This is a genomic window from Shewanella sp. 5S214 (genome assembly GCF_041439795.1).
GTDB lineage: Bacteria > Pseudomonadota > Gammaproteobacteria > Enterobacterales > Shewanellaceae > Shewanella > Shewanella vesiculosa.
Genome location: NZ_JBGOOV010000018.1, coordinates 57,672 through 104,475 on the forward strand (window position 1 = coordinate 57,672; position 46,804 = coordinate 104,475).

At 41.9% G+C, this 46,804-nt stretch carries 45 protein-coding genes and 1 pseudogene (1 of these 46 running past the window's edge); 23 read left to right on the top strand and 23 right to left on the bottom strand.

Translation table 11 applies throughout. The features are described from left to right. The 5 genes from ppsA to ACED29_RS13075 all read left to right on the top strand — a co-directional run. Positions 1-1,074, top strand: partial view of a phosphoenolpyruvate synthase gene (gene ppsA, locus ACED29_RS13055; protein ID WP_124016001.1) — the final stretch only. Its footprint begins 1,296 nt before the window's first position; 1,074 of the gene's 2,370 nt are visible here — the last part of the coding sequence; its start codon lies off the left edge, out of view; its stop codon occupies positions 1,072-1,074. Positions 1,075-1,204: 130 nt separating this feature from the next. Next, positions 1,205-4,252, top strand: a complete 3,048-nt coding sequence (locus ACED29_RS13060; RefSeq protein ID WP_371697842.1) for an FAD-binding and (Fe-S)-binding domain-containing protein — start codon at positions 1,205-1,207, stop codon at positions 4,250-4,252. 13 nt (positions 4,253-4,265) lie between these two features. Further along, complete coding sequence (locus tag ACED29_RS13065) at positions 4,266-4,724, top strand: DUF1285 domain-containing protein (RefSeq protein WP_371697832.1); 459 nt, start codon at positions 4,266-4,268, stop codon at positions 4,722-4,724. 120 nt (positions 4,725-4,844) lie between these two features. After that, positions 4,845-5,264 carry a MarR family winged helix-turn-helix transcriptional regulator gene (locus ACED29_RS13070; protein ID WP_124015853.1) on the top strand — a complete coding sequence of 140 codons (420 nt, stop codon included), beginning with the start codon at positions 4,845-4,847 and terminating at the stop codon, positions 5,262-5,264. 235 nt (positions 5,265-5,499) lie between these two features. Further along, positions 5,500-5,904 carry an NUDIX hydrolase gene (locus ACED29_RS13075; protein ID WP_371697833.1) on the top strand — a complete coding sequence of 135 codons (405 nt, stop codon included), beginning with the start codon at positions 5,500-5,502 and terminating at the stop codon, positions 5,902-5,904. A gap of 66 nt (positions 5,905-5,970) precedes the next feature. On the opposite strand, the gene ACED29_RS13080 is transcribed toward ACED29_RS13075, so the two are convergent. The 4 genes from ACED29_RS13080 to ACED29_RS13095 are packed head-to-tail and all read right to left on the bottom strand — an operon-like array spanning position 5,971 to position 8,258. Next, positions 5,971-6,372, bottom strand: coding sequence for a CBS domain-containing protein (locus ACED29_RS13080; RefSeq protein WP_124015855.1), 402 nt, complete (start codon positions 6,370-6,372; stop codon positions 5,971-5,973). Then, a complete protein-coding gene (locus tag ACED29_RS13085) occupies positions 6,369-6,719 on the bottom strand; it encodes a P-II family nitrogen regulator (protein WP_124015856.1) in 351 nt (116 codons plus the stop codon). The genes ACED29_RS13080 and ACED29_RS13085 overlap by 4 nt, the downstream gene beginning before the upstream one ends. 3 nt (positions 6,720-6,722) lie before the next feature. After that, on the bottom strand, positions 6,723-7,475 hold the full coding sequence (locus ACED29_RS13090) for a DUF1538 domain-containing protein (protein WP_371697843.1): 753 nt from the start codon (positions 7,473-7,475) through the stop codon (positions 6,723-6,725). 45 nt (positions 7,476-7,520) lie between these two features. After that, on the bottom strand, positions 7,521-8,258 hold the full coding sequence (locus ACED29_RS13095; RefSeq protein ID WP_371697834.1) for a DUF1538 family protein: 738 nt from the start codon (positions 8,256-8,258) through the stop codon (positions 7,521-7,523). 252 nt (positions 8,259-8,510) lie between these two features. On the opposite strand from ACED29_RS13095, the gene ACED29_RS13100 reads away from it, so the two are divergent. Continuing rightward, positions 8,511-9,617: a TonB family protein gene (locus tag ACED29_RS13100; protein WP_371697835.1), complete on the top strand. Its 1,107-nt coding sequence runs from the start codon at positions 8,511-8,513 to the stop codon at positions 9,615-9,617. Positions 9,618-9,663: 46 nt separating this feature from the next. Here ACED29_RS13100 and ACED29_RS13105 read toward each other — a convergent pair whose 3' ends face one another. The 5 genes from ACED29_RS13105 to ACED29_RS13125 form a co-directional block, all read right to left on the bottom strand. Then, positions 9,664-10,008: a hypothetical protein gene (locus ACED29_RS13105; RefSeq protein WP_124015859.1), complete on the bottom strand. Its 345-nt coding sequence runs from the start codon at positions 10,006-10,008 to the stop codon at positions 9,664-9,666. A 372-nt stretch (positions 10,009-10,380) separates the two neighbouring features. Further along, positions 10,381-10,839, bottom strand: a complete 459-nt coding sequence (locus tag ACED29_RS13110) for a CBS domain-containing protein (protein WP_182697138.1) — start codon at positions 10,837-10,839, stop codon at positions 10,381-10,383. Positions 10,840-10,943: 104 nt separating this feature from the next. Next, positions 10,944-12,683 carry a lysophospholipid acyltransferase family protein gene (locus tag ACED29_RS13115; RefSeq protein WP_124015861.1) on the bottom strand — a complete coding sequence of 580 codons (1,740 nt, stop codon included), beginning with the start codon at positions 12,681-12,683 and terminating at the stop codon, positions 10,944-10,946. A 13-nt stretch (positions 12,684-12,696) separates the two neighbouring features. Beyond that, complete coding sequence (locus ACED29_RS13120; RefSeq protein ID WP_371697836.1) at positions 12,697-13,599, bottom strand: UDP-2,3-diacylglucosamine diphosphatase; 903 nt, start codon at positions 13,597-13,599, stop codon at positions 12,697-12,699. 196 nt (positions 13,600-13,795) lie between these two features. Next, a complete protein-coding gene (locus ACED29_RS13125) occupies positions 13,796-14,827 on the bottom strand; it encodes a Glu/Leu/Phe/Val dehydrogenase dimerization domain-containing protein (protein WP_124015863.1) in 1,032 nt (343 codons plus the stop codon). Between the two features lie 282 nt (positions 14,828-15,109). Between ACED29_RS13125 and ACED29_RS13130 the strand changes: the two genes are divergently transcribed. Then, positions 15,110-15,550, top strand: a complete 441-nt coding sequence (locus ACED29_RS13130; protein ID WP_124015864.1) for a DUF4826 family protein — start codon at positions 15,110-15,112, stop codon at positions 15,548-15,550. Positions 15,551-15,679: 129 nt separating this feature from the next. Here ACED29_RS13130 and ACED29_RS13135 read toward each other — a convergent pair whose 3' ends face one another. The 6 genes from ACED29_RS13135 to ACED29_RS13160 all read right to left on the bottom strand — a co-directional run bounded on the left by ACED29_RS13135 (position 15,680) and on the right by ACED29_RS13160 (position 21,536). Next, the gene (locus ACED29_RS13135; protein WP_182741354.1) at positions 15,680-16,822 is read right to left on the bottom strand and encodes a cupin domain-containing protein; all 1,143 of its coding nucleotides are present in this window, start codon (positions 16,820-16,822) and stop codon (positions 15,680-15,682) included. 196 nt (positions 16,823-17,018) lie between these two features. Further along, the gene (purB, locus tag ACED29_RS13140) at positions 17,019-18,389 is read right to left on the bottom strand and encodes an adenylosuccinate lyase (RefSeq protein WP_371697837.1); all 1,371 of its coding nucleotides are present in this window, start codon (positions 18,387-18,389) and stop codon (positions 17,019-17,021) included. A gap of 39 nt (positions 18,390-18,428) precedes the next feature. Beyond that, on the bottom strand, positions 18,429-19,061 hold the full coding sequence (gene hflD, locus ACED29_RS13145; RefSeq protein WP_273057104.1) for a high frequency lysogenization protein HflD: 633 nt from the start codon (positions 19,059-19,061) through the stop codon (positions 18,429-18,431). Positions 19,062-19,064: 3 nt separating this feature from the next. Beyond that, positions 19,065-20,183 (bottom strand): tRNA 2-thiouridine(34) synthase MnmA, encoded by a 1,119-nt coding sequence (mnmA, locus tag ACED29_RS13150; protein ID WP_371697838.1) that lies wholly within the window; start codon positions 20,181-20,183, stop codon positions 19,065-19,067. Positions 20,184-20,418: 235 nt separating this feature from the next. Then, positions 20,419-20,892: an NUDIX hydrolase gene (locus tag ACED29_RS13155; RefSeq protein ID WP_182697142.1), complete on the bottom strand. Its 474-nt coding sequence runs from the start codon at positions 20,890-20,892 to the stop codon at positions 20,419-20,421. A gap of 32 nt (positions 20,893-20,924) precedes the next feature. Beyond that, positions 20,925-21,536 carry a pseudouridine synthase gene (locus tag ACED29_RS13160; protein ID WP_259395263.1) on the bottom strand — a complete coding sequence of 204 codons (612 nt, stop codon included), beginning with the start codon at positions 21,534-21,536 and terminating at the stop codon, positions 20,925-20,927. A gap of 437 nt (positions 21,537-21,973) precedes the next feature. On the opposite strand from ACED29_RS13160, the gene ACED29_RS13165 reads away from it, so the two are divergent. Beyond that, on the top strand, positions 21,974-24,199 hold the full coding sequence (locus ACED29_RS13165; protein WP_182697144.1) for an NADP-dependent isocitrate dehydrogenase: 2,226 nt from the start codon (positions 21,974-21,976) through the stop codon (positions 24,197-24,199). Between the two features lie 145 nt (positions 24,200-24,344). Here the strand turns inward: ACED29_RS13165 and cspD are convergent, their stop codons facing one another. After that, a complete protein-coding gene (gene cspD / locus ACED29_RS13170; protein WP_011637711.1) occupies positions 24,345-24,551 on the bottom strand; it encodes a cold shock domain-containing protein CspD in 207 nt (68 codons plus the stop codon). 196 nt (positions 24,552-24,747) lie between these two features. Between cspD and clpS the strand changes: the two genes are divergently transcribed. Next, the gene (clpS, locus tag ACED29_RS13175; RefSeq protein ID WP_124015871.1) at positions 24,748-25,056 is read left to right on the top strand and encodes an ATP-dependent Clp protease adapter ClpS; all 309 of its coding nucleotides are present in this window, start codon (positions 24,748-24,750) and stop codon (positions 25,054-25,056) included. A 42-nt stretch (positions 25,057-25,098) separates the two neighbouring features. Further along, positions 25,099-27,357 carry an ATP-dependent Clp protease ATP-binding subunit ClpA gene (gene clpA, locus ACED29_RS13180; RefSeq protein WP_124015872.1) on the top strand — a complete coding sequence of 753 codons (2,259 nt, stop codon included), beginning with the start codon at positions 25,099-25,101 and terminating at the stop codon, positions 27,355-27,357. A gap of 395 nt (positions 27,358-27,752) precedes the next feature. On the opposite strand, the gene infA is transcribed toward clpA, so the two are convergent. The 3 genes from infA to aat all read right to left on the bottom strand — a co-directional run bounded on the left by infA (position 27,753) and on the right by aat (position 29,467). Continuing rightward, a complete protein-coding gene (infA, locus tag ACED29_RS13185; protein ID WP_011496276.1) occupies positions 27,753-27,971 on the bottom strand; it encodes a translation initiation factor IF-1 in 219 nt (72 codons plus the stop codon). 79 nt (positions 27,972-28,050) lie between these two features. Further along, complete coding sequence (locus ACED29_RS13190; RefSeq protein ID WP_124015873.1) at positions 28,051-28,770, bottom strand: arginyltransferase; 720 nt, start codon at positions 28,768-28,770, stop codon at positions 28,051-28,053. Beyond that, positions 28,760-29,467 (bottom strand): leucyl/phenylalanyl-tRNA--protein transferase, encoded by a 708-nt coding sequence (aat, locus tag ACED29_RS13195; RefSeq protein WP_182722833.1) that lies wholly within the window; start codon positions 29,465-29,467, stop codon positions 28,760-28,762. The genes ACED29_RS13190 and aat overlap by 11 nt, the downstream gene beginning before the upstream one ends. A 105-nt stretch (positions 29,468-29,572) precedes the next feature. Here aat and ACED29_RS13200 point away from each other — a divergent pair, with 105 nt between their 5' ends. Next, complete coding sequence (locus ACED29_RS13200; RefSeq protein WP_124016006.1) at positions 29,573-30,007, top strand: glycine zipper 2TM domain-containing protein; 435 nt, start codon at positions 29,573-29,575, stop codon at positions 30,005-30,007. Positions 30,008-30,106: 99 nt separating this feature from the next. On the opposite strand, the gene ACED29_RS13205 is transcribed toward ACED29_RS13200, so the two are convergent. Continuing rightward, entirely contained in the window at positions 30,107-30,475 is a 369-nt protein-coding gene (locus ACED29_RS13205) for a hypothetical protein (RefSeq protein WP_371697839.1), read from the bottom strand. A 434-nt stretch (positions 30,476-30,909) separates the two neighbouring features. Between ACED29_RS13205 and ACED29_RS13210 the strand changes: the two genes are divergently transcribed. Both ACED29_RS13210 and ACED29_RS13215 read left to right on the top strand, forming a co-directional pair. Beyond that, positions 30,910-31,689, top strand: a complete 780-nt coding sequence (locus ACED29_RS13210; protein WP_182741357.1) for a Nif3-like dinuclear metal center hexameric protein — start codon at positions 30,910-30,912, stop codon at positions 31,687-31,689. Positions 31,690-31,881: 192 nt separating this feature from the next. After that, the gene (locus tag ACED29_RS13215; RefSeq protein ID WP_182697148.1) at positions 31,882-33,807 is read left to right on the top strand and encodes a monovalent cation:proton antiporter-2 (CPA2) family protein; all 1,926 of its coding nucleotides are present in this window, start codon (positions 31,882-31,884) and stop codon (positions 33,805-33,807) included. 137 nt (positions 33,808-33,944) lie between these two features. On the opposite strand, the gene metG is transcribed toward ACED29_RS13215, so the two are convergent. Then, positions 33,945-35,996, bottom strand: a complete 2,052-nt coding sequence (metG, locus tag ACED29_RS13220; RefSeq protein WP_182697149.1) for a methionine--tRNA ligase — start codon at positions 35,994-35,996, stop codon at positions 33,945-33,947. A 156-nt stretch (positions 35,997-36,152) separates the two neighbouring features. Between metG and apbC the strand changes: the two genes are divergently transcribed. From apbC to ACED29_RS13265, 9 genes are read left to right on the top strand one after another with little or no spacing between them, the layout of a single operon-like run. Further along, on the top strand, positions 36,153-37,268 hold the full coding sequence (gene apbC, locus ACED29_RS13225; RefSeq protein ID WP_182697150.1) for an iron-sulfur cluster carrier protein ApbC: 1,116 nt from the start codon (positions 36,153-36,155) through the stop codon (positions 37,266-37,268). Between the two features lie 9 nt (positions 37,269-37,277). Then, the gene (udk, locus tag ACED29_RS13230) at positions 37,278-37,916 is read left to right on the top strand and encodes a uridine kinase (RefSeq protein WP_124015879.1); all 639 of its coding nucleotides are present in this window, start codon (positions 37,278-37,280) and stop codon (positions 37,914-37,916) included. 21 nt (positions 37,917-37,937) lie between these two features. Continuing rightward, a complete protein-coding gene (gene dcd, locus ACED29_RS13235; RefSeq protein WP_124015880.1) occupies positions 37,938-38,522 on the top strand; it encodes a dCTP deaminase in 585 nt (194 codons plus the stop codon). Continuing rightward, complete coding sequence (gene pabC / locus ACED29_RS13240; protein WP_182722775.1) at positions 38,522-39,349, top strand: aminodeoxychorismate lyase; 828 nt, start codon at positions 38,522-38,524, stop codon at positions 39,347-39,349. Before dcd ends, pabC begins: the two co-directional genes overlap by 1 nt. A gap of 4 nt (positions 39,350-39,353) precedes the next feature. Beyond that, positions 39,354-40,364 (top strand): endolytic transglycosylase MltG, encoded by a 1,011-nt coding sequence (mltG, locus tag ACED29_RS13245; protein WP_371697844.1) that lies wholly within the window; start codon positions 39,354-39,356, stop codon positions 40,362-40,364. Further along, a complete protein-coding gene (tmk, locus tag ACED29_RS13250) occupies positions 40,361-41,008 on the top strand; it encodes a dTMP kinase (RefSeq protein ID WP_182697152.1) in 648 nt (215 codons plus the stop codon). Before mltG ends, tmk begins: the two co-directional genes overlap by 4 nt. 28 nt (positions 41,009-41,036) lie before the next feature. Further along, on the top strand, positions 41,037-42,011 hold the full coding sequence (gene holB, locus ACED29_RS13255; RefSeq protein WP_371697840.1) for a DNA polymerase III subunit delta': 975 nt from the start codon (positions 41,037-41,039) through the stop codon (positions 42,009-42,011). A gap of 54 nt (positions 42,012-42,065) precedes the next feature. After that, positions 42,066-42,392, top strand: a complete 327-nt coding sequence (locus tag ACED29_RS13260; RefSeq protein ID WP_124015885.1) for a PilZ domain-containing protein — start codon at positions 42,066-42,068, stop codon at positions 42,390-42,392. Between the two features lie 54 nt (positions 42,393-42,446). Beyond that, the gene (locus ACED29_RS13265) at positions 42,447-43,235 is read left to right on the top strand and encodes a TatD family hydrolase (protein ID WP_273057145.1); all 789 of its coding nucleotides are present in this window, start codon (positions 42,447-42,449) and stop codon (positions 43,233-43,235) included. Between the two features lie 363 nt (positions 43,236-43,598). Here the strand turns inward: ACED29_RS13265 and rsmF are convergent, their stop codons facing one another. Next, complete coding sequence (rsmF, locus tag ACED29_RS13270; RefSeq protein ID WP_371697841.1) at positions 43,599-45,053, bottom strand: 16S rRNA (cytosine(1407)-C(5))-methyltransferase RsmF; 1,455 nt, start codon at positions 45,051-45,053, stop codon at positions 43,599-43,601. Between the two features lie 124 nt (positions 45,054-45,177). On the opposite strand from rsmF, the gene ACED29_RS13275 reads away from it, so the two are divergent. After that, entirely contained in the window at positions 45,178-46,404 is a 1,227-nt protein-coding gene (locus ACED29_RS13275) for a nucleoside recognition domain-containing protein (protein ID WP_182697155.1), read from the top strand. A gap of 102 nt (positions 46,405-46,506) precedes the next feature. On the opposite strand, the pseudogene ACED29_RS13280 reads toward ACED29_RS13275, so the two are convergent. Then, positions 46,507-46,804 (bottom strand): annotated as a pseudogene (locus tag ACED29_RS13280) (MCE family protein); the annotation flags it as partial.

Genomic DNA, 46,804 nt, shown 5'->3' on the forward strand with positions numbered 1-46,804 from the left:
GGTTGTGGTGATGTGACTGACCGCATTAAGACTGGCGACATAGTTACCGTATCTTGTGCTGAAGGTGATACTGGCTTAATTTTCTCGGGTAAACAAGAGTTTGAAATCGTCACTAACCGTGTTGATACCTTACCGCCTTTACCAATGAAAATTATGATGAACGTGGGTAACCCTGATCGTGCATTTGACTTTGCTCGTTTACCTAACGAAGGTGTGGGTTTAGCGCGTTTAGAGTTTATCATTAACCGCATGATTGGTATTCATCCTAAAGCGTTGCTTGACTTCAATGGCCAAACTGCTGAGCTACAGACCGAAATTAATGAAATGATCGCTGGGTATGACTCGCCAGTTGAGTTTTATGTTGCGCGTCTAGTTGAAGGTATCGCGACTATCGCATCGGCTTTTTATCCGAAGAAAGTTATCGTACGTATGTCAGACTTTAAGTCTAACGAGTATGCAAACTTAGTCGGTGGTGATCGTTACGAGCCAGATGAAGAAAATCCAATGTTGGGCTTCCGTGGTGCGAGCCGTTATATTTCTGAATCATTCCGCGATTGTTTCGCGCTCGAATGTGAAGCGATTAAACGTGTTCGTAATCAAATGGGCTTAACCAATGTTGAAGTGATGATCCCATTTGTGCGTACCGTAAACGAAGCATCTCAAGTTATTGAGTTACTAAAAGAACAAGGCTTAGAGCGCGGTAAAGATGGCTTACGCGTTATCATGATGTGTGAACTACCTTCAAACGCCTTGCTAGCTGACCAGTTCCTTGAGCATTTTGATGGTTTTTCTATCGGTTCAAACGATTTAACTCAGTTAACATTAGGGCTTGATCGTGACTCAGGAATCATCAGTCACTTGTTTGATGAGCGTAATGATGCGGTTAAAGCATTATTAGCCATGGCGATTAAAGCGGCTAAAGCGAAAGGTGCTTACGTCGGTATTTGTGGTCAAGGTCCTTCAGACCATTCTGATTTTGCTGCATGGTTAGTTGAACAAGGTATTGATTCTGTATCGCTTAATCCTGATACCGTTATCGATACTTGGTTATATTTAGCTGAAGCTCATGGCTAAATTATGCTAAAAATTGCTGGTGGATTGTCTGCCTAACATGCAATTTTATCAAGTTGTTAGAAAAGCCGCTTTTTAGCGGCTTTTTTTTGTTTATAATGGCTGCAATATGCCAATAAATAATAAGTCCTCTATGTTACCTTTACTATCACATAAACAAACATTAGAACCTATCTATCTTGAGTATCTTGACGCGCTGGAGCAAAGCGAGTTTGAAGGTGAAATAGACAAGCGCTACAGTGCGCGGCTTATTCAGGCAACCGATAATTCTGTGTATCAATTTTTGCCACAAGCGGTGATTTATCCTTTACATCAACAAGATGTCGAGTTGGTATTATCGTTAGCGGCGCAACCTCAATACAAAGCTGTGACTTTCAGTGCGCGCGGCGGTGGAACGGGAACTAATGGCCAGTCATTAACCCACGGCTTGATTTTAGATGTGTCGCGGCACATGAACCAAGTACTCGAGATTAATGTCAAAGAGGGTTGGGCTAGGGTACAAGCAGGTGTAGTTAAAGATGCGTTAAATGATGCTTTGCGCCCGCATGGCTTCTTTTTTAGTCCAGATTTATCTACGTCAAACCGCGCGACAGTTGGCGGCATGGTTAACACCGATGCCTCTGGTGCGGGGTCACTGGTTTACGGTAAAACATCGGATCATGTCTTAGGACTAACCAGTGTTCTCATTGATGGCAGTGTACTCACTACTACGCCGATAGATCATGACAAAGTTGATCAACACCCTTTTGCTGCTAATCAACTTGGCAATGCCATTGCTAGCCAAGTAGCAGCTTTATGCTTACAAAAACGTGACACCATTATTGAACGTTTCCCTAAATTGAACCGATTTTTAACTGGTTATGATTTAAAGCACGTGTGGAATGACGACCTAAGCCAGTTTGATTTATCGCGCATTTTAGCTGGCTCCGAAGGGACGCTGGCGGTGATCACCGAAACCAAGCTTAATCTAACGCCATTACCGAAAACGCGCATGATGGTGAATATTAAGTATGACTCCTTTGAGTCAGCGTTACGTCATGCCCCATCATTAGTTAAGGCCAGTGCCACAGTTGTTGAGACTGTTGATTCCAAGGTACTTAACCTTGCTCGCGAAGACATTATTTGGCACTCGGTGGCCGATCACATTAAAGCCGTACCGAATAAGATCATCGAAGGTCTTAACATGGTTGAATTCGCTGGTGAAGATGATGAAGTTAAACATAAAGTTGCCCTATTAGAAGAAATGCTCAGCGGACAACTCAGTCAACCTCAGTTTGGTTTAGTCGGTTTTCAAATCATTACCCACAGAAGTGATATTGACAGTATTTACGCCATGCGTAAAAAGGCCGTTGGCTTATTAGGTGCCACCAAAGGCACCCGTAAGCCGCTAGCCTTTGCTGAAGATACCGCTGTGCCACCAGAACACTTAGCCGACTATATTATGGAGTTTCGGGCACTGCTTGATAGCCATCATTTGCAGTACGGCATGTTTGGTCATGTCGATGCAGGCGTACTTCATGTGCGTCCGGCGCTTGATATGTGCGATGTCGCCGATGAACAATTACTCAAAGTGATATCTGATCAAGTGGCTGCATTAACGCTAAAATATGGCGGTTTAATGTGGGGCGAACACGGCAAAGGGGTTCGCGGTGAATATGGCCCCGCGGTGTTTGGCGAAGAACTCTACGGAGTACTTGAACAGATTAAAGGATTATTTGACCCTGACAATCGCTTAAACCCTGGTAAATTAGTCGCGCCACCTCAATCTGGCCCACTACTGTTTAATGTTGACAGTGCCAAACGTGGCAGTTTCGATAGACAAATCCCAGTGCAAGTGCGTAATGCTTTTCCTGACGTGATGAACTGTAATGGTAATGGATTGTGTTTTAACTACAGCAGCTATTCGCCTATGTGTCCGTCGTTTAAGGTCACTGGTGATCGAGTACAATCACCAAAAGGGCGTGCCGGGTTAATGCGAGAATGGTTACGTTTGCTTGAAGCTGAAGGTGTTGATGTTGACGCGCTGGCAAAGTCGAAGCCACTTGGCTGGATGCAACGTACTCAAAATACCTTAAATAACCAACGTGATTATGACTATTCGCACGAAGTCATGGAATCTCTTAAAGGCTGTTTAGCCTGTAAAGCTTGTTCAGGTCAGTGTCCGGTTAAGGTCGATGTACCAAAGTTTAGGGCGCAGTTTTTCAATATTTACTACAAACGTTATTTGCGTCCGGCTAAAGATTATCTAGTTGCAGGAATCGAAGATTCATTGCCGTTAATGGCTGCTATGCCTAAATTGACTAATTTAGCTTCGCAAAATCCGTTGAGTAAATGGGTGATTAAAAAAGCGATTGGGTATGTCGATGCCCCCAAACTATCTGTGCCGACACTTAAACAGCGTTTAGACGGGCATTCTAGTCGCGGTTATGATTTGGATTCTTTGTACACCATCCCAGAAGACCAGCGCAATCAGTATGTGGTAGTTGTACAAGACCCGTTTAACAGCTTTTATGATGCTGACTTAGTTTATCGCTTTATTCAATTAATCGAAAAGCTCGGCTTTAAGCCGGTTTTACTGCCATTTAAACCCAATGGTAAACCGACCCATATAAAAGGCTTTTTAGACAAGTTTGCCAAAACAGCGCAAAACAGTGCTGATTTCTTAAACCGTGTTCATGCCCTTGGTATGCCGATGGTCGGCTTAGACCCTGCTTTGGTATTATGTTATCGCGATGAGTATAAAGAAGCCCTCGGCATGCGCCGTGGTCCCTTTGAGGTGCTTTTAGCCAATGAATGGTTAATGGATGTTGTTGCAAATAGAAAAGAAACGACAACGTTAGCCAATGATGCGCCACAATATACCTGGTTTAGTCATTGTACAGAATCTACCGCAAAGCCTAATACCGCTAATGAATGGAAAGCCATTTTTAGTCATTTTGGCGCAAACTTGAGCAGTGTTAATTTAGGTTGTTGTGGGATGGCTGGCACCTATGGCCATGAACTTGAAAACCTTGAACGCTCTGAAAAACTGTTTGAAATGTCTTGGCAACCTAGCATTGAAAAAATAGCTGAACAAAGTCAAGTTTTGGTGTCGGGCTATTCTTGTCGTAGTCAAGTTAAGCGCTTTGCAGGTTTTAAACCTCAGCACCCAATTGAAGCCTTGCTTAAGTTAATGGCATAAAGGTATCAGCATAATGGCAGATGAAACAGCAGCATTAGCTTCGTTTACCCAGCCAGATGGAGTGGCGCTGTGCAATGATGATGCACTGTTTCACATCCAAGCTAATGGCGATTGGTTATATTTAGACAGTCCGTTACCCGCAAAATTTGCGGCTTTATTCAGCAGTATTTTACATTGTATCGATGGCGAGTATTTCTTAATGACTCCGGTGGAGAAGGTGAGAGTCTCTGTTGAGGCATATCCTTTACTACTGGTGGACTATCAAGCTAATTCTGTTGCTGCTAATAATGTTAATGACAGTATTAAGCTGATATTTACCAATAGCATAGGTAAACAGCATTCCGTTGTTGATCGTGCTGATATCATAGTCACCGATGATGGTATATATGTACCATTAGTTCGCGGCTTGGTCGGGCAATTGAATCGAGCCTGCTACTATCGTTATATTAATGAATATTTATCTTTTGACTAAAAGCGCTTTTTTTAACGTATAGAGATGGTAATGTAAACATGTTCAAGTGTGGTTAGCTGCTGTATAGGCCAATATGGTAATAGGGCCAAAACATCCCACTGACGATGTAGGAGGTTTCATTTGAAACGCTTTGAAAGTTTAAGTTACCTGATTTCTCATCTGAATATTGCTTTGCAGCAAGAAATCGATACGCGCTTAAAGCGCTACGATTTAGACAGTAAACTTTGGCCGGTATTGTTTACCTTGTGGCAAGAAGAGGGCTTAAGCCAAACTGAGCTTTCTAAACGTTGTGATGTGGCAAATTACACCATGACCCGTCTGCTCGACCATCTGCAAGTTCAGGGGTTTATTACCCGTCATCAAGAAGCGGACAACCGCCGTGCATTTCAAATATTTCTAACCGACAACGGTAAAGCGTTGCAACAAGATTTACTTCACGAGGCTGCGTGGGTTAATGAACGATTTTTAGAAGCGCTGACAGATTCTGAGCAGCACGAGTTTATGCGTTTGTTGAATAAAGTGAATAAATTTAACCAATAACATATTGTTTTTGGTTACTAAGACCATAGGGCTTCACCGAGACAAAATGAAGCTTGCCAGTTTCTATCCTGCAATAGCTAAATGGCGAGCAACAAGGATCAACCAAGGTATTTTGCAGCCCCCCGCATTTTTGTACATCATTTATTCATTTATTCATTTATTCATTTATTCATTTATTCATTTATTGAATGGAAGTTAGCCAGTAACCATATCTATTTCTAATGAGAAAACCATCATGGCTTTTAACGATTTATTTAGACTCAGTTCCCATGCGGTGATCACCAATGACGATGGACAAGTGCTGTTGTTAAAAGCCAATTATGGTAATAAACATTGGGGTCTGCCTGGTGGTGGGCTTGATCCTAATGAAACCATACATCAGGCGCTGCAGCGTGAATGTATGGAAGAGCTGGGTTATGCTGTGACGATAAATTATCTCTCAGGCGTGTACTTTCACAGTGCTTATCAATCTCAAGCGTTTATCTTTCGTTGCCAGCTACCTGATTCGGCTCAAATTATCTTAAGTGATGAACACAGTGAATATGCTTATTTCGCTGTTGCCGATCTATCTGCAGTGCAACAACAGCGAATCAATGAGTGTTTAGCTTTTAGTGGTGTGGTGACAAGTGCTGCCTTCTAATACCGCTAGGGCTCACAACAGTGGTTATCTTTATCGTCAATCAATTAACCATACATTGGCATAAGATTATGGGTTGAACATTCCTTTTAATACTATGTCATCGTAAGCGACAAAGCCTAAAATATTACCAGATTCAATCACTGGGGCTTTGTTTATATTAAAACGTTCAAATAAGCGTGCGGTATAGCGCACATCCATGTCTGCAGAAACAGCAAATACCGGTTTAATCATGATTTCATAAATGTTGGTGCGCTCAGGTGATTTGTCCCTAGCTAAAACTTTTCGGGCAATATCACTCATTAATACCATGCCATATTCGTCATGTTCATTGCGCTTATTGACCACTAAAATATTCACTTTTTTACTGACGGCAACTTCAATGGCTTCTGCTACCGTATGCATTCCATCGATCATAGCGTAATGGTTATTCATTACATCGCGATTGCGAGTCGGGATTGTGCTACTCATATTTGATCCTCAATGTCTTTACTTAGCTTTTCAACTTGATGCGCCACACCAACGGCATCTTCAACATCAATTTGAATCGCAATACCTTTTCCAGAATTGGTGTCAAATTCGCCTACTTTAGCAATAGTTTCTAGAATATGCCGACTCATGTGTTCTTCTACCAGCCATAAGATCACATCCCGCTGCACATCTAAGGTCAGTCCCATAAAGGTTTTCTTTTTTTCTAATCCTTCACCTCGGGCATGATTAATTACCGTAGCGCCAGTTGCGCCAGCGATACGCGCTGCATCGAGTACCTTGTCGGTACAGTCATCGTCGACAAAGGCGACAATTAATTTAAAGCGCATAGGTTACTCCTTAATGGCTTTTCGTTTTGATAAGTAATCAACCACTTGGGCATAGCCCATCACAGTGATCATCGGAAATAAGCTGGCAAAGGCGATTAAACCAAACCCATCAATCAATGGATTACGCCCTTCAACATTAGTGGCAAGCCCAAGGCCTAATGCGGCGACAAGCGGGACAGTTACAGTAGAGGTTGTTACGCCTCCGGAGTCATAGGCTAATGGCACAATCATTTTAGGGGCGTAAAATGTTTGGATCACCACTACCACGTAGCCGGCCATAATGTAGTAATGAATGGGGTCGCCAACCACAATGCGAAAACAGCCTAAAGTGATGCCGATAGCGACTCCAAGTGCCACTGACATTCGCAAACCTTGAATGCCTATGGTGCCACCGGACACTTGGTTAGCTTTAATGGCCACAGCAATGAGCGAGGGTTCAGCAATTGTGGTACTAAAACCTATTGCAGCAGCAAATACATAGACCCAAAAATAGTCTTGCCAAATGAACGGCGCATTATTACCGTCAGGATGTAAAAATGCGCTGGTGGTGAGTTGATTGGCCATGCTTTCACCAATAGGGAACAGCGCGAGTTGTAAGCCTACTAAGAAAAATGTTAGCCCAATAATGACATACACAAAGCCGAGTAGTACTTTGCGCCATTGGCTAATGGGACGTTTTAGTACGCCTAATTGAAAGCCAAACAAAATCACCGCAATTGGGATCACATCGCGAGCGGTCAGTAACAGAGTGGACATCAGTTCATTAAACAAATGTACGCCTTCTTCTTTTGATGATACGACTTAATTTAAAAATACCATGCCGTACAGCAATACAAAAATCATCGGACTAAGGCTGGCAAAAGCAATCAAACCAAAGCCATCAATCATCGGATTACGGCCTTTAATGACGCTGGCTAAGCCAACGCCCAGTGCGGTGACTAACGGAACAGTAATGGTCGATGTGGTAACGCCGCCAGAGTCATAAGCAATACCTATGATATTAGCTGGAGCAAAGCTGGTAAGGAGCATCACCAATACGTAACCGCCAATAATAAGGTAATGAATTGGCCAACCTTTAAGGATACGGATCACCCCCAGTAAAATCGCGAGCCCAACCGAAACGGCAACAGTTAACCTTAATCCCATGGAATATGAGCTCATTGCTTGTTCATTGGATTCTATGGCGCCAGCGTCAGCGGCAACCTGTGCGGCTTCGTTTGCCACGGCAGTCAGTGCTGGCTCTGCTAATGTGGTCCCAAAACCTAATGAGAAAGAGAAAATAATTAACCAAAATACACTGCCTTTTCGGGCCAGGGCCTCTGCAAGTGATTCGCCTATAGGAAATAAGCCCATTTCTAAACCAAAGACAAAAAAGGTCAAGCCTAATACAACAAACACTATCCCCACAAGAATAGAGCCAAGTTCTGCCGGTGCTTGATGAAGTACAAATAGTTCAAAAAAACTGACCACTAAGATAATCGGAATAAGATCTTTAAAACTGCTGAGCATGGCGTGGAGCAATTTCATGATGGCTGACATCTTGGCTCCTGTAGTTTTTGGTCATTATTATCATTGGTGCCGGTGTTATTATATGGGCCTATACCATCGCAGGTGGCGTCATTTAGTTTGCCAATTAAGAGAGATTAAACAACATATTGTTTACAAAAGTTTTCATTAAGTTGACGTGAGTCATAAAAATGATCCAAACTGTTTAAGATATCGATAATGGCTCACATTGTGCAAAGAATAACAAAGGGCCAAGGATAAAAAATAAAAAGGATTTAGACAGTAATGAAAACACTTTTACGTATATCAATAGCCGCGGCGTTTGTGAGTCAGTTTGCTTATGCAGAACCTACCGATATAGATAGTTTTTCTCAAGCTTACCTGCAATACAATGTTTCTCTTGAAAGCCACAATAACCAAGATACGCTGAAATATGCGCAACAAGCCTATGAGTTAGGCCAAATCAAGTTTGGTCAAGATAGCTTTGATAGCGCTAAGTTAGCCATCAATTATGCAAATGCGTTAATGGTTGAACCAAAGAACAACAATCAGGGCCGTGTTATTGAAGATGAAGCGACACTTAAGGCGCATCAGTTATTTACATCTGCATTAGCCGTATACCGTGAAAACGTGACGGATAATGGCATCGAGTTAATTGATCCTTTGGTTGGGTTAGCTGAATCGACAACAGATGATAAATACGCAAAAACGTTATTATTTGAAGCAATTGAGATTGCTGATAAAGCTGACAATCAGTTGACGGTTGCCGAAGTGAAACTCATCGCGTTTCATCGCTTATCACGCACCGAGTATTATACTCGTAAAGTGAGAGATTTTGCGTTTGATGCTTATGATATTTATAGCCGTAAATTACCAGAAGATGCCATAAAACGAGTTGATGCTACTTACCTAGCTGGTGCGTTATATGAAGCTATGGGTAAGCCAACTCAAGCTATCGACAATTTAGTTGAAGTTATCAAACAATATCAGGCATTGCCTTATAGTCATCCCTATGAGCTTCGTGCGCATGCCTTGTTAGTGAAACTGTATGAACAAAAAGGCCTTGGCGATAAGGCTACTGAGCATTGCGTTGCAATTGGTAAAATGACTCCATGGAATGACCAACAAGAACAAACCCCGTTATTTAGAAAACCACCTAATTACCCTCAATCATATGCCCAAAGAAGAAAATCTGGTTGGGTGCAAGTTGAGTTTACGGTTGATGCAAATGGCTTTGTTAAATCGCCGGAGATTATTGACTCTAAAGGTGGTGTCCAGTTTGAAAAAGAATCGATAGAAGCACTTAGCCAGTGGCGTTATGCACCTAAATTTGTTGATGGCAAGCCAACAGATGCAAAGTCTACTGTCCAGCTTGAGTTCACTATAGGTTAATAGCTCAATCAGCTGGTTTTATACTAATCCCATTAGATATGTTTAGTTAACTCAGCCAATACACGCTCAACATGGCAATGCACAAGACAACAAAGCTAGTTTCAATCAGAAACTGGCTTTTTTGTAGCTGTTTTTTGCCTTGCTTTAAAATAGTAACGAGTTGGTTTTGTTTATAAATACGGCACGAGACTAATTCTGTCTGTGGATCAACAATTAATTGGAATCGGCATTTTTTACCATTATTAAGCAGCACGTCATGCATACTTTGTAGGCCAAAGTTGAATTTTCGTGACACGACTTTGCCGTTAATAAATACCCGCTCTAGTCCACACCAATTACTTGCTTGTAGCTCAATATTGTCTTGATTGAGATGGTAAGTAAACTTAATCATAATGCCGTCCTTATCACATGATACTCGCGAGCCCTGTGTACAATAAAAGCAGAGTAATGTGACATTTTCCAGCATATAAATATGAACAATTTACGAAATGTAGCTATCTAGTTGGCCAGCTTAATAATATTTATTTTTTACAGATTCGGTTGCAAAAATGGGTTTTATGTACACTCTAATATTAGCTATCTATGATGAATTAAGCGTGCCGGGAGTGGCACAATAAGCAATTAAGTTAGCGGGTAAAAAAGCGACGACAAGCATAATTCAAACCGCAGCATTACGAGTAGTATATCTGGAGGGTTAATTAGATTTTGCTATGACGTTGATTGCTAATATTAGCCATCGCTTCAGCGAGATGGTCATCAGAATTTATCGAACGCAATAGGCATTTAATAGATCTTTCCAAGTAATAATACCGACAATGATGTTGTTTTCTAATACTGGTAAGCAGCCTATATCATTGTCTAGAATCATTTTAGTTGCTTGGTTAATATCGCAATGAGGGGCAATAGTGATCGGGTTGTGAGTCATGACTTGATGAACCCTTTTTTGCAGGGTTTCTGTGTCTCGAATGAGCTCAGCTGCGGTACCAATATTAGGACTAAGCGCCCGTAAAAAGTCCCGATGAGACAAGATGCCACTCAATTTCTCGTTATCAACCACGAGCAAATGATGAAAGCTGACATTGTCAAAAATTTCTTTGGCAAGTACCAGGCGATCATCCATTTCTATGGTAACCACTCGAGTTGTCATGATGTCCGAGACACTGATACGGTTAGTCGTGCTATCTGATAATGTCTCTGTCAGCATTTCGGTAGAAGTTGTCATAAGCGATTCTCCACATATTTATTCTTTTATATCAGATAAATATCAGTGTAACAATCATTTAACGGCCAATGACAGTTGCTTACTCAGGTTAGTGCGCGATTGGCTCACGATGCAATTTTGTTTTCGGGTAAATGCCCCGCTAAATATTTTTGATATTTAATCGGTTTTAATTGATGGATATCGACTAACACTAAACCATCGATACAGTCACCAAACTCTGCATCAATACCAAAGTCTAAAAACTGAACGCCTTGGTTATCACACAGTTCACCATATTGCTTAAATAGTGTCGGTACTGATACAGCCATATTTGCAAGTGTCCGTTTGAGTATTTTAAAGTTTTCAGCATAGTCACTGCCATTAAATAGCTGGTGTAATTGATGCTGACGTTCGTCAGTGAATTGATATGAATTAAATGAGCTGGCTAAAACATCTTGGGTAGCAAATTGATGTTTATAAAAAAACACCAACATTTCTTTGGCTTGTACGGGTAAATTGTCGCTTAATGATACTGGACCAAAGAGGAAACGATACTGGGGATTGTTAATTAAAAATGCCCCAATACCTTGCCATAAATATTCTAAGCTGCGACGCCCCCAATATTTAGGTTGCACAAAACTGCGACCTAGCTCGAGTCCTTGGTCAAAATAGGGAGCAAACGCATCGTGGTATTCAAATAATGACTGACTATAGAGGCTGTTTTTACCAATGGTTTCATGTAGCATTTTGGCACTGGCAAAACGGTAAGAGCCAACAATCTCTAACTCATCCTTGTCCCATAACACTAAATGATAGTAATGATTATCATATTTGTCGGTATCACGTCGCTTACCTGTACCTTCGCCCACCGCTCTAAATGCAATTTCACGAAGCCTGCCAATCTCACGCATAATCGCACTGCTTTGACTATGCTTGTATAAATAGATTTGTTTGTTGTCTTGGGTCTGCCCCAGTAATTCACATTGTTGTAGCGCTTGTTGAAGCTCACTGCGTTTTTCTGGATGGGCAATGGCATTCTGAGTTATAAATAATGGGCTGCGATTTTTACCAATGCGGTATAAATGATTTTTAAGCAGTTTTACTTTGGTTTTAAGGGGGAAGTCTTGGCTGCCGACCACTTCCTTGGCAATTAATTGCCCAATTCTCACCGGCATCACATGGTCCATCTGCTTAAACATTTCTTTAACCAGCAGCAAGGTGGCTAATGGTTTGTAGATCATTGATGCACCATAAAATGTGGCTGAGTTTTTTGCATCAACAAATATAGGTAAAAGCGGTGCATTACACGCGCGGGCCATTTTCAAAAAACCACTGTGCCAATGTAAGTCTGTTACGCCTGTAGGGCGCAAGCGTGATACTTCACCTGAGGGGAAAATTAACACCGCACCTTCGTTGTTAAGGTGATGATGGATTTCATTTAAGTGCTGTTTCGGCGTACCGCCAGTCATATTGCGTACTGGCAATAAAATTGAATGCAGTGGCTTAATGGCCATGAGTAATTCATTGGCAACGACTTTTATGTCTGGTCTAACTTGGCTAATTAATTTGATTAACGCTAATGCGTCTAACGAACCAATAGGGTGATTAGCATAGATCACCACACGGCCTTCGATAGGAATATTTTCAATTTCGTTATTAGGCACACTGTAACTGAAATTTAAACATGCAAGAATTTGTTCAACAAAATCGACGCCGGATAAATGCGCGTGTTCATTGGCCATGTCGTTACACTGCTTTTCATGCAGTAAATAGCGCAACATTGCTCTTGTTGGCACGGCTAACCAAGGCTTGTTATGCACATTGGGCAGGTTTTTTTCTACTACATTATCGACAGAAAATATCATATTTTAGCCTTATTTATGCAACGTGTTGGGGCTGAGGCGTAATGATTAACTCGGTTTGTGAAGCGCCGAAATAAATCGTGTTGACAACTTTTGCTTGTAACGTTTGCTCATCCCACTTGAGCAACTCCACGTTACCCGTCAGGGTTTCAGCAATTAAGGTACAATTTTCGACCCAGTCGCCATCATTGGCATAGGTGATAGTGCGATTATTGATAGTGTGCTGTGATAACTCTGGTTGATGGATATGACCACAGATAACCATGTCGACCTGTTGTTTAGCACAATAGCGAAGTACTGCATCTCGATACTGATTAATGGCTTGTTGGGCTTTATTGACCCGCAGCTTTATATAGCTGGCTAATGACCAATACGGATATCCTAAACAGCTTCTAACACTGTGTAATTGGCGGTTTGACCAAAGTAAAACATCATATAAATGGTCACCTAATTTAGCGTAGATCCTGCTGACACAAACTTGGGCGTCAAATTGATCACCATGAAGAATTAAAAAGCGTTTGCCATTAATGGACTGATGGACATACTGTTTGGCGAGGGTAATGCCTCTAAAGTGACTATCTGCGTAGCTTTTAAACGCTTCATCGTGATTACCGGGGATATAGATAACTTGAGTGCCATTACTGGCCAGTTCGAGGATTTTCTGGATGACGTTGTTATGACTTTCAGGCCAAAAGACCCGTTTTTTTAATGCCCAAATATCAATAATATCGCCCACCAGATACAAATATTGGCACTGGCTATGATTTAGAAAATGTAATAAAAATTCTGCTTTGCAATCTATGCTGCCTAAATGCACATCAGAAATCGACAGTGCATGAAAATGCTGGATTTTCCCAGACGTAGTTAAATGAGATAACGGTTGGCGTTGCTGGTTACTCTTATTGCTGTGGGAGTTCATCTGCCTTCACCCTAATACACAGATTGCGTCAGTGTTAACTTAGAGTAGGGCAGTTATTTGACGCTAAGGTGAACGATTTGTTGCAACTTGATTAAGCTTGCTGCTTAAGTTGGGTCATAAAAAAAGGAAATGCCTGAGCATTTCCTTGTACATCAGAGTAAAAATCACTCTTAATCAAGCATATTAATGATTGATATTAACGAGCCGCGTCGATAATCGCTTTAGCCATTTCATCTGCAACTGAGCCTGTGGTGCGATCTTCAGCATCAGCACGCTCAAAAATGGTCAGTAGCGTATTGTAAATCTGTTCTACTTTGGCGGTTGACGCTATAGCATCATAGTTTTTCTCGAACGACACATTGATAATACCGCCAGCGTTTATCACATAATCTGGTGCGTACAAAATACCCATTTGCTTGAGTTTTTCACCATGGCGAACTTCAGCTAACTGGTTGTTGGCACAACCGGCAACTATGGTGGCTTTGAGTAATGGTAAGGTCGTATCGTTAAGTGTTGCACCTAATGCGCATGGCGCATATACATCAACATCTTGGGTATAGATATCTTGCGGTGCGACAAGAGTTGCACCAAATTCGCTAGCAACACGGTCAAGTGAAGCTTGATGAATGTCGGTTACAATCAGCTCAGCGCCTGCTTCGTGTAAATGCTTACACAAGTAGTAACCCACGTGACCGACTCCTTGCACTGACACTTTAATGCCTTGTAGGCTGTCGATACCTCGTTGATGTTTTATCGCAGCTTTAATACCAAGGTAAGTGCCTAAGGCGGTCAGAGGTGATGGATCACCTGATTTACCTTCCAGACCTGCTACGAATTCAGTTTCACGATTGGCTATCATCATGTCTGACGTTGAAACACCAACATCTTCAGCTGAGTAATATTTTCCGCCTAAACTGTTCACAAAGCGTCCGAATGCAAGAAATAACGCTTCGCGGTCGGTGGTTTTCGGATCGGCAATAATAACCGCTTTACCACCACCCATAGTAAGACCGGCCAATGCATTCTTATAAGTCATACCGCGAGAAAGGCGTAATACGTCTGTTAAAGCTTCATCATCCGATTGATAATTCCACATACGACAACCACCTACCGCTGGGCCGAGGTTAGTGTTGTGTACGGCAATGATGGCTTTTAAACCACTTTGCTTATCATGACAAAAGACCACCTGTTCGTGTTCATCGAACGAAACATGATTAAAAACTGCCACGTGACATCTCCGTTTACTAGCTTGTTAAAGTAAAGTTTTGGCACCTGACGCAATTGAGTACATAAGGTGCTAACGACTGCTTGTTATATTTATTGCAGCAAGATAGCATTTAGAGATACTCTCAACAAAGCATGATTTAGTTATTTTTGTGATTAGTGTGGCAATTTAGCTTGCCACTTTACGTAAACGTAAAGTATTTTGTGTTACGTAATTGTTTTTTGATTAAATCGCAGGTAAGTTTTTTGTTCTAATCTGCATTATAACAATAAGATAGGAAGTATTATGACTGAAGAAGTTGCAGAACAGGTTGCACAGCCAACACCAGAGCCAGAAGCATTAAGACAAGAATGGGTGCGAACTCAATTCCAAAAGGCGAATCGTTTTTTGGCTGAAAAAGGGGTGATCCCAAGCAAAGTCCTTGCTGACGAAAGTCGTTATCTTGCACCTTATTTAGCTATTTGGAAGATGGAATCGAAACAACCTAAAAAACAAACCTTTTGGGTGATGTCAGGCGATTTACCGTCGGACTATGTTGATGTGAAAGTGGCCGCAACGGCTCGTGACGCGATTAGACATTTTTCGATGATGTGGCAACTTAAAGCGGAAAACTTGCATAAGTCAGGTGTCACCAAAGATGCTACCCAACTGAAATTTGCGCAGTTATTGGTGTCGCGTGCAGAAAGTCTATATAAAATGCATCAAGATGAAAAATTGTGGGCGTAACAGCCTGAGTCACCAAACTAACGTAACAGACACAAAAAAGGCACTGTTAGTGCCTTTTTTATTATTTTAGCTAAGCGAGATTAATGACCATCACTCAGCTTAGTCGCTTATACGCTATTGCTCAGACGCTTATTCGCAATCGTCTTCTGCTAAGTAGAATAATCCTTGATTGAGTAATCCCGTGATGACATCTAGCGCTGCCACATTGTCAGTGAATAAATGAGCCTCATTAGGGGGAATGCTCACTTGATTGGCCAAAAGTTGTAGCATGTCATTCGGCGCATCAGCAAAGGTGTACACTTCACCGTTAATAAACAAACGTGGTAGGTTATCATTTTCTAAGCGCAAGACTTTTAGACCACCGATACGTTGAATAACCGCACCTTGTTCAATGGCTTCTAATAAATCATCAGCCGTTAATGGCTCTTCGCCTTCACAAATATCCAGTTCAAAACGATTTTGACTGAGTAATTTACCTAACATAGTCTGGTAGCTGGCAGGATCTTGTGCCAACTGCGTCAATAAATCCATGATGCCTTGTTGATGAGTTTGGCTGATAAGGCCGGGTTCTGCTGGCTCGTCAGATGACGTGAAACGCTTCTGCCCCTGGTTGCTGTCAATTAACGCGTCAGCTAATTCAGTTAATAGCTCTTGCTGACTTGGGGCTCTAAATCCAATGGAATACGACATAGCCAGTGATAATGTTTCGCCGCAATGTGGGTATCCTGGTGGAATATAAAGTACATCACCTTTTTGTAAAATCACATCAATAATCGGCTCAAAATCGTCAACCAAAGGCGAGTTTGGATTATCGCCGCGGCGCTTATGTTGCCCTTTATCGCCCACTTTCCAACGACGTTCCCCGTCTCCTTGAATGATAAACACATCGTAATTATCGATATGCGGGCCAACACCACCACCAGGTGTGGCAAATGATGCCATTAAGTCGTCAAAGCGCCAGTCTGGTAAAAATCGGAACGCTTCGACTAAAGCTTGCGAATCTGGGTACCAATGATTGACGGCTTGGACTAATAATTGCCAGTTGTCTTCACCAAATTGGTCGTAGTCTTCAAATGGACCTTGAACAACGTCCCAGTCGTCACCTTTGGTCACCACAACACGTGACGATATTTCTTCTTCACAGGCAAGTCCAGCAAGTTCATCTGCTGCGATAGGGTCGTCAAAGTCGACAAAAGCCTGTTTGATCACAAGTGGTTTTTGTTGCCAATGCTGTTTAATAAAGGCTTGGGTATCAATATTTAATGTGTACATGGTTAATCTCAGATCGGGATAATAAATAGGTGCAATATTCTGATTTAGCTTACTTAGCCCATCTCTTAATCCGAGTTGAGATTAGTGAGTCTTAATGAACAATAACGTATTTTCAGCAGAATAATAACAGGTATTTCATACAATAAAAAAGCGGCCACATATGCGACCGCTCATGTTATGCATAAAGCGTGTAAGACTATTTTAGCTCATCAACAAAGGCTTCTGCGCGGCCAATATAGTTTGCTGGAGTCATTTTTTTCAATTCAACTTTTACGTGTTCTGGTAATTCAAGACCATCAATAAATACAGCAAGTTGTGCCGCATCAATACGCTTACCACGTGTCAGTTCTTTTAGTTTCTCATACGGTTTTTCAATTCCGTAACGACGCATAACGGTTTGTACTGGTTCTGCCAGAACTTCCCAGTTTTTGTCTAATTCCGCTAAAAGTTGTGCTTCATTGACTTCTAACTTGCTAATGCCTTTTAAGGTCGCTTGATAAGCTATTAACGAGTGAGCCATACCTACGCCTAAGTTACGTAATACGGTTGAGTCAGTTAGGTCACGTTGCCATCTTGATACCGGTAATTTAGCAGCTAAGTGTTGCATTAGCGCGTTAGCGATACCTAAGTTACCTTCGGAGTTTTCAAAATCAATTGGATTGACTTTGTGCGGCATGGTTGATGAACCAATTTCGCCAGCGATAGTGCGCTGCTTAAAGTGGCCTAGTGCAACATAACCCCAAATATCACGATCAAAATCGATTAGGATGGTGTTGAAACGAGCAATGGCATCGAACAATTCAGCAATGTAATCATGCGGCTCAATTTGGGTGGTATACGCGTTCCAGTTAATACCAAGACTGGTTACAAAACGTTGCGACAGCTCATGCCAGTTAACTTCAGGGTAGGCTGACATGTGGGCATTATAGTTACCCACAGCACCGTTAATTTTACCCATGATTTCAACTGCGTTGATTTGGTTTAATTGGCGGTCTAAACGCACAGCAACGTTAGCCATTTCTTTACCAAGTGTTGATGGCGATGCTGGCTGGCCGTGGGTTCGCGACATTAGCGGTACGCTTTTATTGTCATGCGCTAATTTTTTGATAGCATCAATAATTTGCTGACACTGTGGTACTAACACTTGCTCGCGCGCTTCTTTTAACATTAAGCCATGAGATAAGTTGTTGATGTCTTCAGAAGTACAGGCAAAGTGCACAAATTCATCGATAGCAACTAGCTCGGCGTTGTCGGCAATTTGCTCTTTAATGAAATACTCAACCGCTTTTACATCGTGATTAGTGGTGCTTTCAATCGCCTTAATACGCAGGGCGTCTTGTTCGCTAAAATTGTCTTTGATGCTGTCTAACAAGGCGAGGGCGGTTTCGCTAAAAGGGGGAACTTCTTCAATCTCTGGGCAGCTAGATAATAGCTTTAACCAATTGATTTCAACTTGAACACGGTACTTAGTAAGACCGAACTCGCTGAAAATCCCTCGTAATGAGGCGGTTTTGCTACCATAACGACCGTCTATCGGAGAGATAGCAGTTAGTGCGGAAAGATCCATTTGAAGCTCCTTGATGAACTTAGTTGTAGGGTGATTCGATTAATTGTTATTTTGGCTTTGTTTTGCTGTGTCAAATATTGCCTTGCGAGCAAACACCAGATGGCGGCGTTTGCCACCTAATTGACGCCATAATACTGCACTGCGCATTGCTGCAAGCAGCAAAGCACGAATTTTATGTTGCACCTGAGGTTGCTTTAGGCAATCGGGATTACCCGATATTTGTAATTTAGGCCCTAATTCGCTGATGACATCACTATAAATACTGGCAAAATTGGCCAGGACTTGTTCATCAGTAATGGCAAAGTGTGCTAATTGGCGATGCACTTGATTGATGCGCTCAGCAAGCATGCCCAAACCGTTTGGCGAGCGTGCAAGCTTTCGTTCCAGGGTTAACACGCCAACAAGGTAACGAGTGGTTTCGACATCTTTGTTGCTGCCATCCCCAAGCTGATTTTGGATCAATTGGTAACCATTATCTAAAATGGTTTTATCCTGATACACATCTGCCGTGGATTCTGGTTCGGTGACTAAAATAGTGTTGAGAGTTGCCGCTAAGGCGTCTTTGTCACTTTCACCGTGGCGGGCTAAATACTGCACTTGACCGATAGCTTGTAAAATACCGGCAAAAGCCATAGTGCGTTCAAACAAGATGTTGTCTGGAGTTTGGCTCACGGATTATCCTCGGATTAAGGTATCGATTATGCCGCCACCTAAACAGATGTCACCATCATAAAATACTGCTGATTGCCCTGGGGTCACAGCGGCAACGGGTTCATCAAACATCACGGTAATGTTTTCGGCGTCATCATAAGAGAGTGTGCAGCCGACATCACGTTGACGATAACGAGTTTTAACCGTGATATGGCAATGATTGACGGGACCTTTTCGATCGACCCAATGCAGTTGATTAACTGTCATGCCGTTGGACATCAGGCGAGGGTGATTGCCCCCTTGCGCTACAATCAACACATTACGGACTAAATCTTTTTCAACCACATACCATGGGTCTTCATTACTGTTTTTAAGTCCACCAATGCCAAGGCCTTTGCGTTGTCCAAGCGTGTGGTACATCAAACCTTGGTGAGTTCCAATGACTTCGCCTTCAGAGGTTTCAATATCACCAGGCTGTGCAGGTAAATAGGTGGCTAAAAAGTCGGTAAATTTGCGTTCACCGATAAAGCATATGCCAGTGCTGTCTTTTTTGTCGTGAGTAATTAATCCTAGCTTTTGGGCTATTTCGCGAACTTGATGCTTTTCAAGTTCACCAACCGGGAATAAGCTGCGACTGACTTGTTCATGACTTAAGGTGTATAAAAAATAGCTCTGATCTTTATTACCATCAACACCGCGGAGCATTTCAACGCTGCCATCACTGTTGTCTCGACGGCGGACATAATGGCCCATGGCGATGTAATCGGCGTCTAAAATGTCGTCGGCAAATTCAAGAAAGGCTTTAAATTTGATTTCTTTATTGCACATAATGTCAGGGTTCGGTGTGCGGCCCGCTTTGTATTCTGCTAAAAAGTATTCAAATACATTGTCCCAGTATTCAGCAGCAAAATTAACGGTATGCATTTTAATCCCGAGCTTGTCACATACCGATTGTGCATCTTTTAAATCATCGGCTGCTGCGCAATATTCATCAGTGTCGTCTTCTTCCCAGTTTTTCATAAACAGACCTTCAACCTCGTAGCCTTGCTGCATTAACAAGTAAGCTGATACTGAAGAGTCTACACCGCCGGACATACCGACAATGACTTTTTTACCGTTTGATGCTGGGTTGATTGATGTCATAAATCCTAAAAACCTTGAAGATAGATAGTGTGTATATGGTGCCGCAATGCCAATGTTTCAAGGCAATTGCACTCGATTTTTGTTGGTCGAGATGTTGGATATTGTTGCTTGCACGTATTGAACCGATTGATTCCGATAATGCTGAGTAAACATGACATTTGTGCGGCGCATATTCTATCACGCATTCGCTTAATGGGCTATCTTGAGGTGCAGGCAAATTGCCTGACACCAGTCATTAAAAGTAATCGACATTCAGCAGTGACAGAGGGGTGTGCTGTGATGGGTGGTTTTTATCGGCTTGCTGCACAAAGTCAGCAATACTTTTTACCACTAGCGGGCTACGAAGCTGGCTACCAAGGGCAATGATTTCAGCTAGGCTTAGCCAGTGCGTGGTTATAATGGCACTGTCCAGAGGAAGCGCTTGGCGTTGCTCAGACAGTTCGATACAAAATGTATAGCGCACAAAGGCTAACTCGTCCGAGGCGCTAAATTGGTAGATGCCGACAATGGCTTGAGGTGATAACGCGAGTCCGGTTTCCTCGACTATTTCACGAGCACATGCTTCAATTATCGATTCATTTGCCTCTAAATGCCCAGCCGGTTGATTAAATTTAATGGCACCGTTAATGCGTTCTTCAACCAATAAAAATTTACCTTGGCAGTGGATCACGCAAGCGACAGTGGTATTAGGTTTATAACGTTCAGTCATCTTGTCCTCTTGTATACAGTGTCTGCCAGCGATTACTTTGCTGTGTTGATCAGTTTATATTCACCATTTGGTAAATCATCTAGACACCATTGGCCTATTTTATAACGGATTAGTCTTAAGGTTGGATGGCCGACATGTGCTGTCATGCGCCTAACTTGGCGATTTCGACCTTCACAAATTTGTACTTCTAGCCAGCTTGTTGGAATGGCTTTGCGCTCACGCACTGGTGGGTTTCTGGGCCAAACCGCGGGTGAGTCCATTAGACTGACTTTTGCAGGTAAGGTCATACCATCTTTTAATTCTACGCCATTACAAAGTGCGTTAATGGTGTCAATTGACGGCTCACCTTCAACTTGGACCCAATAGGTTTTGAAGGTTTTTTTAGCTGGATGAGTCAACTTTGCCTGCAATTGCCCGTCGTTGGTGAGTAACAATAAACCTTCACTGTCACGGTCTAAACGCCCGGCAGCATAAACATCTGCAACTGGAATAAAGTCTTTTAATGTTTGCCGGCCTGCTTCATCGGTAAATTGGCACAACACATCAAAAGGTTTATTAAATAACACAATGAGTGGATTTTCAGGTCGAGGTTTTTGCGGCGGACGCGATTTCACCCTGCTGCGATTGCCAGCTTTTGTCGACATGTCTGCTTTGTAGGGAGATGTTTTTTTGAATGGACTCAATTTACCGATTTTTGCCATAAAGGTATGGTTAACATCCTTTGCTAATACGAGTGAGTGATAAGTAAGCGAATATAAATCAATTTATGTTAGTTTACTGCGTATTCGCCCTTAGTGGAATTTGAAAATTATTAAGAATGATCTATGATGTCCGCCTAAAAATTGTGATCTGTGCCTAATTTATCATTCTGAGCTGGCGAATTTAACCGTCAAATCTCAGAGGTTTGAGAACAAAATATAATAAAAAATGGGATAGGGGATTTCACATACTTGGCTGATAACAAGTGGACCTAGATCGCTGATCTTGGCTTACTTATGCGAGTGTTATCCATCAAAGCCCGTCAAATGCTTACGCAATTTATTCTAATAAATTATTAATTTACAATAATGTAGGAAATAAAATGAAAGATAACACTCCAACGATCATATACACAGAAACTGATGAAGCGCCGGCACTTGCTACGCTATCTTTATTGCCTATTATCCGTACTTTTACTGACGCAGCAGGTGTGAAAGTTGAAACGCGTGATATTTCTTTGTCGGGTCGTGTTATTGCTAACTTCCCTGAAAAATTAACCGCAGAGCAAAAAATTGCCGATGCGTTAACAGAATTAGGTGAATTGGCTAACAAGCCAGAAGCCAACATCATTAAGTTACCTAACATCAGTGCGTCAGTGCCTCAGTTAAAAGCATGTATTGCTGAACTTCAAGCAAAAGGCTATGACATTCCTAATTATACTGATGAGCCTAAAAATGACGCTGAAGTTGAAGCGCAGTCACGTTACGACAAAATTAAAGGCAGTGCAGTAAACCCAGTATTACGTGAAGGTAACTCTGACCGTCGTGCACCAACCTCAGTGAAAAACTACGCCAAGAAAAACCCTCATTCAATGGGTAAATGGGCCAGTGATTCTAAGTCTCACGTTGCTCATATGAGCGAAGGTGACTTCTACGGTAGCGAACAGTCTGTAACCTTAGCAACTGCAGATAAAGTCAATATCGTATTGACTCAGCAAGACGGTAAAGACGTTGTTCTGAAAAGTGGTTTAGCACTATTGGCTGACGAAGTGATTGATTCTTCAGTGATGAGTAAAAAAGCCCTTGTAGAATTTTATACTCGTGAAATCGAAGCGGCAAAATCTGAAGATATATTATTATCTTTACACCTTAAAGCCACCATGATGAAAGTGTCTGACCCAATATTATTCGGTTTGGCAGTGAAAGTGTTCTTTAAAGATGTATTTGATAAGCATGGCGCATTATTTGCTGAGCTCGGCGTAGATGTAAACAATGGTTTTGGTGATGTCTATGCCAAAATCAGTACTTTACCAGAAGCTAAGCGCAACGAAATTGAAGCTGATATTGCTGCTGTTTATGCTGCTCGCCCAGCACTTGCAATGGTAGATTCAGACAAAGGTATCACCAACTTACACGTACCAAGCGACATCATTATTGATGCGTCAATGCCAGCAGCGATTCGCTCTTCTGGTAAAATGTGGGGCCCAGATGGCCAGTTGCAAGACACCAAAGCAATGATCCCAGATCGTAGTTACGCCGGTGTTTATCAAGAAACTATTTCGTTCTGTAAAAAGCACGGTGCATTTGACCCAACCACTATGGGCAGCGTGCCTAACGTGGGCTTAATGGCTCAAAAAGCAGAAGAGTACGGTAGTCATGATAAAACGTTTGAAATTAAAGCAGCAGGTACGGTTAATGTAATTAATCAAGCTGGCGATGTATTAATGAGTCATAACGTTGAAGCTGGCGATATTTACCGTATGTGCCAAGTGAAAGATGCGCCTATTCGCGACTGGGTTAAGCTAGCCGTTAAGCGCTCGCGTTTAAGCAACACACCTGCAGTATTCTGGTTGGACAGCAATCGTGCTCACGATGCTGAGTTAATTAAGAAAGTGACTGTATATCTTGCCGAGCAAGATACCGCTGGTTTAGACATCCAAATCATGACCCCAGAAGATGCGACTCGTTTTACTTTAGAGCGCATTATTAAAGGTGAAGATACTATTTCTGTAACGGGTAACGTATTACGTGACTACTTAACAGACTTATTCCCAATTCTTGAGCTGGGTACCAGTGCAAAGATGTTGTCTATCGTTCCATTGATGAGTGGTGGTGGCTTATTTGAAACAGGTGCCGGTGGTTCAGCGCCTAAGCACGTGCAACAAGTCGAAAAAGAAGGTCACTTACGTTGGGATTCATTAGGTGAGTTTTTGGCACTAGCGGCTTCTTTAGAGCACTTAAGCCAAACAACAAACAATGCTAAAGCGCAAGTGCTAGCAGATACCTTAGATGTGGCTATTGGCGTGTTCCTTGACACCAATAAATCACCTTCTCGTCGCGTAGGCGAACTCGATAACCGTGGTAGTCACTTCTACCTAGCGATGTATTGGGCACAAGCATTAACAGAGCAAACTGAGGATGCAGAGCTGGCAGCGCATTTTGCTCCACTCGCCCAATCATTGGCTATAAATGAAACGGTTATCCTTGCTGAGTTGAATGGTTCACAAGGTCCTGCAGTTGATTTAGGTGGTTATTACCGTTTAGATGCAACTAAAGCCGAACACGCCATGCGTCCTAGTGCAACATTAAACCAATTTGTTATTGGTTAAGGGCATAACCGCTCACTAAACGTGATTTTTGTTTAATGAATCCATCTTGGTATCAAGGTGTTAAATTGATAAATTTGACGTTTTTTAGATAATAAAAAAAGACAGGGATTAAAATCCCTGTCTTTTTGTTTTATAGTCTCACCAATTAAATTGTTGGCGAGATGGCTGAAGCATGCATTCCTTTAGGGCCTTCTTCAACTTCGAAGCATACAGGTTGACCTGCTTTTAAGGTACGATAACCTTCCATTTCGATAGTTGAATAGTGCGCAAATACATCTTCACCACCCTGATCAGGGCAAATAAACCCGAATCCTTTGGCGTTGTTGAACCATTTAACAGTTCCGTTTGCCATACTTCCACTTCCTTCTGTTGTCTACTTACCAGTAAGATAGTAAAACTTATTATCCAGCGGTCTAGTATTCGCCGCCTAGCAAACAGAATGAAATTTGTACGAAAAGAAGTCAAGAGCTAATTAACAAAAAGGCAACATTTAATTAATTTAACAATATCAAGTGGTCGGGAACCAAACGAGAGGCTAGTATTAAACAATGGCTAAATTAGGCAACGTAGAACATATTGCGGAAAAGGTTGAATCTGAACTACAACCGCCCAATATGTATAAAGTGGTGTTAAATAATGATGATTACACCCCAATGGATTTTGTGGTAGAAGTATTACAACGATTCTTTGAGAAAAATGAACAGCAAGCTGTTGATATAATGTTAGCTATTCATAATCAAGGTAAAGGATTGTGTGGTGTATTTCCATTTGGAATAGCAGAAACAAAAGTTTTTCAAGTAAATCAGTTTGCAAGAGAAAACCAACATCCGTTACTGTGTACGTTAGAGAAAGCATAATATCGATTTCTCATAGTCTGTGGTTAAATTTAAGAGGTGCTTATGCTGAACAAAGACCTGGAAGTCACCTTGAACCTAGCGTTTCAGCAAGCTAGAGATTCACGTCATGAATACATGACGGTAGAACATTTATTATTAGCGCTGATCGACAATCCCTCTGCCTACGAAGCATTAATTGCTTGTGGTGCGGATGTGAATCGTTTACGTGAAGAAGTGGCTAATTTCATTCAACAAACCACGCCGATTATTGCTGAATCGACTGAAGAACGTGAAACTCAACCTACCTTGGGATTTCAACGTGTTCTGCAGCGTGCGGTGTTCCATGTGCAATCATCTGGTCGCAACGAAGTCTCCGGTGCCAATGTGCTGGTGGCTATTTTTAGTGAGCAAGAATCACAAGCGGTTTATTTGTTGCGCCGTTGTGATATTACTCGCCTAGATGTAGTGAATTTTATTTCTCATGGCATGGCTAAAGAAGATGATTCTGGTGAATCACCAGATCAAGAACGTGTTGAAGACCAATCTGAAACTGCCGAAGATCGCAGCATGTTGGCGCAATTTGCCGCCAATTTAAACCAACTTGCGCAAGACGGTATTATCGATCCACTTATTGGGCGTGATGCTGAAATTGAGCGTGCAATTCAAACCCTGTGTCGTCGCCGCAAGAATAATCCCTTGCTTGTGGGTGAAGCTGGCGTCGGTAAGACGGCTATTGCAGAAGGTTTGGCTTATCGGATTGTCAATAAACAAGTGCCAGATGTGATGGCTAATGCCACCGTGTACTCGCTAGATTTAGGCTCGTTATTAGCGGGCACTAAATATCGTGGTGATTTTGAAAAGCGTTTTAAAAGCTTGTTGAAAGAATTGGCTGCAGATGAACATGCGATTTTATTTATTGATGAAATCCATACCATTATTGGTGCTGGCGCCGCGTCTGGTGGTGTCATGGATGCCTCTAACTTACTCAAGCCATTATTGTCTAGTGGTAAGTTACGCTGCATGGGATCGACTACATTCCAAGAGTATCAAAGTATTTTTGAGAAAGACCGCGCTTTAGCTCGTCGCTTCCAAAAAATTGATATCAATGAGCCTTCTGTGGCCGAAACCACCAAAATATTGATGGGGCTTAAATCCAAGTACGAAGAATATCATGGTGTGCGTTATACCCAAGCAGCTATCAGCAGTGCGGCTATTTTATCGGCGAAGCACATCAACGATCGTCATTTACCTGACAAAGCGATTGATGTGATTGATGAAGCCGGTGCTCGTATGGTGATGATGCCGCAAAGCAAACGTAAAAAGACCATTGGCCAAGCTGAAATTGAAGCCATCATTGCTAAGTTAGCCCGTATTCCTGAGAAGTCGGTATCGTCGACTGACAAGGATATGCTGCGCAACCTTGAACGTAACCTTAAGATGGTTGTATTTGGTCAAGACAAAGCGATTGAGAGCCTTAGCGCTGCCATACGCTTATCGCGCAGTGGTTTAGGTTCTGAGAAAAAGCCAGTAGGAAGCTTTATGTTTGCAGGCCCAACAGGGGTAGGTAAAACAGAAGTGACCAATCAATTGGCCAATTGTCTTAACCTTAAACTGATCCGCTTTGATATGTCTGAGTACATGGAACGTCATACCGTGTCACGCTTAATCGGTGCGCCTCCTGGCTACGTTGGTTATGATCAAGGTGGCATGCTCACCGACGCTGTGATTAAAAATCCGCATTGTGTGGTGTTGCTTGATGAGATTGAAAAGGCACACCCGGATGTATTCAATTTACTATTGCAAGTCATGGATCACGGGACATTGACCGACAACAACGGTCGCAAAGCTGATTTTAGAAATGTCACCTTAGTGATGACCACCAATGCTGGTGTACAAGAAACTATTCGTAAATCGATTGGTTTTAGACAGCAAGATCACACCCAAGATGCGTTAGCTGAAATCAATAAGATGTTTTCACCTGAGTTCCGTAACCGTTTAGATTCAATCGTCTGGTTTAACCATTTAGACATGACAGTTATTGCCAAAGTGGTGGATAAGTTCTTAGTGGAATTGCAGGCACAGCTAGATGATAAACGTGTCACCCTGGATGTCAGTGATGAAGCGCGAACCTTGCTGGCTGAGAAGGGCTATGATAAATCAATGGGTGCGCGCCCAATGTCACGTGTGGTGACAGAATTGATTAAACGTCCGTTAGCCGATGAAATCTTGTTCGGTGTGCTTGAACGAGGTGGTATTGCGCATATTGACGTCAAAGATGGTGAGATCAACATCGATTGCGAGTCGTTGGAAAAAGTCTCGTAATAATCAATTTGATTCACAATATGCTATTAAAAAAGATGACCCATGGGTCATCTTTTTTTATGCGTGTTAATTGCGCCTATTACCGTTGCTTCAATAAATCAGTCATCAAGGTAAAGCATTTCTTACTGTTCAATTCAATGGGTATTGATAACAAAATGGGTATCCCCTTTTAAATCAATAAACATAGCAGTGGATCGTATGAGGTGCTTCTGCAAAACGGATTACAACCATCGCGATGCTTGGTTGAATGTCTGATAAAAGGGTTACCCATTACGTTGAACATTCGTCTTGTTTGATGCGTGTTGCGTTACGTTGAATACACTGTATTTATGCAGTTTGGTATAACAACAAAAAAACCGACAGGCAGTCGGTTTTTACATTGTTGAGGCTAGCGATTAACGTGCGCGGAAGACGATACGACCTTTAGATAAGTCATAAGGTGTCAACTGTACAGTGACTTTGTCACCCGTTAAAATACGGATGTAGTTTTTGCGCATTTTGCCAGAGATGTGGGCTATCACCACATGTCCATTTTCAAGCTCTACGCGGAACATTGTATTTGGCAAGGTCTCAAGGATAGTGCCCTGCATTTCAATGTTGTCTTCTTTCGCCATTAATTAGTTATCCCATTAGCCTTCAAATATGAAAAAATCGGGCGTATCATGCCCCAAAAACGCCGAACTGTAAAGGCCGTTAACAAGAAAGAGGCGTAAGATTTTCGCCAACTTGCCAACCAAGAGCCGTTAAAATTTGATATGGACGATATTGGCGTTTGTAACTCATTTTTCTATTTTGATCAATTTGATAGCCCAAATACAAAAATCGTTTACCTAACGACTTAGCCAATTGGCATTGAATTAAAATCATCAACGAACCCAGTGATCGTTCTGCGTAGTCTGGGTCGAAATAGCTGTATATGGCCGAGAAACTTTGCGCCATCTCATCGGTCACCGCCACGCCAATTAATTGGTCTTTATCAAACAGTTCAATAAACATTGGCGGTAACCAATCTGATAGTAAAAAATCATCATATTGAGCTTGTGATGCCGGGTACATAGGGCCATCACTATGGCGTTCATTGATATAGCGTTGGTATAAGTCATAGTGCTCTGGCCGTGATGTATGACTGATCTTCCAATGCAAGTCTCGGTTGTTTTTTAAGGTTCTTTTTTGGCGTTTGGACAACACAAAATCATTCACATTCAGTCGAATAGATTGGCAAGATTGGCAACTCGGGCAGCGTGGTTTGTAAATTGCGTTACCGTTGCGACGAAACCCCATCGCAAGAAGTTGTTCAAACAGCGATGGGTCTATTTGTGGTTCTTGGATTACCAATAATTGCTCTTTATTGCCTTCAATATAGTTGCAATCAAAAGGTTGGCTTATGCCGACACTAACCGATTTAGAATTCAATAAACACCTCTTGTTTGATCCATATGGATGCTGACTTTGTTTGATCGCGGCCGCAGTGAAGTATGGATAAAAACTCACTTCTTGGTATCGCCATAGCCCCAAGACTTAATAAATGTGGATTCATTACTTGCGCGTCAATTAGTTGAAAATCATGTTTCACCAAGTGTTGATTCAGTATAGCAAATGCAGCTTTTGATGCATTAGTTTGCCGATGAAACATCGATTCACCGCAAAAAACACTGCCCACTGGAATACCGTAAAGCCCACCCACTAAATCGTCGCCATCCCAGACTTCAATAGAATGCGCAAGACCTTGCAGATGAAGTTCATAATAAGCCATTTGGATTTCGGCAGAAATCCACGTGCCATCCTGTGAACTTCGTGGCTGAGCGCAACCGGCTAAGACATCTAAAAAGGCATGATTGATAGTGTATCGCCAGGTGGATTTTTTAAGAAACTTAATCAAGCTTTTGCTGCCAAATGGATGACGAGGTTCAAATACCGCTCGAGGATCTGGTGACCACCATAAAATGGGATCACTGACATTAAACCAAGGGAAAATACCTTGATAATAGGCTTCTGCTAAGCGCTCTGGACGTAAATCTCCCCCAATGGCTAATAAGCCATTGGGATCGATAAGCGCCAGCTCTGGTGGCGGGAAGTCGATGGATTGATTTAAATAAGACAGTGAGTTCAAAATGAGTATATTATTTGGCATACCTTATCGTTAACTTAGCGGATATTGATCATGTTTAAAATCATAACTGTCAATGTGAAGAGTATTTTTGTAGTTTTACTGACTATGTGCTTGTTTTGTGGTCAAAGCCAAGCTGCTTATGAGCGAAATCAAGCCGTACCCGTGGAAAAAGTCATCTATGGTCAGATTGAATCGGTCAAAAACATCACTGAAAAACAGCTCGTTGAAGACAGCCATAGCGGCTGGAAAACTTTTGGTGGCGCCTTAGTCGGTGGAGTTATAGGGCATCAGTTCGGTGGCGGTTCAGGCCAAGATGTAGCTACCGTTTTAGGGGCATTAATTGGTGGCGGTATAGGCAGTCAGCATGGAAACCAACAGTATTATCTTGAAACTAAATTAGTTGAACTCATGATAAAACAAGAAGACGGAAGCCAAGTTATGGTTATCCAAGATGCAGATCCGGGGATGCGTTTTGCTGCCGGTGATGAAGTGAGAGTGGTTTATTTAAGCGGTTATGTCAGGGTTGATTTGGCGATGTGATGACATACGCAATAAAACAAAAAGGAGCCTAGGCTCCTTTTGTGTATTACAAGGGCAAAATCCATTTGCAACAGTACATTGGCTACTTTGCTAAAGTGATTAAAACCCACGAGGTAATGTTTGCTTACCTGAAGTGTGCTCGAGCTTTTGACGCCATAACTGCTTAGGCGTTAAACCGCCTGAAGTTATTTGAGCTTGGCGATTGGGTGATTTTTTTGCTGCCGCATTGTTGATTGGCTTGGCTGCAGGTTTAGCGATAGGTTTGTGCATCTCTGCCGCAGGCTGTTTATTTGTCGTCGAGGCAGTAAGTTGTGTAAGCATTGTTTCAAGTTCGCTAAAGCGCACAGATTTCTGGCCGTCAATTTTGTACCAACTGCCTGCTTGCTCAATTGATACTGTGTTACCAGATTGTCGTTCTAGTGCCGTTTGTAGTTGGCTGATGACCTCTTCTTTAGTCAATGTTGTCATAGTAAATAACCTATTGGTTGTCATGTTAAATTAAGGTTGTCGCTAATTTTAAAGTGTTAATGCATCAAAAGTCCAATTGAGCTATAAATTGGCGGATTTTCCATCCGGAAGTTGATTTTATCAGCGAGTAGAGTGATATTTCAGCATCATTAGGTTTCGATTTAATCTGGATTTAATATTGATTGAATTTGACAATCGACTGTACTTATTGGCGGCTCAAGCCTAATTTATTTGGTGGTTATTTTTGTTTTTTAAATTAATTTTTAGCTTGGATATTCTTCGCGAGAGCGACAGTATTCGGTTAAACTGATGATATCGCCATGGTGTACAGTATGGATCGCTATCGTCTGAGTGAATATCGGTTAAGTCCGCATGGTTTATACGAATAAGTTTATATCTTTGTTGCTTAAGATTAGTTAATTTCTAGGGGTTTTATGTCCACACATCATCAGACATCAGTTGTTTCTCGCCAAGCATTAGCGTCTTATCTTGATAGTTTTTTAAATGTTTCTGCCTTTAAAGACTATGCACCAAATGGGTTACAGGTCGAAGGCAAGTCGGATATTCGCACCATTGTCACCGGTGTCACTGCATGCCAAGCATTAATTGATGCGGCGATAAAGGTCAACGCTGATGCTATTTTGGTTCATCATGGTTTTTTTTGGAAAAATGAGCCCGAAGTGATCACCGGCATGAAATATCGACGGATCAAGGCCTTAATAGAAAATGATATCAGTTTATTTGGTTATCACTTACCGTTAGATGCTCATCATGGTGTTGGTAACAATGCTCAATTAGCCCAACAGTTAGGCATTATTAGCCCAAGAGTTTATGAGCAGGTAGCTCAAGATTTATTATGGCATGGTCATTTGGAACACCCAATGACGGTTGCAGAGTTTAGCGAGTTACTTAATACAGTATTAAACCGTAAACCTTTGCACATAGGGGATGAAACGAAAATGATTTCGACCTTGGCTTGGTGTACTGGCGGCGCGCAAGACTATATTGATCAAGCTGCACAAATGGGCGTTGATGCGTTTATTAGCGGCGAAGTATCAGAGCGCACATTTCACACCGCAATCGAGCAAGGTTTACATTATTTTGCTGCTGGTCACCATGCGACTGAGTTATTTGGCATTCAAGCGTTAGGCAATCACTTAGCGGAAAAATACAATATAGAGCATCATTTTATTGATATTGTAAATCCGGTATAGCTGGATTAATAACTTGGCGCTTAGCGGTGTTGACTGTGTTCTGCATGGTTTTAAAGACTTTGCTATCGTGTAGATAACAAATGGTTGTAGCGACGCTCTGGCAAGGTTACTGGGTCATTGATGTTGAATGTGGCCGGTATCATTGATGATAGAGCGTGTGCGGATGATATTGCTTTCTTTGAGATTGAGTAAATGACCGAGTATTTTTTACAAGCCTTTATTTATTTAACCGCTGCCGTTATCGCCGTCCCTTTAGCAAATAAATTGGGATTGGGGTCGGTACTCGGATACCTCATTGCTGGGGTTGTTATTGGACCTATTATTGGTTTAGTGGGCAGTGAAACCAACACTATCCAACATTTTGCTGAATTTGGTGTTGTGATGATGCTCTTTTTGGTTGGCTTAGAACTTGAACCAAAAATGTTGTGGGCGATGCGAAATCGTTTACTCGGACTGGGTGGTCTGCAAGTTGTGGGGTCGGTTGTGGCGGTTATGGCCTGTGCTATTTATGCTGGCTATCAATTGAGTATTGCATTAACTATCGGGTTAATTTTTTCTCTGTCTTCTACCGCAATTGTATTACAAACGTTATCTGAAAAACGTCTCAATAAGACTCATGCAGGTAAAAATGCCTTTTCGGTATTGTTGTTTCAAGACATTGCCGTTATTCCCATGTTGGCCTTTATTCCGTTATTGGCTTTACCTGAATTAGTTGAGCAAGCCCAAGCTGCTGTAAGCAGTATGAGTGAACAACACGAGCAGCTAAGTTTAGTGGCATCTCTACCTGGGTGGGCGTATGCGATTGTATTGTTGTTAGCCATTAGTGTCGTGGTGTTGGGCGGCCATTATTTAAGCCGACCTTTATTTAAAATCGTTGCTGAGTCTGGTGCGCGTGAAATATCAACAGCTGCAGCACTTATGTTAGTCATAGGCATTGCCGCATTAATGAGTTTGGTGGGGATCTCGCCTGCATTAGGTACCTTTTTAGCGGGCGTGGTGCTAGCAAACAGTGAGTTTAAGCATGAGCTTGAAGCAAATATAGGTCCGTTTAAAGGCTTGTTGTTAGGCTTGTTTTTTATCACCGTGGGTGCCGGGATAGATTTTTCGGTGTTGTTTGCTGATTTTGCTGAAATCATTGCCATCACCTTAAGTGTGATGTTGATAAAAGCGATGGTGTTGTACGTGCTAGCATTGATTTTCAGGATTAAAGGCAGCGATCGTTGGTTATTCACCTTATGTCTAGCTCAAGCGGGTGAGTTTGGCTTTGTATTGCTAAATTTTAGCGTGCAACAACATGTTATTCCAACTGACTTAGCTCAGACCTTGTCTATCGTAGTAGCACTATCGATGTTTTTAACCCCTGGACTATTCATTTTATTTGATAAAGTCATTTACCCGCGCTTTCAAGTGAAAACTAATCAACGTGAGCAAGATAATATCGATGATGAGGGCACTGTTATTATTGCGGGTATTGGCCGTTTTGGCCAAGTGGTCAATCGCTTTTTAATATCAAATAATATTAAAACAGTCGTACTCGATTATCAGGTATCACAAGTGGACACTATTAGGCGTATTAATACTAAAGCCTATTATGGTGACGCCACTCGACCTGACTTATTAAAAACAGCCGGTATAGAACAAGCATCGCTTTTTGTGGTGGCTATCGATAATCGCGAAAGCAGCGTTGAATTAGTCAAATATTTGCATCAAACTTACCCAAAACTGAAAATTGTCGCCAGAGCCTTCGATCGAGGCCATGGTCATTTGTTAAAAGATGCCGGGGCTGACATCGTCGAATCAGAAACCCATCATTCAGCACTTGAACTGAGTGTGTCCTCGTTACAGTTGCTTGGTAACAGTGAAGAATATGTTTTAAGACGAAAGGCAACCTATAAGCGTGTTGAAAAAGAAGCCTCAAAGCGTTTATATGATTTTTGGTTGAAAGAATCAGCAGGTGAGCGCTACAGTAACGATTTTATTAAACTGTTTATGTTGTATGAAGAGCGATTGAAACAAGCAATGGATGAAGATAATGCCGCTCATCATGCAGATGTTGATCTTCAGCATGCTATTAAGCTAACCCAAAAATCTGACGGTGATGTTAGCGTTAATGATTAATGGATGATTTTATTATTGTCGATGAACCTGCTAACTGGCTGCAATGGCTTTGATGATTAATAATTGCTTATTGATTTGATGAACGTGCAAACTAAAAAAAAGACCGCCGCAGCGGTCTTTTTTTATGAAGTTAAGTGTTATTTAACTCGCATACCTGGCTGCGCACCTTCATGAGGTTCAAGTATAAATAAATCTTTACCACCCGGGCCAGCCGCTAATACCATACCTTCTGAATCACCAAACTTCATCGTGCGTGGGGCAAGGTTTGCCACCATTACGGTGAGTTTACCCACTAAGTCTTCAGGCGCATAAGCCGATTTTATACCCGCAAATACTTGCTTAGTTTCGCCGCCTAAATCTAATTCTAGACGCAGTAGTTTATTGGCTTTCTCGATATGTTCCGCTTTGCTGATACGAGCAATTCGTAAGTCAATTTTTGCAAAATCTTCAAAGCTTATTTCTGGGCTGATAGGATCTTGCTCTAATTGATTAACGGCTTGTGTCGGCGCATCGGTGTTAGGTGCGTCCGTATTAGTGGCTTGCAAGTTTTCTTTAGAGGCATCGATGATAGCTTCAATACTCTTAGGTTCGATACGTTGCATTAAGGCTTTAAATGGTGCAATTTCATGGCCTGATAAATCTTGGGCCAAATTATCCCATGTTAAGGTTAACTGTAAAAATCCTTCAACATTTTCGGCAAGCTTAGGTAATACAGGCTTAAGATAAGTCACCAAAATTCTGAACAGATTTAATGCATTACTGCAAACCTGATGTGCTTCTTGTTGTTTATCTTCATGCTTAACTAATTGCCAAGGTGCGGCGTCAGCAACATAAGCATTAGCAATATCTGCTAGCGCCATGATTTCACGCATCGCTTTACCAAATTCGCGGGTTTCATATAATTCAGCAATAATCTCGCTTTTGGCTAAGAATATGTCGCTCAGGCTGCTGTCAGTAACCTTGGCTAATTTACCGTCAAAACGTTTACTGATAAAACCAGCGGTACGAGAGGCAAGGTTAACTAATTTTCCGACCAAGTCAGAGTTCACGCGTTGGGCAAAATCTTCTAAGTTTAAATCCAAATCATCGATGCGGCTGTTTAATTTAGCGGCGTAATAATAACGTAGGTATTCAGGATCCAAATTGTCTAGATAAGTGCGCGCTTTGATAAACGTGCCTTTTGATTTCGACATTTTTGAACCATTAACCGTGACATAGCCGTGGGCATACACGCTAGTTGGTTTACGAATACCAGCGCCTTCAAGCATGGCAGGCCAGAATAAACTGTGGAAATAGACAATGTCTTTACCGATGAAGTGATACACCTCTGCGGTTGAGTCTAGGCCCCAGAAATCGTCAAAGTTTAAGTCATCACGCTTATTACATAAGTTTTTAAATGACCCCATATAACCAATAGGTGCATCTAACCAGACATAGAAAAACTTACCTGGAGCGTCAGGAATTTCAAATCCAAAGTAAGGTGCATCACGGGAGATATCCCATTGCTTTAGGCCTTGATCAAACCATTCATTAAGCTTGTTGGCCATTTCTTGTTGCAAGGAACCTGATTGGATCCACTCTTTTAACATGCCTTCAAATGCAGGCAGGTCAAAAAAGAAATGTTCGGTGTCTTTCATTATCGGTGTTGCACCAGATACGGCTGACTTAGGATTGATTAAATCGGTAGTGCTGTAGGTTGCGCCACAATTATCACAGTTATCGCCGTATTGATCTTCAGACTTACATTTTGGGCAGGTGCCTTTAACAAAACGGTCTGGTAAGAACATTAATTTTTCAGGGTCATATAATTGTGAAATGGTTTTGGTTTTGATGTAACCACCATCACGCAGTTTTAGGTAAATATCACAGGCTAAGGCGCGATTTTCTTCGCTATGAGTGCTGTGGAAATTATCAAACTGGATATTGAAGTCGGCGAAATCTTGCTGATGTTCCTTTTGAACCTGAGCAATCATTTCTTCTGGTGTAATACCCATTTGCTGCGCTTTGAGCATGATCGGTGTGCCGTGAGCATCGTCGGCGCAAATGTAGTGGCATTCATGACCACGTAATTTTTGAAAACGTGACCAGATATCCGTTTGGATGTACTCAAGCATGTGGCCTAGGTGGATCGGGCCATTGGCATAAGGTAGGGCACTTGTGACCAGTATTTTACGCTGTGATTTTGTCATTTTGTCTCGATATCAAATTACACCAAAAATATTGCCTGATACTAACTGATTTGCAGACTTTTTTCACCAAAACATGACTTAAAAAAGCTTAATAGTCGCTATTTTTTTACCAAGTTCTGATACACTTGAGCAAATTTCTACTTCGGAGTTGCCGTTTTGGTCAATACACATACAAATTATCAATTAAGTGATGAATTATTGTCACCAGTGTTAGATATTTTAGAAGCATTTGAAGACCCTTATTTGCGTAAAGGCTTAGTGAGTGCAGGATGTGTAACCGCACTGTCGATAGAGGGAAAACGCCTACAATTAGGCTTAGTTTATCCTTATCCGTGCATGACACAATATCGCGATACCGTGATGGCTGTGACCAATAAATTGGCTGTACTTGACGCGATTGATGAAGTGGAGTGTGAAATTGATTTTCAGCCTCGAGTTTATTCAGCACTGCCTGCTATTCCACCTATTCCTAACGTAAAGCAAGTTATTGCCGTGGCATCAGGTAAAGGTGGTGTGGGTAAATCAACTACCGCAGTGAATCTTGCATTAGCCTTAAAAGCTGAAGGCGCTGAAGTGGGTATTTTGGATGCCGACATTTATGGCCCGTCTATTCCATTGATGTTAGGTATTCCTAATTTTCGTCCACAATCGCCAGATGGCAAGCACATGACGCCCGCGCTAGTTCATGGTATTTCTGCGCAATCAATAGGTTTTATGTTAAGTGGTGATGAAGCCGCGGTATGGCGTGGTCCTATGGCAGCGGGTGCATTAGCACAGTTACTCAATGAAACCCAATGGCCTGAATTAGACTATTTGATTATCGATATGCCACCTGGAACCGGTGACATTCAATTAACCTTGTCGCAAAAAGTGCCAGTAAGCGGTGCAGTGATTGTTACCACGCCACAAGACATTGCCTTAGCGGATGCTAAAAAAGGCATTACCATGTTTAACAAGGTCAATATCCCAGTACTTGGGATTATCGAGAACATGAGTTTCCATCTTTGTCCTGAATGTGGTCATAAAGAACACCCATTTGGTACTCATGGTGGTAGTGAAATAGCTAAACGCTATAACGTGCCGTTGTTAGGCGCACTGCCACTGCATATCAATATTCGTGAATCAATGGACAATGGTACGCCGAGCGTAATGAGCGAACCAGAAAGTGAAGTGTCAGGGATATATCGCGAAATTGCCCGTAAGCTTGGGGCTGAGTTATCACTTCAACAAGTACAATCAACCGTAAAAATTAGCATATCAGAAGACGAGTAAGGTTAAGAGATGAATTCTCAGCAGTGTGTCATTATTGGGATTGCCGGTGCATCGGCTTCAGGTAAAAGTTTAATTGCTAAAACAATTTTTGAAGAATTGTGTCGTGATTTAGGAACCAATCAAATTGGTGTGATCAATGAGGATGCCTATTATCGGGATCAAAGTCATTTGACCATGGAAGATCGAGTCAAAACCAATTACGATCATCCAAAAGCATTGGATCATCAATTATTAGCGACTCATTTAACTCAGCTAAAACGAGGTGAAGCCGTTAGTATTCCTTGTTATAGCTATACTGAGCATACGCGTACCAGTGAAACGCTTAACATGCAGCCTAAAAAAGTCATTATCCTTGAAGGTATTTTGTTATTAACCGACCCTAAGCTTCGTGAGTTAATGGATGCCAGTGTGTTTATGGACACGCCATTAGACATTTGTTTTTTACGTCGGTTAACCCGCGATGTTGCTGAGCGCGGCCGCACAATGGAAACCGTTATTGCGCAATATAAACGAACAGTACGTCCAATGTTTTTACAGTTTATCGAACCGTCAAAGCAATATGCCGATATTATCGTTCCTCGTGGTGGTAAAAACCGCATCGCAACGGATATTTTAAAAACTAGAATTCAGCATTTATTGGCTAGATAGCCTTATTTAAGAGAGTGCCGCATGCGTTTAACCGATATAGAAATTGAGCAATGTTTAGATAATGGTAGCATTATCATCGATCCTCGCCCTGGTATAGAAGCCATTTCAGGTGTCAGTGTCGATGTCCGTTTAGGCAGCCAATTTCGGGTATTTAAAGACCATACGGCACCTTTTATTGATTTAAGTGGCCCCAGTGCAGAAATGCAAATAGCCCTTGATCGAATTATGAGCGATAAAATTGAAATCGCTGACGACCAAGCTTTTTTCCTCCATCCTGGCGAGTTAGCTTTGGCTGTGACCTATGAAAGTGTCACTTTACCAGCCGACGTTGTCGGCTGGTTAGATGGTCGCTCATCGCTTGCGCGCTTAGGTTTAATGGTGCATGTGACTGCGCATCGTATTGATCCTGGTTGGCAAGGGAAAATTGTGCTTGAGTTCTTTAACAGTGGCAAGTTGCCATTAGCATTACGCCCAGGCATGACCATAGGCGCGCTTAATTTTGAGCGCTTAAGTTCAGCAGTCGCTCGCCCTTATAACACTCGTAAAAGTTCGAAATATAAAGATCAACAAGAGGCTGTCGCAAGCCGGATCAGCCAGGATAAATAATGGCGCCAGTTTGGGTTAATCATCACGAAAACGGCACGATAAATCCATTTGATCGTGCTGTTGCTTATGGTGATGGTGTGTTTGCAACTATGCGCACCGCATCAGCTGATATGCCGGCAGGGATTTTATTCCTTGATGGTCATATTTGTCGTTTGCAGCAGGGCTGTGAACGCTTGGGTATTGAGTGGCATGCCAGTGATTTATTAATAGAGCAACTGCAGCAACTCGCGAGGCAATACCCACAACATTGTATTAAGCTTTTGCTCACGCGCGGAGTCGGCGGCCGTGGCTATCAAGCACCGTCAAGCTCAAACGTGACTGAAGTCGTGTCAGTTAATGCCATTCCAGATCATTATCTTGATTGGCAGCAAAGTGGCATTTCGTTAGCATCATCATCGATATGTCTAGGCAGACAACCACTTTTAGCGGGCATAAAACATCTTAATCGGTTGGAACAGGTGCTAATTAAGTCTCAACCTCTAGTTGACACTTATCAAGATTGGTTGGTGTTTGATTGTGATGGTTATGTGATTGAGTCATCAATGGCTAATCTTTTTATCGTCAAAAATAATCAAGTACTTACCCCTGCAATAACGCATGCGGGTGTCAGCGGCGTGATGCGCGAAATCATCATTGATACGCTGCTTTGTCATGGTATTGCTGTGATGGCAACACGACTTACGTTAAGCGATGTTCAAGCTGCTGAGCATATATTTATAACCAATAGTTTATTTGGCATGATTGATGTTACCGCCATTGACGATTTTCAATTTAGCCGTTGGACGCAAACACCGCGATTCAGGCAAATTCTAAGTGTGAATTTATAATATGATTAAAAAAATAAAAACATTTATATTAGCTAGTTTAATTCCTTTATTCACCTTGACTTGTATCGGTGGCTATTGGCTAGTATCTGGCCTAATGACTTATCAAAAACAGCCATTGCAGTTAACTGAAAGCCAGACGCTGACAGTAGAGCCTGGCACATCGGTGATTAAGCTTGCGCAACAGCTTGAGCAACAATCATTGATTACTGATAGTTGGAAAGTTAAATACCTGGTTAAACTTGAACCAAAGTTTGCCAATATTAAGACGGGCTTATACCAATTGATCCCCGGCGATACATTAGAAGCATTATTAAAACGTTTGTATTTAGGCCAACAAGTGGTTTTCAGTGTGACCCTAATCGAAGGCAAAACCATTGCTGAGTGGCAACAAACTCTGTCAACGACTGAACATTTAGCAAAAAACGCAGATGACTTTAACCAAGTGTTATTACAACATGGTGATACATCTGGCTTGCCTGAAGGTAAGTTTTATCCGGAAACATTCCATTATCATGCGGATGATAATTTACAGACCATATTAAATCGTAGTTACAACATGATGCAGGAGAGCTTAGCCCAAGCATGGGAAGGGCGTGATCCTGATTTAGCTTTATCGTCACCCTATGAGTTATTGATTATTGCTTCTATTATTGAAAAAGAAACTGGCAAACCTGAAGAGCGTGATTGGGTATCAGCAGTGTTTAATAATCGACTCAAAAAAGGCATGCGCTTGCAAACTGACCCAACGGTTATTTATGGTATGGGTGAGCGTTATAAAGGCAATATTACCCGTAAAGATTTACGCCAAGCGACTGCATTTAATACTTATACTATTGATGGTTTACCACCAACGCCAATTGCTGCCCCTAGCCGAGCATCACTCTTTGCAGCGGCCAATCCTGCTAACGTTAATTACTTATATTTTGTGTCACGTAATGATGGTAGCCATGTGTTTTCATCCACGTTAAAAGCACATAACAATGCCGTAAATGAATTTCAGAGAAAAAGAAAATGAGTCAACAGCAAGGCAAGTTTATTGTCATTGAAGGATTAGAAGGTGCCGGTAAATCAAGCGCGATAGCCCTGGTTAATGATATTATTCAGCGCCATATTGGTCAGGCTCCTGTGTGTACCCGTGAGCCAGGCGGCACGCCATTAGCAGAAAAAATGCGCGATTTAGTTAAAATTGCTGATGAGACTGACCCCTTGTGTGACGAAGCAGAGTGTTTGCTTATTTATGCTGCCCGATCACAGTTAATCGCTAATGTTATCAAACCGGCATTAGCTGCAGGTAAGTGGGTGCTGGGTGATAGGCATAACTTATCTTCACTGGCTTACCAAGGTGGTGGCCGAGGATTAATGCCCTTAGTCAAAGCGGTCAGTGATGCTTGTTTGAGAGGCTTTAAACCTGATCTCACCTTGTATTTAGATATCGATCCAACACTCGGCTTAAGTCGTGCGGCAAGTCGCGGCAAACTTGATAGAATTGAGCAGCAAGCGATTGATTTTTTCGAACGAGCCAGGCGTACCTACTTACAATTAGCCCATGAGGATGACAGCATAGTGGTTATCGATGCAAGTCAATCTATGGCGCAGGTTCATCATGATATACAGATGCAATTACAACATCATTTGCCCGTTCTTATGGCAGAGCTGTGATTGTTATAAAAAAGGATAATGTGGCGATATGAGTGATTATCAGATTGACCAATTACCATGGTTAGCCGAGCCGCATCAGCGCTTTGTTGATCAACATTATCGCGGTAAAACTAGCCATGCCCACTTGTTCAATATTGATAGAGCGCTTGGGGGGGATAAGCTCGCTAAAGCTGCGGCACAAACAATACTTTGCCAACAACTGACCCCAGTGGGTGCTTGTGGTCAATGTAAAAGCTGTTTGCTATTGGCTGCTGGTAATCATCCAGATCTGTATATTATTGAGCCAGATGGTAACCAAATTAAAGTTGATCAAATTCGTCAGCTATGTCAAAAATTAACGCAAACGGCTCAACAAGGTGGGGCGCGCGTGGCGATAATCGTTGATGCTGAGCGCTTAAATTTAGCCGCAGCAAACGCATTACTCAAAACACTTGAAGAACCTGGTGATGATGTTGTGCTCATTTTGCAAACCAATACATCAGCTCAGTTACTCGCGACTATTACTAGCCGTTGCCAAACTCTTAAATTTATTGAACCGACTAAGTTAGATATCCAACACTGGCTAGCTGCGCAGCAGCTGTTGCCTGCAGCCAATGCCGAGGGTAAAACTCACGATGTGACTTGGTGTCTTAGTGTTGTGGGTGGTCCTTTGGCGTTAGCAAACAGTTTAAGCAGTCAGCATTATCAACAATTGCTAACATTTCGCCAAGATTGGGCTCACAGTTTAAAAACGGGCCATTTAAGTGCTAGTTTACTCAAGGTGTCTGAACAACAAATTGTTGATGCACTTAATGTTTTGTATTTGTACTTACGTCAATATGTGTTAAAAAGTAGTAGAGTAAAAGCGGATCGTCAGCCATTAAATCCGTTAGTTCAAGCTAAAGTGATTGATCTTGGCGGGCAAGTGATGAAGATGTGTCATAAGCTTGAAACTATGCCCAGCGTGAATACTCAAGCATTGTGTCAACAATATGTTCTCGCATTTAGGAAGCTAACCAATTAACGCTATTTGGTTATACTAACATCTAACCTATTTATGGAATGAAAATAATTACTTATGGTCGATCTTGTTGTTCACTACGATACATTACATAAACTCTATCGTGCTTATATGCCGTTTATTAAGCCTGCTGGTTTATTTATTGCGACTACAGAAAGTCATTTTTTAGGCCAAGAGCTTACGATTGCTTATCGATTACCTGATGCAACCCAGGCCACAGAATTTAAAGGCACTGTGGTATGGATTAATCCATTAGGGGCATCCGGTGGGCGTCCTGCTGGTATTGGGGTTAAAATTAAAACAGATGTTGAAAGCCATAAACACCATATCGAAAAGTTATTATCGAGCGAACTTTCCTCTAGCGATTTGACCTGCACTATGTAGCTAGGTATTCTTGCGCATCTGTTTTATTTTTAATGTAGTTGCGAAAGAATTCCCATGCTAATTGATTCACATTGCCACCTTGACCGTTTAAAAGCGGCCCCAGACTCAGCCAGTTTACAATCCATTATGGACAATGCCAAAACTCAAGGTGTTGACTATTTATTGTGCGTCAATGTCCGCCAACAAGGCTTTGAAGCCATGCGCGACAAGGTGTCAGCCTTTGATAATGTTTTTTTGTCTTCTGGTGTACATCCTCTCGATGTGCAAGAAGGCTTGAATATTGAAGACATTAAACGTTTTGCTGACGATCCTCGCGTAGTGGCTATTGGCGAAACGGGTTTGGATTACTTCTATTCAAATGATACTAAAACCTTGCAACAACAGTGTTTTGAACAACAAATTGCTTTAGCTGTAGAGGTGAATAAACCATTAATTGTTCATACTCGTGATGCCCGAGAAGATACCATTAATATGCTTAAAGCTGGAGGCGCTGACAAAGTCGGCGGCGTATTGCATTGCTTTACTGAGAACTGGGAAATGGCTAAAGCGGCCATCGATTTAGGTTTTTATATTTCTGTTTCAGGTATTGTGACCTTCAAAAACGCGGGTGAGCTTCGCAGTGTTATTCGTCAAGTGCCTAAAGACAGATTACTGGTAGAAACTGATTCTCCTTATTTAGCGCCGGTGCCACATCGTGGTCAAGAGAATCAGCCAGCCTATGTTCGAGATGTAGCTGAGTTTGTTGCAGAATTACGCGGTGAAAAATTTGAAGCATTAGCGCAGTACACCACGGATAACTTTTTTAATTTATTCAAAGATGCTGCTAAGTTGATCGGTCGTTAACTAGATTCTGGCAATAATAATCCCTTTCCCACATTAAATGACTTTTAAATCAATATAATGGGGTAATGGATTGCTGATTGTTGATTGGAAAATAAGATAAAAAAAGACCCAAAACTATCCAATTGTTCTGGGTCTAGGGAAAGGGCTCGATTAAGAGCCTTGCGCTACTGTCGTGGCTGCTTAAGATTGCTTAAGCAGCCAAATAGTGAATCAAACATTGATTAACTATAGTCAGGTCGATTGGTTTTTGCATGAAATTTAATCAAATAAATCACTATTAATTTGATATTAAATTCATCTTTACATCAAGCCACTGATTATAGGGTTTATCGTCATGATTAAAAATGACTTGGTTACAAGTCGTTATAGGCTTAGATTGACGTTATCGCGGACTAACTCTCGCGGTAAATTGTTTTTCAGTCTATGGCCTAAATGCTTTACTACGCCTAATACTGCGTGATGATAACTGACTAACATTTCGCCTTGTGTCGTGATAGCCAAACGTTGTTGTATGGCATCATCAAAGCTGTTGCTGGCAATATCGCGTCCCATCAAAAAGTCTTTAGCTTGCGATGCTGTCAACTCAATGGTTCTTGGGGCATCGTATGTTGATGCTGATAAGGCAATGATGGCTTCATGTTTCGCTTTGTAGCCCTTCTTCATTGCGTCTGCGAGTTTCAGTCCAATACGCTGAAAACGCATTTTACCAATAAAAGGCATAAACTGAGCTGGGAATAACCAGTACTCGTCATCCCGTAACATAATGATGTCGTCGGCGGGGATATTGATTGAAAAACTTTCTTTAAAATAATGCCTTAACTCTGTTTGTTGTTTATCGTTTGCGACCGTAAAAGGGAAGTTTTTTTGTGACTTAGGCTGTTTTTTTCGTCGTTCAACCGAGGCTGTTTTGCGGATTTTGGCGACAAAGAATCCTTCACTGTCGTAAATTTGCGGCCAAACGTGTAGAAAACCTTCTTCGGTACATGCTTTGTCTGCGCCATCAAATAACTGCGCCAATGAGATAAACTCAACTGCATCAGGAAAGGTTTGTTGTAAATGTTGGCAAATATGCTGGTTTTCTAACTGGCTCAGAGTACAGGTTGAATACACTAAGGTCCCGCCGGGTTTTAGCGCTAAAAATGCCGATTCGATCAAATCTTTTTGAGTTTCGCCTATGGCGGTAACATCCTCAATATCCCAATGTTTTAAGGCCAATGGATCTTTACGAACCGTACCTTCACCGCCGCAAGGTGCATCAAGTAAAATGGCGTCAAATGCTTCAAATAAATACTCGCCAAAGACTCTGCCATCAAAATGGGTTAGAGCCGTGTGGCTAGCGCCCATACGGAGCACGTTGGCGTGTAATACCTTTACTCGGCTGGCAGAATATTCATTGGCCACTAACAAGCCACTGTTATTCATTAAGGCTGCGATTTGAGTGGTTTTAGAGCCGGGGGCAGAAGCCACATCTAAAACAATTTCAGGGTTGGCTTTACTTGAAAACAATGCCGTCGGTGGCAACATAGAACTGGCTTCTTGAATATAAAACAAGCCTTGGATATGTTCTATGGCATTACCTAGTTGAACATCGTCTTTACCTTCAATCCAAAATCCATCTTCACACCAAGGGATCGGCGATAGCAGCCAACCTGCTTGCCTCATGATATTGACGAACTGTGCGGTGCTAATTTTTAGTGTATTCACCCGAATAGATTTACGAAGCGGTTTGTCGCAATAGGCGATAAACTCTTCTAAAGATAAGTGAGTGGGTAACTCTTTCTCAATATGATTGATAAAGTTTGTATTTAATTGGGCCATAATAATAAACGATAAATTATTTTTGCAGTCATTGCAGCGATCATATCACGGAATTGTGCGCCCTGATCGGCAATGATTACTGTATATTGACGTTAGTAAAACTGACTAGATGATGGAGATATGCGTGTTAAATAGAGTGTGGTTATTATTTTTTATCATTGCAGCCTTGTCTATCGTAATCCAATTAGTGAATGGCAACGTCAATATATTAAGTGAGTCGGTTACGGCATTGTTTGCCAGTGCTAAATTAGCCGCTGACATTTCAATTGGGTTAATTGGCGTATTAGCCTTGTGGATGGGCTTGATGCAAGTAGGCGAAAAGGCCGGTGTTGTCGGTTTGTTTGCGCGGATATTCGAGCCTTTGCTGTCTAAGTTGATGCCAGAGGTGCCTCGTGGTCATGTCGCTTATGGCAGTATTAGCATGAATTTGACTGCCAATATGTTGGGGCTAGATAATGCCGCTACGCCTCTTGGCTTAAAAGCTATGCACGATCTACAAACCCTTAACCCTGTCAAATCAGTCGCAACCAACGCTCAAATTTTATTTTTAGTGTTAAACACCTCGTCAGTCACCTTAGTACCCGTCACCGTATTTCTATATCGTGCCCAACAAGGGGCGGCTAATCCTGCAGATATCTTTCTACCAATCTTATTGGCCACGAGTGTCTCTACTGTAGTGGGGCTATTGGTTGTTGCCTTAGTGCAACGGATTTCGTTATTTAACAGTGTTATTTTAGCGTATGCAGCTGTCATTATGAGTGTATTCATGGCAGCAATAGCTTATTTGGTAACATTGTCGGCAGATGCAATAGGGCAAGTGTCTATGGTGTTAGGCAATGGCATATTGTTGTTACTGATTTTAAGTTTTATTTTGGTTGCAGGCTATCGCAAAATTGCTGTTTATGATGAGTTTGTCGACGGCGCTAAGCAAGGCTTTGGCCAAGCCATTCAGCTGATTCCGTATTTGTTGGCAATGTTATTAGCCATTGGCTTTCTTAGAGCCTCTGGCGCACTAGATTATGCGTTACACTTGTTGGCAAGTGGCGTTAGTGCATTGGGCGCAGATACGCGCTTTATTGATGCAATGCCTACTGCATTGATGAAACCCTTTAGCGGCTCTGGCGCGCGTGCCATGATGTTAGAAACCATGAGTCATCATGGGGTTGATTCGTTTGCGGGTCGTCTAGCGGCTATTTTACAAGGCAGCACTGAAACGACGTTTTATGTCCTTGCTGTGTACTTTGGTTCTGTTGGTATTCGTAATGGTCGCCATGCGCTAGGTTGTGGATTAGCAGCCGACTTTGCCGGTATTACTGCGGCAATCGCTGTGTGTTATTGGTTTTATGGTTAATGATTAACAGTACCTCCTGATACTTAAGAGCTTAAACATCAAAAGGCCGATATATATACCGGCCTTTTGATCTTGCTATATCGCGAGTATTTCGAGATAAGACTACTTAGTTTGTAAAGGTTGCCATTGTATCCATTCATCTTGCATATTTTCATGCAATGGAAAACGGCTTGTTGCATCAATACCATTGCTGTCAGAGGTTGTATCACGCGTTGCAAATGCAATGCCGCCAGCCAGTATGGTTTCTAGTGAGCCCGTTTCTAACTGTGCGCCAGAAAATAAACCGATATCTAACTTGATCCCAGAAGCATCCCAAAATTGGCTACTTTGGTTTATTAAGTGGCTGTATTCAGCATTGACATGAGCAAACAGGGTAATTTCAATGCCTGATTTATCTAGT

What these genes read in the sequence shown, in the direction of transcription:
- ACED29_RS13200 (WP_124016006.1), top strand. Translation starts at nt 29,573, where the DNA reads ATGTGCTTGTTTTGTGGTCAAAGCCAAGCTGCTTATGAGCGAAATCAA.
- ACED29_RS13215 (WP_182697148.1), top strand. Translation starts at nt 31,882, where the DNA reads ATGACCGAGTATTTTTTACAAGCCTTTATTTATTTAACCGCTGCCGTT.
- metG (WP_182697149.1), bottom strand. Translation starts at nt 35,996, where the DNA reads ATGACAAAATCACAGCGTAAAATACTGGTCACAAGTGCCCTACCTTAT.
- ACED29_RS13060 (WP_371697842.1), top strand. Translation starts at nt 1,205, where the DNA reads ATGTTACCTTTACTATCACATAAACAAACATTAGAACCTATCTATCTT.
- clpS (WP_124015871.1), top strand. Translation starts at nt 24,748, where the DNA reads ATGGCTAAATTAGGCAACGTAGAACATATTGCGGAAAAGGTTGAATCT.
- ACED29_RS13260 (WP_124015885.1), top strand. Translation starts at nt 42,066, where the DNA reads ATGGTCGATCTTGTTGTTCACTACGATACATTACATAAACTCTATCGT.
- holB (WP_371697840.1), top strand. Translation starts at nt 41,037, where the DNA reads ATGAGTGATTATCAGATTGACCAATTACCATGGTTAGCCGAGCCGCAT.
- ACED29_RS13110 (WP_182697138.1), bottom strand. Translation starts at nt 10,839, where the DNA reads ATGACAACTTCTACCGAAATGCTGACAGAGACATTATCAGATAGCACG.
- ACED29_RS13065 (WP_371697832.1), top strand. Translation starts at nt 4,266, where the DNA reads ATGGCAGATGAAACAGCAGCATTAGCTTCGTTTACCCAGCCAGATGGA.
- ACED29_RS13080 (WP_124015855.1), bottom strand. Translation starts at nt 6,372, where the DNA reads ATGAGTAGCACAATCCCGACTCGCAATCGCGATGTAATGAATAACCAT.
- ACED29_RS13095 (WP_371697834.1), bottom strand. Translation starts at nt 8,258, where the DNA reads ATGTCAGCCATCATGAAATTGCTCCACGCCATGCTCAGCAGTTTTAAA.
- ACED29_RS13105 (WP_124015859.1), bottom strand. Translation starts at nt 10,008, where the DNA reads ATGATTAAGTTTACTTACCATCTCAATCAAGACAATATTGAGCTACAA.
- ACED29_RS13085 (WP_124015856.1), bottom strand. Translation starts at nt 6,719, where the DNA reads ATGCGCTTTAAATTAATTGTCGCCTTTGTCGACGATGACTGTACCGAC.
- ACED29_RS13210 (WP_182741357.1), top strand. Translation starts at nt 30,910, where the DNA reads ATGTCCACACATCATCAGACATCAGTTGTTTCTCGCCAAGCATTAGCG.
- pabC (WP_182722775.1), top strand. Translation starts at nt 38,522, where the DNA reads ATGGCGCCAGTTTGGGTTAATCATCACGAAAACGGCACGATAAATCCA.
- ACED29_RS13155 (WP_182697142.1), bottom strand. Translation starts at nt 20,892, where the DNA reads ATGACTGAACGTTATAAACCTAATACCACTGTCGCTTGCGTGATCCAC.
- ACED29_RS13130 (WP_124015864.1), top strand. Translation starts at nt 15,110, where the DNA reads ATGACTGAAGAAGTTGCAGAACAGGTTGCACAGCCAACACCAGAGCCA.
- udk (WP_124015879.1), top strand. Translation starts at nt 37,278, where the DNA reads ATGAATTCTCAGCAGTGTGTCATTATTGGGATTGCCGGTGCATCGGCT.
- mnmA (WP_371697838.1), bottom strand. Translation starts at nt 20,183, where the DNA reads ATGACATCAATCAACCCAGCATCAAACGGTAAAAAAGTCATTGTCGGT.
- ACED29_RS13135 (WP_182741354.1), bottom strand. Translation starts at nt 16,822, where the DNA reads ATGTACACATTAAATATTGATACCCAAGCCTTTATTAAACAGCATTGG.
- clpA (WP_124015872.1), top strand. Translation starts at nt 25,099, where the DNA reads ATGCTGAACAAAGACCTGGAAGTCACCTTGAACCTAGCGTTTCAGCAA.
- dcd (WP_124015880.1), top strand. Translation starts at nt 37,938, where the DNA reads ATGCGTTTAACCGATATAGAAATTGAGCAATGTTTAGATAATGGTAGC.
- ACED29_RS13115 (WP_124015861.1), bottom strand. Translation starts at nt 12,683, where the DNA reads ATGATATTTTCTGTCGATAATGTAGTAGAAAAAAACCTGCCCAATGTG.
- ACED29_RS13090 (WP_371697843.1), bottom strand. Translation starts at nt 7,475, where the DNA reads ATGTCCACTCTGTTACTGACCGCTCGCGATGTGATCCCAATTGCGGTG.
- ACED29_RS13100 (WP_371697835.1), top strand. Translation starts at nt 8,511, where the DNA reads ATGAAAACACTTTTACGTATATCAATAGCCGCGGCGTTTGTGAGTCAG.
- purB (WP_371697837.1), bottom strand. Translation starts at nt 18,389, where the DNA reads ATGGATCTTTCCGCACTAACTGCTATCTCTCCGATAGACGGTCGTTAT.
- ACED29_RS13205 (WP_371697839.1), bottom strand. Translation starts at nt 30,475, where the DNA reads ATGACAACATTGACTAAAGAAGAGGTCATCAGCCAACTACAAACGGCA.
- infA (WP_011496276.1), bottom strand. Translation starts at nt 27,971, where the DNA reads ATGGCGAAAGAAGACAACATTGAAATGCAGGGCACTATCCTTGAGACC.
- ACED29_RS13075 (WP_371697833.1), top strand. Translation starts at nt 5,500, where the DNA reads ATGGCTTTTAACGATTTATTTAGACTCAGTTCCCATGCGGTGATCACC.
- ACED29_RS13265 (WP_273057145.1), top strand. Translation starts at nt 42,447, where the DNA reads ATGCTAATTGATTCACATTGCCACCTTGACCGTTTAAAAGCGGCCCCA.
- cspD (WP_011637711.1), bottom strand. Translation starts at nt 24,551, where the DNA reads ATGGCAAACGGAACTGTTAAATGGTTCAACAACGCCAAAGGATTCGGG.
- rsmF (WP_371697841.1), bottom strand. Translation starts at nt 45,053, where the DNA reads ATGGCCCAATTAAATACAAACTTTATCAATCATATTGAGAAAGAGTTA.
- ACED29_RS13160 (WP_259395263.1), bottom strand. Translation starts at nt 21,536, where the DNA reads ATGTCGACAAAAGCTGGCAATCGCAGCAGGGTGAAATCGCGTCCGCCG.
- tmk (WP_182697152.1), top strand. Translation starts at nt 40,361, where the DNA reads ATGAGTCAACAGCAAGGCAAGTTTATTGTCATTGAAGGATTAGAAGGT.
- ACED29_RS13120 (WP_371697836.1), bottom strand. Translation starts at nt 13,599, where the DNA reads ATGAACTCCCACAGCAATAAGAGTAACCAGCAACGCCAACCGTTATCT.
- ACED29_RS13165 (WP_182697144.1), top strand. Translation starts at nt 21,974, where the DNA reads ATGAAAGATAACACTCCAACGATCATATACACAGAAACTGATGAAGCG.